The sequence below is a fragment of the Kordia sp. SMS9 genome (assembly GCF_003352465.1).
Taxonomy (GTDB): domain Bacteria; phylum Bacteroidota; class Bacteroidia; order Flavobacteriales; family Flavobacteriaceae; genus Kordia.
Genome location: NZ_CP031153.1, coordinates 5220515 through 5278185 on the forward strand (window position 1 = coordinate 5220515; position 57671 = coordinate 5278185).

The following is a 57671-nucleotide window of genomic DNA, read 5'->3' on the forward strand; positions in this document are numbered from 1 at the left end:
ACAACCTGTGTTTACATTCAAAATTAGTAAATAATACCAATTCTACTATAAAATGCGATGTATAGTATTAAGATTAATTTTCGCGTATTCAAGACATAACATCAAAGTATAGTCTTAGCTATCGTTTTATTTATAACGCAGAAGAAGTAGAAAAACAAATTAATTATTAGTTCCAGATTATAGTAGAATTGGTATAAGCATCTATGAATACATCTACACCTTCTACAATTTAATACTATTCCTAAAGCGAAAGGAACGTTCCCCAACGCTCCTTTCTGTTTGTAGAATAATAAACCTCAATAAAAATACTCATTGAAACTTGATCTAATGTAGTAAAACTTCCCCCAGAAACCATAAGTTAGTTTGTAAGCGTTGAAAAATAAAAATAAGCGTTGATTTTTTGCGTAGAAAAACAAAAAGGAGTGTCCCCCAACACTCCTTTTGCATAAGAAATATATTCTTCTTTAAGCGGACTTACAATTTGAGATTGTAAATTTGTTCCTATGGAAGAATAAATAACCTAAAAAACCTACAGTAAATCTATAGAAAGTCGCTGTATCATAAAAGAAAGTGTACACGTAATTTATAAATTACGTGTACAGAATACACTATATAACATTCTGATTTTTAATTACTAAACAATCGAAAATCATAAAAAAAAGGAGTGATTTTTATATCTTTTGGTAAGCACGTATTTTATAAAAAAATGTTTTTTTTGCTTTTAATTTTTAAAAATCAAGTGATCAAATGTGCACTATTATTGGTAGGGTACCCAAACTTAAACACTATAAAAGTTCACTTTCTTCCAAACTTTTCTTGATTGTTTTTCGAACTATGCGGTATGTTTTTCGTTGTCCTAATACACGAAAAGCAAACGTGTAAAATGTACTTTTTGTGAGCGATTTTACCAAGGCTCTGATTCGTTTTTTAATAGGCTTTTTATACGTTTTGTCAAAAGCTTCCATGTCAAATTTTGGATATGCAGGATATGGCAAATTTGCATCTTCACCATAGTTTTTAGTATCATATTTTTTTTGGATACTATGTAACAAACGTACATCTGGAATAATAGGAAAATATGTAGGCACTTTTTCTAGATCATCTTTGTCACTGTATGAAAAACGTTCTTTAGCAGCTTCCGTCACTTCCGAACCAAAACGCTTTTTAATATTTTTATTTTCTACTGCGAAATAGTAGCGTAAAAACGATTGACAGTTCTTTCTACCTAAGTGAAAATCATGTGCGCGGAACGATTCGTCCAAAAACCCTCCAAAACCACTTAACGGCGTTGAAGCCAAATCTTTTTTGGAACGAACAAAACCTTTCGCAGAAGCCTGTTTTCGTTTTGGAGCGACCAAAAATTTTGTGCGATTGCTTAACGACAAAGCTTCCAAAATTCCGTCTTGGTTAAACATCACTTGATTTCGCAACGCCTTAAACATGCCTTTAGCTATTGAAATAATATCGCGTTTGGAGTCATACGGATCTAAATCATGATCTTGATTTGGAAAAGGATCCACCATAATAATCGCGTAATTGTCGTCCTCTCGGATGGTTGTGTTCTTTTCTATAAGCACTTTCATACAGATTCCAAAAGGTTCGTTGTTAATTAATCCTCCATCTACAGAATTGAATGTATAAATGTCTTCGTTCTTTACATCGACACGAATGCCTTCACTCCTATTAAACAGATATTTTGGATACCGCGCTACATATTCATATGCAATTTTAATTTCACGCGATTTCAACCCGATGGGAAATGCTGAAGTACTCAACGTCGCATTTTTTAAATAATTGACATGTTCTTGATCTTTTAAATCTAACACAAAATAGAGCGATGTATCTTTTTCAGGAATTCCTGGAGGATGCGTTTCGTTTGCTATTTTATACCGAAAAAACCCACCGTGATTGGTGATCACGGTTTCGCTATCTTTAAAATCAATATGAAAGTTCAACCCGCGCAAATTCGTGGTTGTTAATACCAAATCTAAACTTTTAGAAACGTATTTTGGAAACGCTACTTGATAGTTTGTTTTTACTGCATGATCGGCAATTGCTTCAATAGGCGCTACATTTAGTAACGATTCTGGATATTCTTCTGTGTGCAAATCGTTCGTATGTAACAATTGCATCAAAGAGGTTTCTGTAGTAGAATCTGCCATTTTTACCCAAGACTGATACAATAGATTATCTTTCCCTTTCGGATTGTCTTTATTAACAAACTTGTGCTTCTTGTCTAGCAAACTCAATACAGTCAACGTTCCTGTAATTCCTCCCGCAGAAGCGCCACTTAATACTTCCAATTCTACATCGTGCATCGGAATGGAATCGTCATATTCAAGATGATTTTTTCCTAATTGCTTATTTCGTTCTTTGGCTTTTTCCCATAAATCCAACGATTCTAATAAGTAATCAATTACGCCAGCAGTAAAGGCGCCTGCGGAAACGGCACCTGCCATGGTAATGCATATTTTAAACTTTTTCGTAGGCATATTTTCAGTAATTTGTCAGTAAATATAGTATTTTCAAGCTTTTTTCATGTCAATTTTTGGTGCATTTAAGAATGATTTTTTAACAAAAAAATACAATGCACGCATAACTTTTACATTAGGATTCTTTGTTATATTTGTAGTGTAAATTCATTATGATGAAGATTGAACAAATATATACAGGTTGTTTAGCGCAAGGCGCATATTATATAGAGTCTAACGGAGAAGCTGCAATCATTGATCCATTACGCGAAACACAAACATATATAGACAAAGCAAAAACTAATAATGTGAACATCAAATATGTTTTTGAAACGCATTTTCATGCAGATTTTGTATCTGGTCATTTAGATTTGGCAAAAGCTACAGGAGCTACGATCGTTTTTGGGCCGAATGCAACGACTGATTATGAAATATATAATGCAAAAGATAACGAAGTATTTTCCATAGGGAATATTCAAATAAAAGCATTACACACGCCAGGACATACACTAGAATCTACTACCTATGTATTAATCGACGAAAACGGAAAGGAACACGCTATTTTTTCGGGAGATACCTTATTTTTAGGTGATGTAGGACGACCAGATTTGGCAATTAAGTCTGATGTAACAAAAGAAGATTTGGCAGGCATGCTGTACGATTCACTTCGTACAAAAATTATGACGTTACCTGACGATATCATTGTGTATCCAGCACATGGCGCGGGTTCTGCTTGTGGAAAAAACCTCAGCAAAGAAACCGTGGGCGTTTTGGGAGAACAAAAACAAACCAATTACGCGTTACGCGCAGACATGACCAAAGAAGAATTTATAGAAGAAGTATTGGATGGAATTGCGCCTCCTCCACAATATTTTGCCAAAAATGCACTATTGAATAAAACTGGCTACGATTTGTTTGAAACTGTATTGGAAAAAGGAGATGTAGCGTTGACTCCTGACATGTTTGAAGCACTTGCCAATGAAGAAAGTGCATTGGTTTTAGATGTTCGTAATCGAAAAGATTTTGTCACAGAACACATTCCGAATAGTATTTTTATTGGACTTGATGGCGGATTTGCACCTTGGGTTGGTGCGCTAATTAAAGATTTGCAACAACCGATTGTATTGGTTGTGCCAGAAGGAAAATCTGAGGAAGCAATTACACGGTTATCAAGAGTTGGATATGACAATACGCTGGGATATTTAGAAGGCGGAATAGAAGCTTGGAAAGCTAGTGGACGCGAAACAACCAGTATTGAGTCCATTTCCGCAGAAGCATTTGAGATACGCTTACAAGAAAATACATTAAATGTACTAGATGTTCGCAAAGATGGCGAATACAAAGCAAAACATATTGAAAACGTACAGCATTTTGCATTGGATTTTATCAATGAACAGATGAACGAAATTAATCCTGCAAACGAATATCATATTCATTGTGCAGGTGGCTATCGTTCTGTGATTGCAGCTTCTATTTTAAAAGCACGCGGATTTCATAAGGTAATTGATATTGCAGGTGGATTTGCGGCGATTAAAAAAACAACTATTCCGTTGACAGAATTTGTATGTCCGTCTACATTATAAAAGTATTCATACCAATTGTAAAAAGCCTTTTCATTTAGTTGGAAAGGCTTTTTTTTAGCATCTTTTTAAAACAAAATACTACAAAATGTACGATTGTGTCGGTTTAAAAAAGTAGTACATTCAATACTACAAACCTAATACTAAGTACATTATGAAAAAAAGAGAATTAAAAAACTTAAAATTAAGCAAGCAATTTGTTTCTAAACTTACTTCTTTAAAAGGTGGATATATCCCAGCTGCTACTTGTGAATCGCCTTGTCAAGGAGGAACAGATTGTTGTGAGCCAGGTAGTATGCGAGCTTGTACGTATGATCCAGAGTCTAACAGTTGGATTGATAAAATTTGCATGTGTCCAATAACTGTAGATTAGTCGAATTGGCAAACAATCAGTTATTTAAATCAATTTTATAAATAGCAAAAAGGCGCTGGTTAGGCGCCTTTCCTATGTTAAAAATCACTCGTGGTGTTTAATTTTAGTATATTTTTTTCACTTATTACAGTATTGTACTAGCTATTTTTAGTACAAGAAGTTTAATGCGGTGATATCGTTGTTGTTAAATTCTCCATCTTCAGAAGAACTAAAACAAGCTACCATTATAGAAGATGCATCATATCCTGTTGGTGTTCCTGGAATATGAATAGCTCCAACTCCTGCGCTTCCTTCGTTTGTGTTTTGTCCACAACTTTGTCTGCTGAACCAATCTGTATGACGGAATCCAACTGAATGTCCAATTTCATGTGTAGTTACATGCTCAACAACATTAGTATCATAAATACTACTGTTTAATCCTGAGAAAAGTTGTACAAATTTATATGGGTTACCACCTGAAGGGAAACCAGCAGATCCACCTGCAGATCCATTTGTTTGATACACTACCATATCTTTATCTTGCCAGTTTGTTCCGAATGTTAATTGAAAGCTGATGTTTAAATTCAATCTATTATAGTTGTTTACAGCCCATTGTAATGCAGTTTGCATTTTTGATGATAATCCGTTAGAATTGTTTGCTGTATATCCAATAATGGTGATAACTCCAGGACTTACTAAGTTATTTGTGCGGTATTGTTTGCTTGTAATTCCATCTCCAATTTCCATGCTCATTAATTGATCATGTGACATGATGATGTCTCCTTCAAGCAGGTATGCTTCCTCCATTTTGCCTCCTGGCTTTTCGAACATTGTTTTTTGCATGTCGAATGTATTGAAGTGAAGTGATTGTGCTTTTTCAAATGCATCTTGTGGAATTCCTACTGGTGCTAGTGCTTCTTGCTCCTCGTCTACTACGTTAGCGGTGTCTTTACTACATGAGGTAAAAGTGAGCCCCATAGCCAGTGCCATTAGCAGAGCTAAGTTTTTAAATTTTTTCATTTTAGAAGTTTTTTCGGTTAATGTTAATAATTGTTTGGAGCGATTTTTAACACGTGATAAAACTATAATATTTATTAAAGAATTCCTAATAAAATGTTAAAAACACTAAGAATATTCAAATAATTAACAGATTATGTGTGTTTTGTTAAATATTCATCAAAAAAAATAGACGCTCGTAAAAGCGTCTATTTCAGTTTTTTACTATATGTAATACCAAATGTGTCTAAATAATTTCAGCGGAAAGTCCAGCTTCAAGCAATTTGCTACATCTTGGTTTTAAATCTTCATATTCTCCAGTTTTCACGGTACATTTTCCTTTGTAATGTACAATTATAGAACATTGTTCTGCTTGTTCAGCAGTATGATCACAAGCATAGATTAGTGTTTCAATGACGTGATCAAATGTATTTACATCGTCGTTATATAATACAATTTCGTTGTTCTTTTGTACATCTTCTAAGGTTAAATATTCTTCCTTAATTTTTTCTTGTGTACTCATATTCAATATTTTACTACAAATTTACAAATTTTAACGAAACCCAATTATTTTTTTCGAGTTTGTCTGCAAATTTTAACTTGTTTTTTACACATTCCTCTGTAATAATCGGAATATCTTCCGTGTAAAACCCACTTAGAAATAAAATTCCGTTCGCATGTAAACATGCCGCATATTGATGAATATCGCTCAATAAAATGTTTCTGTTGATATTTGCAATGATAATATCATAGGTTTTATCTTTTAGCAAAGACACATCGCCTTCATACACAGAAATATGTTGACAGTTATTGCGTTCTACATTTTCTAGTGAGTTTAGATAACACCAGTTATCAATATCAATTGCGTCTATTGGTTTTGCGCCTTTCATTTCAGCCAAAATTGCCAAAACTCCGGTTCCGCATCCCATATCTAACACTTTTTTATCGGTAACATCGGTATTGAGAATGTGCTGCAACATCATGTGTGTGGTTTCGTGATGACCTGTTCCAAAGCTCATTTTTGGTTCAATGATGATATCGTATTCCACCGCTGGTTTTTCGTGAAAAGGCGCTCTTACTACACATTTTTCGTCTACTTCAATCGGCTCAAAATTCTTTTCCCATTCTTCATTCCAGTTGACTTGCGCTATTTCTTCTTTTTGATAACTGATCTTAAATTCAGCATTGTTCAGAATTTGAATGTTTTCTAAAATAGCTTCATGCCAATCGCCTTTTTGAATGTACGCATTGACACCTTCTTCATTTTCTACAAAGCTTTCAAAACCTGCAAAACCCAACTCTGCAATGAGTATTTCTGTGGCAGGTTGCAATGGTGAAATTTTAAAGGTATATCCTATGTAGGTTGTAGACATGATTAGAATGCGTTTATGATCGCTGTAAAGTCAGCAGCTTTTAAGGCCGCTCCACCAATTAATCCGCCATCTACATCTTCTTTTGCAAAAATTTCAGTCGCATTTGCTGGTTTTACACTTCCTCCATATAAAATAGACAATTCAGTTGCGGTATCGCTTCCAAATTTTTCTGAGATTGTTTTACGAATAAACGCATGCATTTCCTGTGCTTGTTTTGGCGAAGCTGTTTCTCCGGTTCCTATTGCCCACACTGGTTCGTATGCCAAAATGATGTTTTTCCAATCGGCAACAGCTAAGTGAAATAATGCATTTTTTAATTGACTTTCTACCACGTTGAAATGGTTTTCAGACTTGCGGTCTTCCAATTCTTCTCCAAAACAGAATACAATTTGCAAGTCATTTGCGAGTGCAGCGTCTACTTTTTTGGCTAATAATTCGTCCGTTTCTCCAAAATACGCTCTGCGCTCGCTATGTCCAAGAATTACGGTATGTACACCCACACTTTTTAGCATATTTGCAGATATTTCTCCTGTATAGGCACCTTTTGCTTCTTGATGCATGTTTTGAGCAATCACCTCAATGTTGTGTCCTTTTAACATATTGAATGCTTGAAAAAGATTCACAAACGTTGGTGCTACCATAACATTTACGTCTGTTTCCGGCACGTGTGCAATTAAATCATTTAATAAAGCTTCCGTTTCCGAAAGGTCATTGTTCATTTTCCAGTTCCCTGCTACTATTTTACGTCTCATTATATTGTTTTTTTAGTATCTTTTTATGTTTATTGTAATGCTTTTAGCAATACTTTATCATCTGTTTTGATGGCTTCAAAAAGTTTGATGCTTCCGTTAGGATTGACAATCATGTATCTTGGAATCCAATTGAGTCCGATCGCTTTTCCAAAGCTACCTTTCATTCCAGATTTCACATAATAGTGTGTTCCTGTAAGATCATACTTTTTCATGCTCGCTTTCCATTGCGCTTTATTTCGGTCCAAAGATAAAAATAGGTATGTTAACTGCGGATTATTTTTTTGAATTTCTTTTACGTCAGGAATTCCCACCAAACAATCGCGACACCACGAAGCCCATATATCTACAAAGATAGTTTTTCCTTGGTGTTTTTTTAGAATGTTTTCAAAAGTATGCGTTTCTCCGTTTACAGAAAGCATCATTTCTTGCAATGCTTCTGGTGGAAATTCTTTTAGGATTTGTTTTTGACAACTTACTCCCAAAAACGCTATCAAACATACATAAAGAATGTATTTCATGCTATTTTTGAATGATGATTTGTGTTTTTTTGGTAATGTACGGATAGAGTTCATTCACATCTTTATTTTTCATGGAAATGCAGCCTAGTGTCCAGTTTTGCTTTTCATCAATGACATGATCCATTCCGTTTGGAACACCGTGAATTCCGACTTCGCCACCAATGGTTTCGCTTTCTTTGATGATACCAGCGGCTTTTCGAGCGTTGAATTTTTTCCATGAATTTGCATTCGGATAATCTATCCAAATAAATTTTGACCAACTTTTATGCGGATATTTATCACGCATCCCAAATGTACCTTCTGGCGTTCGCTTGTCGCCTTCTTTTTCTTTGTCATCAACAGGATTTCCTCCAAAAACAACCGCGTATTGTTTGACTAGTGTATCTGCTGTAAATACCGAAAGTGTGTAGTCGCTTTTGTCTATGAGAATACGAACAGAAGTTCCTTTAGGCAATAATTGATTCAGTGAAGTTTGCGTCGAGTTCGTATTTTGATCCGTTGTTTTGTTTTTACACGCTGACAACCAAAATGATAACACAAAACAGATACAGTACATGCGAGAAACTTTCATACTACTATTCTATTATAAATTGTCTTATTTCTGAATTTGATATATTTCCAACAAGATCTCTCGATTCTATTTTCCAGTAATATACGCCTGGCGTTAAGGTTTCTGTGTGAGTTTCAGCAGTAATCATCGCAGCAACTTCTTGTACTGGTGGATTTACCGTATCTACGTAGACTGTATATTCTAGCAATGCCGTTTCGCCTTCATCAGGATCATTTCCTTGCCAAGTGAATACGACATCTGCCGTGGTTACTGTTGCGCCATTGTTAGGACTTAGTAAGGTTGCAGGGAAAGGCAAATAGTTTGCGATGGCGTTGAACGGCGTTTGAAATTGCCATATTGCTCCCGTTACGGAATCGCCTTCGCTGTCAGTAGCCGCTACAGTCCAAGCATACGAAGTTCCTTTTTCTAAGGTGACACTGGTATTAGTTTCCATAGGATTTTCTGTGGTAACTACCAAGTTGGTGGCTAAGTTTCTGAGTGTAAACGTATAATTGAGTACATCGTCTTCCACATCTTGAAAAGGATTCCATTGAAAATCAACTACAATTTCGGAATCTGAAATTTCTTCTCCTGTACACACTGCATTATTTGTTGGAGCAATGTAACTGCTCGCTGTAGGAATGTTGTTTTCTGGATCAACTGGAGCAGGATCATCGCCTGAACCACAACTTATAAGTAGTATGATGGTGAAAAGTGTTCCTATTTTTTTCATTTTCTATTTTTTATTTTTTGATTAATTTTTGTGTGAATGTAGTTGCTGCTGTAGCTAATTGCACAAAATACACGCCTGTTTTTAGTTTTTGTATGTCTATTTTTTGATGATTTACAGGAGTTTTGATGGTTTCTTGAAAAAGTAATCGTCCAGAAACATCATGAATTGTCACGATAGCATTTTTGGTGTTTTCTGCATTGAGCAAACTCAAATAGATATAATCGTTACTAGGATTTGGCAACATAACAAAGTCTGCATTTGAAACTGTTTTTACAACTTCCATAAATTTTCCTTGGCATGCTTTTTCTGTTTGCACTTCAATCATGTTTACTGGTTTGGTTAGTTGCTTCGTGAAAGTTACTGTGGTGTTTTCGCTTGGCGCGATAACCGTGTGTTTTTCGCCATTGATGAAAATACTGTAATTCGTTGCTCCAAGTAAGTCAATGGTATATTCGTTGCTTCTTGATAAGGCGGAATTCGCAGCCAATTCCGCAGGATCGCCAATTTCTACTGTGAAACATTGCGTATAGTTTTCTACTGAAATGCTAAAACACAATTCATAAGTTCCTGCGTCTAGATTTTCGATGAGTAAATTTTCAACAAATGAACTTACTGGTAAATTTATTTGTGTTCCATCACGCGTTAAGTCAACTTCATAGGTGTAATTTGCTATGGTTTTGATGTCAATTTTTGCATTGTCCAAACTGGCGCAGGTTTCACTGATGGTTTGTATGATATAGTTATCTACAGGCAATGCAAACGGACAGCCATCTGCCGAACTTCCACTGTAAAATTGACAATCATCGTCCACATCTAAAATGCCATCGTTGTCATCGTCATCATCACAGAGATCGCCAATGCCGTCTTCGTCAAAGTCTTCCTGCGCAGGATTGTAGAAATCTGCACAGTTATCATCTAGGTTTGGAATTTCGTCGCCATCGCTATCATCGTCACACACATCGCCGATTCCGTCACCATCTTGATCCGCTTGATCAGTATTTGGTGTATTAGGACAGTTATCCAAATAGTTATAAATGGTATCGCTATCGGTATCTTCTACAATGCGTGTTTCGGTTTTGTTGGTAATAATTGGCGCGTTGAAATCAAAATAAATGGCGGCTCTGTTGTCAATAATGTCTCCGATTTGTACTGTGCTTTTTGGTTTTACTCTAAACGCTACAAATCCGTGACTGTTAGGTTCATCCGTAGTACTATCTGGCAGATTGATATTGTCAAAGAAAAATTCTAATTCACGATCTGCGCCTGTTGTCAACGCAATATAATACTCATGACTTGCAGCTACAGGTTCAAACGTATCCCAATCAATCAGCTCGCTCATTAAATCTTTGATACGGATATTCACTGCTGGTGAGGTTCCTTCATTTTGAAAACGAATGACGTAATGTAGATATTCGTCTATATCATCAATCAGTAGATGTTCGCCTTCAAGTACTGTTTTATCGTTTGGATCGTATGAAGAAAGTACTGTCTGATTGAGACTGTTTTGATTGTTATTCGGAGTAATATCATTCGTCAACGGTACTAGCGCAGAGAAAAAGAGCACATCATTGATATTGGTTGTTGGTGGTGGTAAAATATCAAAATTGACCGTAATACTTCTCGTTTCCCCTGGAATTAGATTTGTATAATCCCACCGAAGTAAACCTGTTGTTTGTGTAGTTGGCGGAATTGATGCAGCAGTAAAATCGAGTTTTACATCATCAAAATTAAAGTCAATTGTTCCATTGACCAATGTCGTTCCATTGTTTTCAAGTACAATAGTGTAGGCTGCTTCAAAACCTGCTATGGGAGCAATTTCAGGAATAATCACTACTGATATGTCTTCAAATGTTTCACTAAACGAAGTACAAAAATCGACTACATTCGTATTGTCAGTTCCTGTAATTGTGATGGTTGATACTGCTGGAATCGTATTGAGTAAACTTTCTGAGGCAAGGTATACATCAAAAGTACCTTCGGGCACGACTAATGAATAGTTGCCATTTTCATCTGTAAATGTGGTGTAGTAATTGATTCCGTCATACGCAACAACTTCCATGTTTTCAAAAGGAAAATCATTGTTTACATTGCAACCATCCGCATCAAAATCAAGTAAAACAGTTCCTGTAATTATGTTTGCGGTACAAGTTGCGGATGTGGTTTGACAAGGCAGACTCACATTGACCAGCGCATAGTTTGTATTGTTTGCTATGAAATTACAAATAGCAGCGCAATCATCTAAACCTGGACTACTTTGAATTCTTAATTCTCCTCCTACATTTTGTAGTGATTCCAATCCATCTAAGGAAGGAATGATTGCATTGTAAATAATTTTAAGGTCTCCAGCAACCGTATGCAAAGAAGAAAATGCATCTTCCATAGAGGTCAATCCGAATTCAATATCTCTTACGGTACAATTTCCATTGATGGTGTGCAATACCTGAAATGAAGTCGTATATGGCGCAAATTCGTCAAATTCAATATTTCCACCGATGGTTTCCAACGAGTTCATTTCAAAAGAATACGAAGCCTCTGTTTTTGGTAAATAATTTATTTTTATTGAGCCATTCATTTGGGTTAAGGAATTGATTGATACTTGACCAATTTGCGCTCCTTTATTGTAATCAATAAGTTCGTTTGGGTCAGTTGGTAAGCTTGTTGGATATTGAAAACCACTTTCTAAGATAATATCGCCTCCAATAAATGTTAAACTATTAAAGTTTATTTCTTCAATGTCAATTTCTGTAAAATTTGTTCCTGAAACGAGCAAACTTCCTCCTAGTGTTTCTAAGTTTGGATACTCTAAAGATACTTTGGTATCTATATCACCAAAAGGATATACATTTCCATATCCGTCAATTTCTATATTTCCTCCTATCGTTTTAATATTAGGTAAAGGAGGAAATTGTTGGGCTCCTTTCAAATATAAGTTTCCACCAAGGGTTTCCAATCCACTAAGTCCAGAGCGAACTGTTGCTTTATCAACAAAAATATCTCCTTCAATAGTTGTTAGGTTGTTAAGAAAATCTAATCCAATTCTTGGCAAGCCACAGGTATTAAATCCAGCAATCCGTAAATCTCCACCTATAGATGTAAAAGATGTAAATAGATTCGTTGCATTGACGGCATCTTCATATATTCGTACGCAACTGAATTTTAAGTCACGTTCTACTCTTTGAAGTTGTGTAAAACCTATAATACTACTAAAACCTATAGCTCCCATTATAAAGTCTTCTCCAATGTATTGTAAATTGTAAAATCCGTCTATTTCAACGCCACTTTTTGTTTGATTAATGCGTAAATTTCCTCCAATGGTTTCCAGACTATTAAAGCCACTTATTAATTCCAACGCGTTGCCATAACCTGGAGTTACATTTTCATCATAGTATAAGTGAATTAAATTAAAGTCACCTCCAATACTTACCAAATTGTTGAACCCAGAAATTGTATGTATGTATTCGGTCGAACCGAATCTAAACTCTCCTGAAACACTTACTAGATTCTCAAATCCATAAATTTCCGTTGGAGTACCATAATTTTCACCATAAACTACTAAGTTACCTTGTATAGAATTGATAAAATTTAATCCGCTTACATCTCTATCATCTGTATATTCAACGCCTAAACTAAATGGAAGATCTGGACATGTAGTTCCATAAGCAGCTACAAAAGCATCTATTTCTTCTTGAGTCCTTAATGACATACTTTCTGTAGGACATTGTGCGTTTACGAAATGTATACTTAAACAAACTGTAAATAGTAATCGTAATATTTTCTTCATATTTAATTTTTAAACATGGCAAAATAAATAGCCGTCATTGAATAGTTTAGCGTATTTGATTTTTTCTTTAGTGCATACAGTAATCTAGTCCGTAACAATAAGTTAAAGTACGTACGCAGTTTTTTATGAACTATGACCAAGGTCATGTATTCATTCAATTTTTTGAGTATTTCCACGGTAAGTTTTTTTATGCAATAAAGTGTACTTAGGTAGAAATGAACGCTTGTTATTTTAAACGTATTTTAGGATCGAGGTAACCATATACAATATCAACTAAAATATTGATAATTACAAACATAGAAGCAATAATTAATACCGCGCCCATGATGATTGGAAGGTCTTGACTGTTTAAAGCATCTACGATTTCTTTACCGAGTCCGTTCCAACCGAAGATGTATTCTACAAAAACAGCACCTGCCAACATGGACGCAAACCAACCTGAAATTGCCGTAATTACAGGATTGAGTGCATTTTTGACAGCATGATTTTTTATGATTTTAAATTCACTCAAACCCTTTGCTCTTGCCGTACGAATGTAATCTTGATTGAAGACTTCTAGCAATGAATTTCGCATCAACTGAATGACAACCGCCAACGGACGAATTCCCAACACGATGGCGGGCAAGATGAGATTTTTCCAGCGAATGCTGATCGATTCGCCAAAATCATCTACTTCATATAAACTTCCAGTCATGTTCAAATTGGTGAATTCGTGCAATAGAAATCCAAAAATCCACGCAAATAAAATCGCGCTAAAGAAAGAAGGAAGACTCATTCCTAGCGTACTGATGATTTGAATCATTTTGTCCACAAATGTATCTTTATACAACGCAGAAATGATTCCAAATATAATTCCCAACAACATTGCAATACTGATCGCTGCAATTGCTAAAACGACCGTATTTGGTAAGGTTTCTTTAATGACTTGCGCGACACTTTTTCCCGATTTTTGAAATGATTCACGTAAGTATGGAAACTTTAAGACTGTCGTAGTGTTTCCGATGGTGAATAGTGTTGCAGCCGAATATTTATTTTTAGCCAAATAGGTGTAATCTTCTTTTTCAGTAGAATGAAATGAGATCGGCAGTAAATCGTTGAGATAGTACGCATATTGCGTTAACACAGGTTTGTCGAAACCGTATTTCTTCTTCACGATGACAACTTGTTCCTCTGTTTGGTTTTGCCCAAGCATCATTTTTGCAGGATCGCCCGGCAAAATATTAAACAAGAAAAAAATCACGGTCACAACACCGAAAAGCGTTAAAAAGGCATAGCCAATTTTATGTAATATGTATCTTCCCAAAGATTGTTTTTAGAGTTTTATAGTGTCAAAATCGTTGTAATGTTTTTTGTCGGTAATGGTCCCTTTTTCTACTTTTAAAACTCCTGGATTGGAGCGAACAATGGTTTTTAAGGCAGTTTCGTCGGTTAAATAGAAATCAAAATTAAATTTCATCAAGGTTGATAAGTCTTTTAAATCTTCAGGATCCGCAGACGATACACCAATAACTTTGTAACCTGCGTCAATCGCTTTGTCCGTAAACGTTTTTACTTTCGAAAAACCAGCATCTTCTGCTTTATCCAAATTATACATAATCACCATAATGAGTTTTTCTTCTTCCATCATCATTTCCGTAACATCACCATCATCCATACTTTCAATGGCAAAATCGTGAATTGGTGGTTCGTAGCCTTCTTCTACAACTTCACTTCGTATCGTTTTGTAGGTTCCGCCTTCAACTTTTGGCTGTTCGCCAATCTTATCGGTAACAACTTCCACTTCGTCTCCATCCACATCAAAAACCCAAATATATTTAAAAACTGGTCGTGGTGCATCTGGCGGAACGGTCATTCCATCCATAATGTTTGCGCCAATTTTATACGGTCTAAAGTCAAATGTTGGCAAATGATTCAGCACATGTCTTCCAAAGAAAATACATGCCAATAAACTTACTGTCGCAATGGCGATGCTTACTTTGTTGGAAACAATAGGTTTGATATGTTTGATTCCCATGAAAAGAATTAAGATTGCAACTAACAGAATGATATCTTTCCAAAAGCTTTCCCAAGGCGTCAATTTCCAAAAATCGCCAAAACAACCACAATCGGTTACTTTATTGAAATAGGCCGAATAGAAGGTTAAAAACGTGAAGAACACAATTAATCCTAACAAACTCCAAAGTACTGGTTTTTTAAACAAACTTAGTAAAATCATGACACCGAGAATCACTTCTAGGATGACTAAAAAAACAGCCATCCACAACGCATACGGTGACAAAAATTCGAGATTTAGCACGTCTTCCGCAAAATAATCTGTCAATTTGAATGAAAACCCAACAGGATCATTCAGCTTGATAAATCCTGAAAAAATAAACAATCCGCCCACAAAAATTTGACAAGCAATCGTAAGGATTTTTCCATAGATGGTATTGAAAAAAATAACTTTTTGTTGTATGATTTGCTGCCAAATCGACGTTGCTTTTTCGGGTTGTGAAGCTCCTGTTTTTTCCATGTGATCGTTTTGTAATTGTCAACGCATTTTCAATAGACTTCCTTGTGTTTTTATTGTGCGATGCGTTAAATTTTATGTAAATTTCGTCCAAAATTACCAATTTATAAAAAGAAAAGGACATAACTTCATTTTAAAGGTATTTATGTATGCAAAGTATAAACTGTAATGGACATTTAGTATCACTAGAAACCCCAAAAGTGATGGGAATTTTGAATGTGACACCTGATTCTTTTTATGATGGTGGCAAGTTTAAAAATCCGAAAAGCATATTGGCGCAGGTTGAAAAAATGTTGACTGATGGCGCAACTTTTGTAGATGTTGGCGCATACAGTTCGCGACCAAATGCACCGCATGTTTCGTTGGAAGAAGAAAAGAAACGCTTGTTGCCGATTTTGGAATTGATTTTACAGGAATTTCCAAACACGATACTGTCAATTGATACTTTTCGTAGTGAAGTGGCGAAAGCTGCCATTGATTTGGGTGCTGCGATGATTAATGATATTTCTGCGGGAAATTTGGATGAACACATGATGCAAACTGTTGGAAAACTTGGTGTTCCATATATTATGATGCACATGCAAGGCACACCGAAAACCATGCAAGAAAATCCTAGGTATGAAAATGTGGTGAAAGATATTTTGCAAGAACTTTCAGAAAAAATTGCGGTAGCACGATCGCATAATATTAACGATCTCATTGTTGATCCTGGTTTTGGTTTTGGAAAAACCATTGCACATAATTATGCTATTTTAAGCGATTTGAAGCTTTTTTCCTTCTTGGATTGTGCCGTATTAGCGGGCGTTTCCAGAAAATCTATGATTTATAAAGTGTTAGCAACAACTCCGCAAGAAGCACTAAACGGAACTTCTGTGTTACATACAATTGCCTTACAAAATGGTGCTTCCATTATACGCGTGCATGATGTGAAAGAAGCTGTGGAATGTGTAAAGTTGGTAGGAATGGTTGGTTAGCTGTTAGCTGTTAGCTGTTAGCTGTTAGCTGTTAGCTGTTAGCTGTTAGCTGTTAGCTGTTAGCTGTTAGCAAAAATACTTTTTCATTTTAGGTTTAGCGTTTTACATTTTAAATTCATTATTCATTATTCGTCTTTTTGAAGTTTCTCAATTCTCAATACGAACCTCTCAATGCTTATAAACAGTTCAACTTCTTAGCCTTTGTCACGAATTCACGAATGACTTTATAATTACTCTTTCCATAATGTATTCGAATTTTATGTTTTTCTTAAAAAAAAATTAAACATTTAGCATTCAACATTTTAAAACTGTTAATTACCCTGTAAAAAAAACTGTCTGAGATAAATTCTCAAACAGTTTTCATTTTTTCAAACTACATCCTAAAAGTCAAAACAGAAGCAACATTGTACTTCTGCGCAGTGATGTCCACAATCGAAACAGGCTCCATTGCTATAGCATTTTGCGCGTCCTCCGTTGATTTTGTGTTGTTGTGCTTTTTCAATTTCTGAAACTCCATTTATTTTTAAGATCTTGTGTAACATGTTATAAAGTTTTTTGTTAATAATTTTTAAGGTAAGAATTCTCTTTATTAAATAGTTACGGTTTCACCATAGAAGTTTTTAAGTTTCTACTTGAAAACATACACTTATAAACTTCAATTTTTGTTTTTTGTCAATTTGTTTTTTTGAAGTTTCTCAATACTCAATTCGAATCACACCATTGAGTAAAGTCTCTCGACTTTGTAACTTTTACAACTTTACAACTACCATCACACGCGATAAAACTTCACATTTAGTATTTTACATTCTAAATTTTGTTATTTTTACTCAATTCTATAGGAAACACGCACATTGGACTTTTTTGGATTCTTAAATTTTGGACTGTTAGACTTCATCGAAATTATTCTCGTTGCCATACTTTTATACTATGTATATAAATTGGTAAAAGGAACGGTAGCTATTAATATTTTTGTGGGAATTGTGATCATTTTTGTGGCTTGGAAGATTACTGAAGCACTAGAAATGAACGTGTTAAGCAATATTTTTGGCGAATTTATTGGTGTTGGAATTATTGCATTATTCATTGTATTTCAACAAGAAATTCGAAAGTTTTTATTAATGATTGGCACCACCAACTTTGCTGCAAAACGCAGTTTTGTGAAGCACTTTCGATTCTTAAAACAAGATGCAAATATTGACACAGACGTAGCAGCTATTTTAAAAGCATGCACAAAAATGTCCGCCACAAAAACGGGAGCTATTATTTTAATTGAACGTAACAATTCTTTAGAATTTGTCAAAGATTCTGGCGATACTATGGGAATGGACGTCAATGTACCAACGCTGGAAAGTATCTTCTTCAAAAACAGTCCACTGCATGATGGCGCCATTATTATTGAAGGAAATCGCGTTACAGCAACACGCGTTATTTTACCAGTTTCTAAATCGACCATGATTCCACAACGTTTTGGCTTGCGACACAGAGCCGCTTTTGGAATTACTGAAAAAACAGATGCATTGGCATTAGTGGTTTCTGAAGAAACGGGACAAGTTTCGTATATCCGCGATGGCGAATTTGTATTGTATGAAGATATGGAAACACTGGAAGAAATGCTACAAAAGGATTTGAGTTAATTACTTTCTACCTTAATTATTACACCGCTTCCTGCTGAATAAATTGTACTTCGTATAAGTTTTTATAATATCCGTTTTCAATTTGTAACAATTCGTCGTGCGAACCTTTTTCAACAATTTTACCCGCATCCATCACAATAATGGTATCTGCTTTTTTAATTGTTGCCAATCGGTGAGCAATCACAATGGACGTTCTTCCTTTGGTGATGGTATCTGTAGCATTTTGAATGAGTTGTTCTGAATATGAATCGACAGACGAAGTGGCTTCATCCAAAATTAAAATTCTAGGATTGGTCACAAATGCACGTAAGAATGAAATTAATTGTCGCTGCCCTGAAGAAAGCATGCCGCCACGTTCTTTTACATTGTAATCGTAATTGTTTGGCAAACTCATAATGAACTCATGTACGCCAATTTGTTTTGCCGCTTTTTCAACCGTTTCACGACTGATCTCAGGGTTTTGTAAGGTGATATTGTTGAGAATGGTATCTGCAAATAAAAATACATCTTGTAAAACCACCGCTATTTTTTCACGCAAAGCCGCCAATTTTACATCTTTAATATCAATACCGTCAATAGCAATTGTTCCGGAATCTATTTCGTAAAAACGATTCAATAAGTTGATAATGGTAGATTTTCCTGCTCCTGTTGCGCCCACAATGGCAACAGTTTGCCCTTGTTGTACGTCAAACGAAATTCCATGCAATACTTCTTCGCCTTCTACATACGAAAAACGCACACCCTTAAATGTTAAATTTCCTTTGATGTTTAACGAAGCCGTTTCTCCTGCATCTTCAATTTGACTATCGGTGTCTAAAATATCAAAAATACGTCCTGCCGCAACCATTCCCATTTGTAAGGTGTTGAATTTGTCTGCGATTTGTCGTAATGGTCTAAACAACATGCCAATCATCATGATAAATGCGACCACATTCCCCAATTCTGCAGAACCTTCCGTGCCTAATTCCGTCGTTACGATTGTTGCTGACATCAATCCGCCATACCACACAATCAAACCTACGGCAATGGAGTTTGCCAAATCGGGAATTGGAAAGAAAATGGAGTTATACCAAATCGTTTTTAACCAACCTTTTTTATGTTTCTCGTTAATTTCTTTAAAGTTTTTGTATTCTGTTTCTTCTCTTGAGAATAATTGTACGATTTTCATTCCCGTGACACGTTCTTGCACAAAGGAATTGAGATTGGAAATTTGCGCACGTACTTCTTCAAACGCTGATTTCATGGCTTTTTGAAATACGCGTGTCGCATAAATAATTAAAGGTAAAATCGCAAAGACAATGATGGATAATTTCCAACTGAGCCACAGCATTACGCCCATGACTACGAGCATTTTCAACAAGTCTGCAATAATGACAAATAATCCTTGACTAAAAATACTAGCAATCGTTTCAATATCACTTACTGCTCTAGTGACCAAACGTCCTACAGAAGATTTGTCGTAATACGCCATCTTGAACCGCAGCATGTGATTGAATAATTTTCTTCGAATGTCTTTTATGATACTTTGTCCGAGCCAGTTTGCATAAAACACGAATAAAAACTGAAAAATTACTTCCAGCATTAAAACGCCCAACATGAATAAAATGTACATGAGCAAGCCTTCTTTGTCTTTCGTGACGATGTAATCATCTACTGTAATTTTCAGTAAAACAGGACGCGCCACCGCGAATACAGACAGTAATACTGCTGCAATTGCTACAAAATACAAGGTGATTTTATAGGGATTTGTATAGGTCAATAAGCGTTTAAAAAGACCAAAATCAAATACTGTTCCTGTTACTTTAGCCATTGATTGTAAAGGTTTCTGCTGGATATGTTACCGCGGTTAAATATAAGGCTTTTCCAGGTACCGAAGTGCCTGCGTTATTTCGATCTCTCGATGCTATGATTTGTTTAAATTCTGATATGCTTAATTTCCCCAATCCGACATCCAAAAGCGTTCCTACAATGGCGCGTACCATGTTTCTCAAGAAACGATCGGCACGAATGGTGAATACCAATAGTTCATTTTTTTGTTCCCAAACGGCTTTTTCAATCTTACAGATATAGGTTTTTACGTCTGTATGTGTTTTGGAAAAACATTTAAAATCGTTGTACTTGAACAATTCTTTTGCCGCTTCATTCATCAAAGGTACATTTAGTGGTTTGAAAACGAAGTGTGCCGATTGATTGTGAAATGGATTTTTTTGTGTGACGATCCAATATTCGTACGTTCTGCCTGTAGCATCAAATCGCGCATGAGCGTCTTTGTGAACTTGATGAATTTCCTGAATAGCAACATCTTTTGGTAAAAACGAATTCAATTTGAACGTTAATTCAGTGGCATGAAACGCAATTTCTGTGTCAAAATGTGCATACATTTGTTTGGCATGCACGCCTGCATCTGTTCGTCCTGCGCCTACAATTGAAATTTCTGATCGCAATAAGACAGACAAGGCTTTTTCAATCACTTCTTGTACCGAAATGGCATTCGGTTGATTTTGCCAACCGTGATAATTTTCGCCATTATAAGAAAGTTCAATGAAGTATCTCAAGGTAATATTTGCTACTTTTGTTTCAGACTGACAAAGATAAGTTTTAATTCATTAGTTTACACGAATTCGTAATTATTTAGCAAAGTTTTAAGGAGAAATTTCATGAAGAAAATTTTACTGTTATCCGATACACATAGTCATATTGATGATCACATTTTAAAGCATGTCAACTATGCGGATGAAGTATGGCACGCGGGCGATATTGGCGATTTGTCTGTAACAGATACAATTCAGAAATTAAAACCATTGCGCGGTGTGTATGGCAATATTGATAATGATAAAGCGCGCATGGAATTTCCGGAACACAATCGTTTTATGTGTGAAGGTGTCGATGTTTGGATGACACATATTGGCGGTTATCCAAATAAATACAATGTGCGTGTGCGTGATGAAATTCGAAAAAATCCGCCACAGTTGTTTATTTGCGGACATTCGCATATTTTGAAAGTGATGTTTGATAAGAAGTTAAATTTATTGCACATGAATCCTGGCGCGTGCGGAAAACATGGTTTTCATAAAGTACGTACCATGTTGCGTTTTGTGATTGATCAAGATAAAATTAAGGATTTAGAGATTATTGAATTAGCAAATCGGTATTCATAAATAAACCCCAACAAAAATGCTGAGGTTTGTATTGTTTAGTAGGTAGAATGCAGTTAACTTAATCCGCTTAGAATCGCATTTGAATACGCTTCTGGATCGTTTCCACATTTTTCAAAATCGTCGTATAGCCAAATAAATCCACCTGTGATTTTATCTTTTTTCCACTTTGTGAATTGACTTTGTATTTGTTTTGGATCCATTCCTTGTGTACAACCATCGCCGTGCTTGCACCATAATCCTGGATCAATAAAACCTGCGGCATCAAAACTTTTGCCCATTGCTGCTTGTAAAGGATCAATCCAATCTTTTTTCACTCTTCCAATATTGTACGCGCCACCAGCATAACATTGTAAATTAAATCCTGTTACCAATCCTGGATTACTTTCTTCCAAACATTGTAAACAGTTGATCCAAAATGGACTGTTGGTATATGGACAAAATGTAATTTCTTCAAATCCAATTGTTGCCAACATGCGACTAAATCTTGTAATTGTGTTGATATTGTAGTTTCCTTCATCATCATAATCAATTCCATCAATTGCAGGAATCACATGGCGTAAAGTTTCAAAGTTTCTATACAAAATACTTGAAGGTCCATCGCCTTGTGTATTAAGCAAATTCATGATATGATAGAAATCATTAGTTTCCCAACCACCAATTGAAAACAAGATTCTGTTGATACTTCCACCTTCTTTTACTTTTTCTAATGCTTCTCCCCAAGATGGATCGCCCACATACTGACCGTTAGAGATAATAAGTGTATCGTTGTAAGCTAAATCGCCATTTGGTCGAACGTGAATCGCCCAGCAGACTAATGTTGTAAACCCAGATCGACTAATTGTTGGCAATGCAGAGTCTGGTCCTGGATAAAAAGGTCCGCCTCCATAAATTGATGCTGTAAGTCCCATAATTTAAGTGTTTTATATTAGGTTAATAAGTTTCGTAAACCTACAATCGTTTCGAAGAATATTTTAACGTGTTTTTGTTGATTTTTAGATTCGCGTATTTTTACTTGGTAAATGATGTCATTAAAAAAATTGACATAAAAAAAACTCCAAAGTTTTGACACTTTGGAGTTTTACGCACTAAGATTACTAAGATGTTAGGTTTATCGCAGTCGATCTACAGATTTTACAAGGTCTTCATCCTTTTTAATAGCTCGGTTAGCGAGCACTAATAAAACGATAGAAACAAAAGGAAGAATTACCCCAATACCTTTCTCAGAAATGTTTTCCATCTCTCCAGATAAATTTAGCATTCGATATACAAATATCCCTAATAAAATAAGGTGAAATAAGATGTTGAAACGATTCAACACAAATTGTAATTTTCTATTTTTAAATAAAAAGATCGCGATCAAAGCCAACACAGCAGAACCCATAAACAATCCTACATATAAAAGATCGTCTTTTGCAAAAACATCTCCTCCTTTTTCTAATGTGTATATATTGAATACAAATGACAAACCGCCCGCAACGATGACGACTAATATCATATATAAAGTTTGTATTCTTTGAATCATGTCTTAAAATTGGATGACAAAAATAATAGTTCTTTTCATAAAATACTATTTTGTTTATTAAAATAAATTTGTATTATTGCATAGATAATACTTAATCTATTGTTACTAATAGATTTACACACTTCTTACGAGTACTATCGCTCATTTTTTCAAAAAACAATTCATTACAAGCCAATACATGTTAGAAATTTCAGAATTAAAAAGTAAAAAACTACCTGAATTACAGGAAATTGCTAAGGCATTAGCCGTTCCAAAATATAGGACTTTAAAGAAATTAGACTTAATTTATAAGATATTAGACCTTCAAGCTAGCAATCCTGAGTCTGTTGCACCAATCACAAAAGCTGAACCGAAAACGGAAGATACTGTACCAAAGCGAAAACGTATTAAGAGAGATGCTAATCAAAGATCTGATAAACCAGCAACTCCAACGCAAGCAACTCCTCCTCAAACAAAGCCAGCCCAAACTACTCCAGAAAAACCTAACACACAGGCTCCTAAACAAAATAAACCAGCGCGCAAGACTACAGATAAGAATCAAAAAAATACGCCTACACAAGCAAAAAAAGAGGAAGTTAAGAAGCCTGGAAATGATGCTCCCGATACAAATAAAAGCAATAATTCCAATTCAAATAACAACAATAAAAATACCAACAAGCCACAACAGCAGAATAAAAATAAGAAAGATCATTCGCAACAAAGTAATAAACACAAGAAAGATCATTCACATAAAAATAACGGGAATAAAGATCAGCGTAATCGCTACCGCGAGCCAGATTTTGAGTTCGACGGCATTATTGAAAGTGAAGGTGTCTTAGACATCATGCAAGATGGATATGGCTTTTTAAGATCGTCCGATTATAATTATTTATCTTCTCCAGATGATATTTATGTATCGCAATCGCAAATTCGCTTGTTCGGATTGAAAACTGGAGATACGGTATTAGGGATTGTACGTCCGCCAAAAGAAGGCGAAAAATATTTCCCTTTAATTAAGGTAAGTAAAATTAACGGTATGGATCCACAAGTAGTCAGAGACCGTGTTGCTTTTGAGCATTTAACACCTTTATTTCCAGATGAGAAATTTAATTTAGCAGAACGCCAAAGTACAATTTCTACACGTATTATGGATTTATTCTCTCCTATCGGGAAAGGACAAAGAGGAATGATAGTGTCGCAACCAAAAACAGGTAAAACTATGTTGCTGAAAGATGTTGCCAACGCTATTGCAGCAAATCATCCTGAAGTATATCAAATTGTTTTACTAATTGACGAACGTCCAGAGGAAGTTACAGACATGCAACGTAATGTAAAAGGCGAAGTAATTGCTTCTACGTTTGACAAAGAAGCAACAGATCACGTAAAAGTGGCAAACATCGTTTTGGAAAAAGCGAAACGTTTGGTAGAATGTGGACATGACGTTGTTATTTTATTAGATTCAATTACACGATTGGCAAGAGCGTACAATACAGTACAACCAGCTTCTGGAAAAATATTAAGTGGTGGTGTAGATGCAAATGCACTTCACAAACCAAAACGTTTCTTTGGAGCGGCTCGAAATATTGAAGGTGGCGGTTCTTTATCGATCATTGCGACTGCATTGACCGAAACTGGATCTAAAATGGATGAGGTAATTTTTGAAGAATTTAAAGGAACTGGTAACATGGAACTTCAACTGGATCGTAAGATTTCCAATAGAAGAATTTTCCCTGCAATCGACCTTACTTCTTCAAGCACACGTAGAGACGATTTATTGCTGGATGAAAGTACCATTCAGCGTATGTGGGTAATGCGCAAATATTTGGCAGATATGAATCCTGTAGAAGCAATGGAATTCATTAACCAACGTATCAAACAAACTAGAAACAATGAAGAATTTCTAATCTCTATGAATGGATAGTTAATTAGGAAAAGATTTACATACAAAAAAGCTGCTCGAATAAAATATTGAGCAGCTTTTTTATTTTTGAAATTTCATTAAAATATGAAACACAAAAAAACCCCAATACTATTGGAGTTTTCGATATTTGATAAGTAAATATTCTTTCTTAAAGCGTATTTACGTGCTTTGCCAATTTTGACTTTAAATTAGCCGCTTTATTATCATGAATGATATTACGCTTTGCTAATTTGTCAATCATAGAAGTTACACTTGTTAATAAAGTTTCAGCTTCTTTCTTATCTGTAACTGATTTTAACTTCTTAATAGCGTTACGAGTCGTTTTGTGCTGATATCTATTTCTTAGACGCTTTGTCTCGTTACTTCTGATTCTTTTTAATGCTGACTTATGATTTGCCATCTCTTTTCTTAATTATCTTTTTAAAACTTAGTGTTTCGTAGCCCGTAGGGGATTCGAACCCCTGTTACCAGGATGAAAACCTGGCGTCCTAACCCCTAGACGAACGGGCCATCATTTTTCAATGAGGATGCAAATTTAAATTATAATTTCAAACTTGCAAAAAAAACTTTCAGAAAATTTGTAGCCCGTAGGGGATTCGAACCCCTGTTACCAGGATGAAAACCTGGCGTCCTAACCCCTAGACGAACGGGCCATTATTTCTGTTAGCGGATGCAAAAATACAACTATTTTTATATGCTCCAACTATTTTTAAAAGTTTTTTTACTTTTTTCAATATGCTTTCGCGAATAAAACTCGTTTAGCAGATTTCTGACCCGAATATACACATTTTCCTTCTTCTTCCAAAGCATCTAATGGAATACATCGAATAGTAGCTTTGGTAAGTTCTTTTATTTTATTTTCAGTCGCAGCCGTACCATCCCAATGTGCTGAAACGAAACCACCTTTATTTTCAATCACCTCTTTAAATTCTTCAAAAGTATTGACCACTGTAGTGTTTTCATCTCTGTAATTCTTCGCATTATTGAATAAATCTTCTTGAATGGTCTCCAAAAGACTCAACACAGTCTCCACGGCATCTTCTTGCGCTATGGATTGCTTTTGAAAAGTATCTCTACGTGCAATTTCAAGCGTTCCGTTTTCTAAATCACGTGCGCCTATCGCAACACGCAGTGGAACTCCTTTTAATTCCCACTCTGCAAATTTTGCGCCTGGACGCAAGGTATCTCTTTTATCAAATTTTATAGAAACTCCTTTCTCTTTTAGCTGTGCTGAAATTTCTCCTACTTTTGCCGCAATAGCTTCAAACTGCTCTTCATTCTTATAAATAGGCACAAATACGACTTGAATTGGTGCTAGTTTTGGAGGCAGTACCAATCCAGCATCATCACTGTGTGTCATGATCAATCCACCCATCAATCTTGTGGAAACTCCCCAAGAAGTCGCCCATACCAATTCTTGCTTCCCCTCTTTCGTTACATACTTTACATCAAAAGCTTCTGCAAAATTTTGTCCTAAAAAGTGAGAAGTTCCTGCTTGCAATGCTTTTCCATCCTGCATCAATGCCTCAATCGTATAGGTGTCTAATGCACCTGCAAAACGTTCGCTTTCAGTCTTTGCTCCTTTTACAACAGGCATTGCCATAAACTCTTCTGCAAATTCAGCATATACTTTTTGCATTAGTAATGATTCTGCTACAGCTTCTTCTTTAGTGGCATGTGCCGTATGACCTTCTTGCCATAAAAACTCAGCAGTTCTTAAAAATAAACGCGTACGCATTTCCCAGCGTACTACATTTGCCCATTGATTAATTAAAATAGGCAAATCTCTATAAGATTGAATCCAATTTTTGTATGTATTCCAAATAATGGCCTCACTCGTTGGACGCACAATTAGTTCTTCTTCTAACTTAGCATTCGGATCCACCATCAGCTTCCCTGGCTTATCTGGATTATTTTTCAATCTATAATGTGTAACAACAGCACACTCTTTTGCAAAGCCTTCCGCATTCTTCTCTTCTGCCTCAAAGAGACTTTTAGGAACAAATAATGGAAAGTACGCATTTTCATGTCCCGTTTCTTTGAACATTTTATCTAATTGCGCTTGCATTTTTTCCCAAATGGCATACCCGTATGGCTTAATGACCATGCAACCTCTAACCGCTGAGTTTTCAGCTAAATCAGCCTTTACAACAAGTTCATTATACCATTTTGAATAATCCTCAGATCTCTTTGTTAATTTCTTGCTCATTCTTAGTAGTTTGGCACAAATGTTGTGATTATGTTAAATAAAAAATAGTTTCGACAAAACTAACTATTTTTGTATTGTTCAACAATTAATTTTAGGAGATATGCGTATAACATACTATTTAAAAGACAACATAAAGGCTATACATATTTTAGCTATAACTTTTTTGACACTAACATCATGTGGTACATACCAGCAAGCTACATACGATGATGGAATTTATGGTTCTGGTGAACAAAGAGCAGAAACGCCTGCAGTTGTTGAAGATAGTAATGAATCAAACAGTGCATATCAAAACTATTTTGAACAAAAATCCTTTGAAGCTGAAGATCGCTACGGTGACATTTTTACAGATGTTGACTCCTATTCAAGTCAAGGCGATGTTGAACCGCAAACAGAGACAGATGTTGACGCAATCGGATATAATGAAAGCTATTCTCCTTGGGGTGAAACCGCTGACGATATCACCATAAATGTGTATGGTGGTAATCAATTTGGTTGGAGCAACTGGGGCTGGGGCTGGAACAACTGGGGCTGGGGCTTTGGTGGAGGCTGGGGCTGGAATAACTGGGGCTGGAACCGTTGGGGTTGGGGTCTTGGTTGGAATGGCGGCTGGGGTCCTGGATTTGGCTGGGGCTGGAACAACTGGGGTTGGGGCTTTGGCGGAGGCTGGGGCTGGAATAATTGGGGATGGAACGGATGGCGTTCTCCTTATTATGCTTTCAACAGAGGAAGAAGAGGCTATGCAAATAGAGTGTTAGCAAATAGAAGAGCTAATTATTACTCTAGAACCACCAATAGAAATGGCAATCGTTATTCTACAAATCGTTCTTCAAGAAGAGGGAATACAAATGCAAGAAATTCGAGAAACTCAAGAAATACAAGAGCCACACGCAATACTCGAAATACCAGAAATACGAGAGCCACACGAAACACTCGTAATACTCGAAACACAAGAGCGACTAGATCTACAAGAACACGAAACAATGGCGTTAGATCTAACTTCAACAGTAGAGCAAGAAGTTCTAGCAGTCCTTCAAGATCATCAGGAGGTTCTATGAGGTCATCTGGTGGTAGCATGCGATCTAGCGGAGGTTCTCGCGGCGGCGGCGGAAGACGAGGCGGAAGAAGATAATACCTTATAAAAAAATATATTTATCCCTAAAAATAACACTATACTAAATTATGAAAAAAGTATTCATACTATTCATGGTCATGCTTTCTATGTCCATAAGTTATGCCCAAGATATAAATGATGTTGTTCGGTATTCTACTGAAAATTTGAATGGAACAGCACGTTTTAGAGCCATGAGTGGAGCCTTTGGAGCTCTTGGAGGTGATTTCTCAGCATTTTCAATAAACCCAGCGGGTTCGGCAGTTTTCAGTACTAGTGAAGTCACGATTTCACTAAGTAATTACAACAATGATAATGACGCATCCTATTTTGGAACACGTTCAAATGCCAACGATTCAGAATTTGATTTGAACCAAGCTGGAATTGTGTTTGTATTTAATGATATTGCAAATAGTGATTGGCGAAAAATATCTTTAGGATTGAATGTGCAAAATAATAATAATTTTTACAATAACTATTTTGCCACAGGAACAAATCCAACAAGAGGTATTGCAGACTATTTTGTTTCGTTTGCAAACGGACAAGCTTTAGGCGATATAGCACAATTTCCAGGAGAAACCGATACCGATACGTATTTGTTTTTAGGTGAAAACTTTGGTTTTGGGGCTCAGCAGGCATTTTTAGGATACGAAGGATTTGTGATTAATCCTGCCACTGATGATGATAGCAATACCATTTATACCTCAAATGCAGATTACTCAAACGGTGCTATTCAAGATTATATAGTACAAACTTCAGGATTTAACAGAAAATACACTTTTAACATAGCCACTCAATACAAAGATAATTTGTATTTAGGGTTAAATGTCAACTCACATGACGTTGATTATCGCGAACGCAGAGTACTAGTTGAAACTCCTGTAAACTCTGATTCTGGATTGCAATATGCAGAATTTTCTAACGAATTATATACGTATGGAGTTGGGATTTCTTTTCAAGCTGGTGCTATCTTAAAATTACAAAATATTCGCTTAGGTGGTTCGTATCAGTCGCCGACATGGTATCGCTTAAATGATGAGCTTATTCAAGGATTAAGTACAGACTTCAGAAATCCAGGAAATCCAACTGAAATCTTGCGAAGAGATATTTTTCCAAATGTAGTCAATGTTTATAGAGAACATAGAATTGTCACTCCGGGAAGTTTAACAGGTAGTTTTGCATATATTTTTGGTAAAAAAGGATTGATCAGTTTTGATTACTCTTTAAAAGATTATGCAAACGCAAAATTACGTCCAACTAATGATTTTATTGATGCAAACAATGATATTGACAATCAATTACAAGCTGCATCTACTTATAGAATTGGTGGGGAATATAGAATCAATCAATTTAGCTTACGCGGTGGGTATCGCTTTGAACAAAGTCCATTCCAAGACAATTCAACTGTTGGAGACTTAGAAGGGTATTCTTTAGGAATAGGATATAATTTTGGAAGTTTAAGTTTTGATTTAGCGTATGATAGAAGCGAACAAGCTCTTAATCCACAACTATTACAAGCAGGCTTAGTTGACCGAGCAAATATTAATAATATAAATTCAAACGTCACCTTCTCAGTAACGTTTAAACTATAAAAGTAACATTATCATAACCGATTAATGTACCTCTAAAACCTCATTATTGCAATGAGGTTTTTTCTTTTTCTCTTTTTTGATTGATTTTGATGAGATTTTTTAGAAGCTTAAAATAATTTCAATTTGTTTGAAACTACATAGATTCAATGAGAACTCTTCTTCTACTCTGCTCCATTTTCTGGATAGTTAAGTTATACCAATTCTACTATAAAATGCGATGTATAGAATTAAAATTAGTTTTCGCTTATTCGAGACATAAAATCAAAGTATAGCCTTAGCTATAGTTTTATTTTATAACGCAGAAGAAGTAGAAAAATAAATTAATTATTAGCTGCAGATTATAGTAGAATTGGTATAACTCTGTATTTGAAATGATAAAAGATGTAGTATGAAAAATCGAAATTTCAACTTTTCAAACTACATCTTTTTGAGATATTTTTATATGTTGTATGATAAATTATCTCTTCAAAGTAAAATGATTGATAAATTCTTTTGGTGTTCCATCGAATGGATCTACATATTCTACTCTAAACCAGTAGTCCTGTGATGGCATTGGAGATCCGTTAAAGGTTCCATCCCATCCCTGTCCTGCGGGACTGATTTGTTTTAAGAGTTTTCCATACCTGTCAAAGATATAAATCTTTGCTCCTGGCTGATTTCTCAGTCCTATGATGTTCCACGTTGGGTTGTACTCATCTCCGTTTGGAGTGAAGAATTCCATGTAATCAATCAGTTCAAAGGTGCGAATCAGCTCCCCACAACCATTGGTGTCTCTCACCGTTACCGTGTGTTCGCCTGGCGTGAGATCAAAGAACTCTCCTAAGCCTTGCCACCCTCCGTCATCTAATTGGTATTCATAGATGCCCGAACCGCCTGTTGCTGTGGCAATCACATTGTGCGTATCGGCAAAGGCTGGTGTGGTAATCTGAATATCTAGCGTTGCTGGCGCTGAAGATGCCTCATAGGTCACACTGTCGCTATAGCTACAGTTGGTCTCTGGAAAGTTTCCATCGGTAATTACCAAACTATAGGTTCCTGCCGTAGTTACTGCCACCGTTGGTGTGTTTTCTATTCCATTAGGAGTATTCCAAAGATAGATGTATCCTGCACCTAAATCTACCCCAATCATCGGTCCCTCATCGGTCGTGCCTGTGGTTGCATCCACACATAAGATATCATCTGCTGGCAGGGTGAATACAGGTAATGGATTCACCTGCAAGCTCACCATTACTGGATCAGACAGACAGCCTGTAATGGTCTGTCTTACCCTTGCAAAGAGCATCAAGCTATCTACATCTTCACTGTTGATATACATTGTAGGATCTACAATGGCATTGATATCATCTGCTGCATCTGCTGCCGTGGTGTAGTAAGACACCTCCATGTTTAACTGTCCACCAATGATCGTGGCATCTAAACTAGTCAGATCAAAGGTGGCAATGAGTTGATTGCTCTCATCAGTAGCACACTCCTGATAGGTCGTTGGTGCCGTTGCCGTTGGAATCGGTTCTACCGTAAGGTCGACACTGGCGATGTTGTTGCTATTGAAACAGCCTGTGGCAGTATTCTCCACTCGGATAAAGACTGTATCTGGTTCGCCCATATTCTCATATCCATCCACAAGTGCCGCTGTGCCTGCTAAAGCATCTGCCGCTGTTGGGTGATAGGTTACTGTAAAGTCTGCTAACATCTGTGGCGCGGTCAGTAGGTCTAACGAAGCCGTTACATCGTCCCATATAAATTGTCCCACATTGTCAGTGTCATACTCACAAAAGATATAACTGAATGTCATACTGGTCAGTGCTGGGAGTGGATGTACAATTACTGGTAATTCTACCACCTTGTAACACGGTTCCATATTGCTATCTATTTGTATATCACTCTGTACTCTTACGTAGATGATCACCTGTCCGTTTTCATTGGCTGTTGCCATGTCTACCGCAAACATGGTTGGATCTACTATCGGATTGGTATTCGCCACTGCATCTACCTCAGTGGTATGGTAGCTGACAGTGACATTGCCTTCATTGTTGACAATCTCTGCCTGTGCCTGTGTTAGATCAAAGATTAAAATACCGTTGGTCGCATCACCATCCGTGTCATCATCACATGCCTCTAAAGGTGTTGGCGTGGTGTTTGGCGTTGGAATTGGAAGCACACGAAGAAGCATTCTGGTATCCGTGGTACATCCTGCGGCATTGGTAGCCACAATGATGATCTCCTGTAAGTTCATTGTGTTTTGATACGCCGTTGGATCCGCAATTGGAATATCTGCGGCAAAGTCTGCATCACTAGCATAGTATGTCAGTGTCAAAGAGGTATCTCCATTGGTAATCTCATCATATTTATCTGTTAGATCAAAGGTGCTGATCTCATCACTCTCATCACCACTCTCTAAATCATCACAGAGGGAGAAAGGTTGTGGCGTGACAATCACCGGTGGTGGCACCACAAGCAGGTCAAAGCTTCCGATGGCATAACAAGCGGTCGTGTTATCTTCTAAACGTACCCAAATGGTTTGTTGATTTGGAGTGATATTGATGTAATCGGTAAGATTTACAATTGGTGACAGATCATCAATCGCATCTTGTTCACTCTCGTGATAGGTCAGTGTAAGGTTACTCGTGTCTTGAGCTGCAAAGATTTCTGCCTGTGTCTGGGTTAAATCAAACATCGCAATCCCATCCAAGCTATCCGCAGCATCACATACCTCTAAGTCTTCTATTTCAATAGGTACTATTGGAATGGGAATGATGTTGATTTGTAATGGTGTCACTGTAAAACAGCCAGTAACAGTATTGGTTGCCAATACATAGATAGTTTGACTGTCCATGATGATATTTGTATACGGACTGCTAAGTGCATTTATGTTGTTATTGGCATCCGTTTCTGTCTCATGGAAGGTGTAGATCACATCTGGTTCATTGTTGATAATCGCAGCGACTAGCGCAGCTAAATCTGTCGCTACAAAACCGTCATTGTCATCATCACAGGTCTCTGCTAGGAGCATCCCGTTTGGATCAAGGGTAGGACTTGGAAGTGGATTTACCGAGATGTTAAAGCTAATGGTACTTTGACAACCTGTATTATCATCGGTGGCACGTACCCAAATGGTTTGTACATTGATGATGGTATTGGCATAGGCTTCTGGATTTGTAATCGGTGTGTCACTGGTAAGATCGGCTAAAGTAGCGTAGTAGTCCAAACTGATGCCTGTAGCATTGTTTAAAAGATCTTCTGCCAGTGCCGTTAGATCAAAGACTTCGATACCATCGCCTAAGGTAATGGCATCACAGAGTTCTATGTTTGGCAATTGTGTCAGCGCAGGTGGCACATCTACAATTAGTGTTAGATTGGTGATGCTAAAACAGCCTGTGACTTGATCTTCCACACGTACCCAAATGAGCTGTGGACTCGGCGGAATGTTGCTATAGGCATTTACATTGTTGATTTCTCCTGTAGGAGTACCTGCAATCGCATTTGCCTGTGTGTTGTAATACCGAACAATATGCGTGGTTGGGTCTTCTCCGTTTAGGATGTCAACTTCAGCTTCTGTAAGATCGAATTGTGCGATTTGGTCATTGGTATCATCATCACATTCTGAGAGACTTACCGCGTCTAAGGTAGCAATCTCAGGAGAATCGTGCACGATTAAATCTAAGGATACCACATTGTAACATCCCGTAAGGACATTTTCTACACGCACATACAAGGTTTGATTGTACGGAGTGATGTTGCTATACACATCCGCCAAAGCGTTGACATTGCTATCTGCATCGTCTGGGGTTTCGTGGTAGGTCACTGTTACTTGACCTGGCAATACCCCGCCTGTGATTTCACTCTCAGAATCGCGTACATTGAAAATACCGATTCCGTCGTTGTCGGTGTCACAGTATTCTAGTGGCGTTGCGGGGAATACCGCTGGTGTATCGTTGATATTCACCGTGAGTTGTGTCACCACATGACATCCTGTATTGATATCTTCCACTCGAACAAAAACGCTGTACATCGTTGGTGTGCCTACATTTTCATAAGGCATCATAAGTGCATTCATATCTGTATCTGCATCTGCTGAGGTAAGGTGATATGATACGTTTAAGTCTGGATTGCCTATGGTAATCTCATCATTTTTTACCGTTAAATCCGTCGGTGCTACACCATCTGCAGTTTCATCGTCACAGGCTTCTAATACCGTAGGAACTGAAAAAACTGGTAATGGATCTAATTGTAATACAAAGCTTCCTGTTTGAACACAGCCTAATGGATTCACCGCGCGAACATAGATAATATCTCCATCCATCCCACTGATAGGCACTGTGTATTCATTAGTATTATTCTCTGCATCTAAAGGTGTTTGATGATAAGTAATCGTGAGTCCTACTTGTCCATTCGCCACCACAGTGGTATGCTGCGTCAAATCAAAGATTTCAGTATTATCATTGTTAAAATCACACGCAATCATTGGTGGAATGTTGTCTAGATTTGGTAGTGGATCGGTAATTAAATTTGCCTGCACCACATCAAAACAGCCTGTAATGTTATCGGTAACACGCACAAAGATAATTTGCACTAAAGGATCTATAGTTGTGTATATTATTGGTAATACCGTCGTTGGATCGCCTGCAATCGCCAATGCTTCTGTTTCATAATATGTTGCCGTAGCAGTTCCTGCCAAAGCTCCTAATACTTGCGCATCTAAAGTTGACAGGTCAAAGGTTCCTAAATCATCGGTATCATTACCATTGGTATCATCACAAACACTGTAATTTGCTGGTGGTGTTGCCGTGATTGCTAGATTGACTTGCAAACCTAATGTGGAAGTGTTTATACAACCTGTAACATCATTGACAATACGAATAAAAACCGTATCCATATTGGCAGTGGCATTCACATAAGACGAGCTTAGTGGATTGGCGCCTGACATTGCATCTGCCATATCCACGTGATAGGTAATCGTCATCGGATCTGTAGAGGTTTGTCCCCCTAGTATTTCTGCATCAGCTTCTGTTAAAGTAAAACCTACAAGACCGTCCGTATCATCGTCACATTCTTCTAATGTTGTCGGTATAACTGCTACTGGTAAATCATTGACTGCTAGGGCAAAACTTGTAATTGCATAACAATCGTTTCCTAGTTCTGTACTTTCAATTCTAACATGAATGACTTCAGTGTCATTTCCAGTGTACGTTGCTGGATTCAATATTGGATTTATATCTGTATCTGCATCCCCTGAACTATTATGAAAAGTAATATTGAAATCTGCAGGGTTTTGTGTATCTAAAATAGCTGCTTCTTGTGTTGTTAAATCAAAGTCTTCAACAGTATTTGCATCATCATCACAAGACGCCATATCTGGAGGTTGATTGGCAATAGGCTGAGTATTTATTTGAATATTAAATTGAGTAACTTCATGACAGTCCGGATTCATATTATTTTCAATCCTTACATAGATTGGCTGCGGATTTGGTGTATTTGTAAATGCAGGATCAAGGGGATTCACATTGTTTTCCGCATCATCCATGAGTGCGTGATATGTGATTGTAAAATTAGCAGGATCTTGCGTACCTAAGACTATAATATCATTATCTGTTAATAAAAAGTTTGCTACATCGTCATTCGTATCATCATCACATATTATAATATCTGGAACTGTATTTGCCACAGGTTGCTCATAAACTTCTAAGTCGAAGCTGGTAGTGTCAAAACATCCACCTGATAAATCTTCTATTCTTACAAATATAGTGTCTGGATTTGGACCATTTGTATACAAGGTTGGAAGCGGATTCATATCCATCTCCGCATCATTAAACGTGCTGTGATATGAAATATTGAATAAGGCTGGATCTTGCATTAGCAAAACATCATTATTCACTAGGGACAGGTCAAATTCCACATTCGGAATTGCTACTGGCGAGCAAGCTACCAAATTATTAGGTTGATTCGCCACAGGCACGGGAGCAAATTCAATAACGATGCTATCAGTAGAACTACAATTTGTAGAAACTGCTACTGTAACTGAGTATGTTCCTGGGATGGTTACATCTAATGTAGGATTTGTTTCTCCAACAAGTTCTACTCCATCTCTAAACCAAGTATATGTAGCGGTATTTACGGCTGATTGTGCATCAAGCGTTATAGAGTCGTCTCCACAGACTGGGTTTCCTGTCGTTATCAACCTGTCTAAACCTAAATCTAAAGATCCAATATCAAAACTTCCACCTTCTAGAAATACGGCAGAATCAAATGAAGAATCAATATAGTCTGATATTACAAGTTTGATGGTATATGTTTGTCCCGGAATTACGTCTGATTCGGCTGTTAAAGATCGTGTTTGTCCGTCAAATTCTGTAGAGCCGTTATTACTTCCTGCTGGATCATAATATTCAGGAAAGGCAAATTCACCTAATCCTGGCCCACAGCTAAATGTATGAATGTTTGTGATACTTGCTGGAATATTGGAATTTGGTAATAATGCAATGTTTCTTCCTCCCAAATCTATATTCAATTCTGCTGTAGCTGGGTTCGCATCATGATCATATGCATTTACATTTGGAATTCCTGGACCACTTAATATAAACGCAAAAGTATCGGCAAAACTACAAGGATACGTTGCAGTCGTAGTATATTCTTCAGAAGCTAATATGTAGCGAAAACTAATTCTATCTGATAATGGAACAAACTGAAATTCAATAGTAGTTGCATTGAATGTACTTCCTCCACCGGCAAGCGCTACTAAGTCAGGATCTCCTGCCCAGCCTCCGCCACCAAAACTTAAAGTTCCTCCATTATTTGGTATCGCGGATACATTTGAACTACTCAAGATAATACCCTCTGCAAAAGGAAAATCAGCAGTTCCAGTGTTAAAATAACCATAGCTTTCATAACCAAAATTAGAACCATTTTCCTCACCTGGCAAGTTGTCTACACCACTATGGTTGGTTACTCTTATATTAGTAGGTTCATTTCCACAAACGTCTTGAAAAAGAACATTTACAATTAAGTCTTCTGGTGTACGTGTGTCATCTACCGAGATTACTTGCGAATATGCTTGATGCCCTATGAAAAACAATAGAACGAATAGTATTTTTGCCCTCATAAAAAAATATTTCTGGTTAGTTTTGCTATAGTTAATCTCAAATATATTAATAAGCAGATTAATCTGTTACTTATTTAACAAAAAACACGAGAAAAACCCTATCATTTTTTGTAGTTTTTATAACAAGACCGAAGTATTTTTAAAACTTCGGCCTTGTCATGTTTTTTATGTATTTATGTTGAATTTCTATTTAAAAAATTCTAATTATCTCTTCAAAGTAAAATGATTGATAAATTCTTTTGGTGTTCCATCGAATGGATCTACATATTCTACTCTAAACCAGTAGTCCTGTGATGGCATTGGAGATCCGTTAAAGGTTCCATCCCATCCCTGTCCTGCGGGACTGATCTGTTTTAAGAGTTTTCCATACCTGTCAAAGATATAAATCTTTGCTCCTGGCTGATTTCTCAGTCCTATGATGTTCCACGTTGGGTTGTACTCATCTCCGTTTGGAGTGAAGAATTCCATGTAATCAATCAGTTCAAAGGTGCGAATTAGCTCCCCACAACCATTGGTGTCTCTCACCGTTACCGTGTGTTCGCCTGGCGTGAGATCAAAGAACTCGCCTAAGCCTTGCCACCCTCCGTCATCTAATTGGTATTCATAGATGCCTGAACCGCCTGTTGCTGTGGCAATCACATTGTGCGTATCGGCAAAGGCTGGTGTGGTAATCTGAATATCTAGCGTTGCTGGCGCTGAAGATGCCTCATAGGTCACACTGTCGCTATAGCTACAGTTGGTCTCTGGAAAGTTTGCATCGGTAATTACCAAACTATAGGTTCCTGCCGTGGTTACTGCCACCGTTGGTGTGTTTTCTATTCCATTGGGAGTATTCCAAAGATAAGTGTATCCTGCGCCTAAATCTACCCCAATCATCGGTCCCTCATCGGTCGTGCCTGTGGTTGCATCCACACATAAGATATCATCTGCTGGCAGGGTGAATACAGGTAATGGATTCACCTGCAAGCTCACCATTACTGGATCAGACAGACAGCCTGTAATGGTCTGTCTTACCCTTGCAAAGAGCATCAAGCTATCTACATCTTCACTGTTGATATACATTGTAGGATCTACAATGGCATTGATATCATCTGCTGCATCTGCTGCCGTGGTGTAGTAAGACACCTCCATGTTTAACTGTCCACCAATGATCGTGGCATCCAAACTAGTCAGATCAAAGGTGGCAATGAGTTGATTGCTCTCATCAGTAGCACACTCCTGATAGGTCGTTGGTGCCGTTGCCGTTGGAATCGGTTCTACCGTAAGGTCGACACTGGCGATGTTGTTGCTATTGAAACAGCCTGTGGCAGTATTCTCCACTCGGATAAAGACTGTATCTGGTTCGCCCATATTCTCATATCCATCCACAAGTGCCGCTGTGCCTGCTAAAGCATCTGCCGCTGTTGGGTGATAGGTGATTGTAAAGTCTGCTAACATCTGTGGCGCAGTCAGTAGGTCTAACGAAGTCGTTACATCATCCCATATAAATTGTCCCACATTGTCAGTGTCATACTCACAGAAGATATAACTGAATGTCATGCTGGTCAGTGCTGGGAGTGGATGTACAATTACTGGTAATTCTACCACCTTGTAACACGGTTCCATATTGCTATCTATTTGTATGTCACTCTGTACTCTTACGTAGATGATCACCTGTCCGTTTTCATTGGCCGTTGCCATGTCTACCGCAAACATGGTTGGATCTACTATCGGATTGGTATTCGCCGCTGCATCTACCTCTGTGGTATGGTAGCTGACAGTGACATTGCCTTCATTGTTGACAATCTCTGCCTGTGCCTGTGTCAGATCAAAGAGTAAAATACCGTTAGTCGCATCACCATCCGTGTCATCATCACATGCCTCTAAAGGTGTTGGCATGGTGTTTGGCGTTGGAATTGGAAGCACACGAAGAAGCATTCTGGTATCCGTGGTACATCCTGCGGCATTGGTAGCCACAATGATGATTTCTTGTAAGTTTATTGTGTTTTGATACGCCGTTGGATCGCCAATTGGAATGGCTGCGGCAAAGTCTGCATCACTAGCATAGTATGTCAGTGTCAAAGAGGTATCTCCATTGGTAATCTCATCATATTTATCTGTTAGATCAAAGGTGCTGATCTCATCACTCTCATCACCACTCTCTAAATCATCACAGAGGGAGAAAGGTTGTGGCGTGACAATCACCGGTGGTGGCACCACAAGCAGGTCAAAGCTTCCGATGGCATAACAAGCGGTCGTGTTATCTTCCAAACGTACCCAAATGGTTTGTTGATTTGGAGTGATATTGATGTAATCGGTAAGATTTACAATTGGTGACAGATCATCAATTGCATCTTGTTCACTCTCGTGATAGGTCAGTGTAAGGTTACTCGTGTCTTGAGCTGCAAAGATTTCTGCCTGTGTCTGGGTTAAATCAAACATCGCAATCCCATCCAAGCTATCCGCAGCATCACATACCTCTAAGTCTTCTATTTCAATAGGTACTATTGGAATGGGAATGATGTTGATTTGTAATGGCGTCACTGTAAAACAGCCAGTAACAGTATTGGTTGCCAATACATAGATAGTTTGACTGTCCATGATGATATTTGTATACGGACTGCTAAGTGCATTTATGTTGTTATTGGCATCCGTTTCTGTCTCATGGAAGGTGTAGATCACATCCGGTTCATTGTTGATAATCGCAGCGACTAGCGCAGCTAAATCTGTCGCTACAAAACCGTCATTGTCATCATCACAGGTCTCTGCTAGGAGCATCCCGTTTGGATCAAGGGTAGGACTTGGAAGTGGATTTACCGAGATGTTAAAGCTAATGGTACTTTGACAACCTGTATTATCATCGGTGGCACGTACCCAAATGGTTTGTACATTGATGATGGTATTGGCATAGGCTTCTGGATTTGTAATCGGTGTGTCACTGGTAAGATCGGCTAAAGTAGCGTAGTAGTCCAAACTGATGCCTGTAGCATTGTTTAAAAGATCTTCTGCCAGTGCCGTTAGATCAAAGACTTCGATACCATCGCCTAAGGTAATAGCATCACAGAGTTCTATGTTTGGCAATTGTGTCAGCGCAGGTGGCACATCTACAATTAGTGTTAGATTGGTGATGCTAAAACAGCCTGTGACTTGATCTTCCACACGTACCCAAATGAGTTGTGGACTCGGCGGAATGTTGCTATAGGCATTTACATTGTTGATTTCTCCTGTAGGAGTACCTGCAATCGCATTTGCCTGTGTGTTGTAATACCGAACAATATGCGTGGTTGGGTCTTCTCCGTTTAGGATGTCAACTTCAGCTTCTGTAAGATCGAATTGTGCGATTTGGTCATTGGTATCATCATCACATTCCGAGAGACTTATCGCATCCAAGGCAGCAATCTCAGGAGAATCGTGAACGATTAAATCTAAGGAAACCACATTGTAACATCCCGTAAGGACATTTTCTACACGCACATACAAGGTTTGATTGTACGGGGTAATGTTGCTATACACATCCGCCAAAGCGTTGACATTGCTATCTGCATCGTCTGGGGTTTCGTGGTAGGTCACTGTTACTTGACCTGGCAATACCCCGCCTGTGATTTCACTCTCAGAATCGCGTACATTGAAAATACCGATTCCGTCGTTGTCGGTGTCACAGTATTCTAGTGGCGTTGCGGGGAATACCGCTGGTGTATCGTTGATATTCACCGTGAGTTGTGTCACCACATGACATCCTGTATTGATATCTTCCACTCGAACAAAAACGCTGTACATCGTTGGTGTGCCTACATTTTCATAAGGCATCATAAGTGCATTCATATCTGTATCTGCATCTGCTGAGGTAAGGTGATATGATACGTTTAAGTCTGGATTGCCAATGGTAATCTCATCATTTTTTACCGTTAAATCAGTCGGTGCTACGCCATCTGCAGTTTCATCGTCACAGGCTTCTAATACCGTAGGAACTGCAAAAACTGGTAATGGATCTACTCGTAATACAAAGCTTCCTGTTTGAACACAACCTAATGGATTCACCGCGCGAACATAGATAATATCATCAGTAGCTCCTGCTGCTACGTTGGTTATAGGATTCAAATCTTGTTCAGCATCGGTTGGAGTCTCATGATAACTAATCGTGAGTCCTACTTGTCCATTCGCCACCACAGTGGTATGCTGTGTCAGATCAAATGCTTCTTCGCCATCTCCTGGGTTGTTGAAATCACACGCAATCATTGGTGGAATGTTGTCTAGATTTGGTAGTGGATCGGTAATTAAAGTTGCTTGCACCACATCAAAACAACCTGTAATGTTATCGGTAACACGCACAAAGATAAATTGTATTAGAGGTGTTGTGGTTGTATAGGTTGTTGGTAATGCTGTTGCTGGATCTCCTGCAATCGCTAATGCTTCTGTTTCATAATATGTTGCCGTAGCAGTTCCTGCCAAAGCTCCTAATACTTGCGCATCTAAAGTTGACAGGTCAAAGGTTCCTAAATCATCGGTATCATTACCATTGGTATCATCACAAACACTGTAATTTGCTGGTGATGTTGCCGTGATTGCTGGATTGACTTGCAAACCTAATGTGGAAGTGTTTATACAACCTGTAACATTATTGACAATACGAATAAAAACCGTATCCATATTGGCAGTGGCATTCACATAAGACGAGCTTAGTGAATTGGCACCTGACATTGCATCTGCCATATCCACGTGATAGGTAATCGTCATCGGATCTGTAGAGGTTTGTCCCCCTAGTATTTCTGCATCAGCTTCTGTTAAAGTAAAACCTACAAAACCATCCGTATCATCATCACATTCTTCTAATGTTGTCGGTATAATTGCTACTGGTAAATCATTGACAGTAACTTCAAAGCTTGTTGTGGTAGCACATATATTTGTAACATCTGTACTCGTTACGCTTACATATATTATGTCTGTTGAGTGCGCAGTTGAATTTGTATATGCATTAGGGTTTGGTATTGGATTTATGTTTGCACTAGCATCTGCTTGACTTGTATGAAAATTGATATTGACAAGTGTTGGATCTTGAGTATCTAAAATTATTGGAATTTGTGTAGTTAAGTCAAAAGTTTCAAAACCATCATTTGTAAGATCGTCACAAACCACTATGTTTCCAGGCTCTACTGCCGTTGGTTGATAATCTACACAGATTTCAAAACTTGTTGTATCATCACATAATGGATTGGCATTGTTTACAATACGCACAAATATCATTTCACATGCTGCCATATTGTTATATGGACTAGGCAATGGATTAGCACCTGAATCAGCATCTGGTTGGGATAAGTGATATGTGACTGAAAATAGTCCTGGATTTTGAGTTCCTAACACTTGTGCGTCTAATGCTACTAAATTGAAAGGTGCTGTTTCATCATTGGAATCATCATCACATACCGTAATGTTTGCAACAGTGTTTGCAATTGGTGAAGCATTTACTACGACATTGAATTGAACCGTAGACACACAGTTTGTTGTATTGTCTTCAATTCTTACTACAATTGGATCTGTTTGATTGTTATTTGAATATGTAGCAGGTGTAGGTAATGGATTTACATTTGCATTTGCATCAACTGCATTCGCGTGAAAGCTTATGGTAAAGTCTGTTGGGTTTTGCGTTCCTAGAATGATAGGAATTTGTGTGTTTAGATTAAAAACTTCCACACCATCATTGGAAAGGTCATCACATACTACCATATCTAGCGGCGTGATCAAAGTCGGTTCTGGATTTAATATTAAATCGAAAGAAGTTACCGCAAAACACGTGGCACTGGCATTATCTTGTACTCTAATATAGATATCGTCTATTGGTGCTGTTGTATTTGTGTACAAACATGGTATCGGATTTACATTGTTGTCTGCATCAGCTTGAGTATCGTGAAATGTTACCGTATATTCTGCTGAATTTTGTGTCCCTAAGGCTAAAGCTGCTTGGGCACACATATCAAATTCTTCTACTCCATCATTTCCAATGTCACAAAGCACTATATCTGGTACTGTATTTGCGGTTGTGTTTCCAATATTGATTGTGAATGATTCTGTCTGAAAACAATCAACAGCAGTAGTTCCTGTATATGATATTCTTACATAAATGACCTCACCATCAGTCGCCGTGTATGATTGTGCTTGTGCAAGCGTAAGTGCATTGACACCTGCATCAGCGTCAGCTTGCGATAAGTGATAGGTAACTTCTATATTGGTAGTATCTGCAATTGGCGCCAATACTTGTGCTGTATTTACTGTCAAGTCAAACACACTCGTTGTATTGTTAGAACAATCTGCCAAGTTTGAAGCTGGTCCGTTGTTTATTTCAGGAGCCACATCAATACATACCGTTTCAGAATAGGTACATCCTAAATCATCTAAAACTTCATAGGTATAGCAGTGTTGCCCTGGTGTTGTTGGTTGTACCGTAATTACGTTTCCGGTAGTATTTGTTATGGAAGCATCTGGCAACCAAGCTTCTGCATCAATTACAGGTGTAAATGACTCGTCTGCTGGCAGAATTGCGGGATCGAAATCTAAATTCCAACTAAAAATGTACCCATTATCAATTCCGATATTATCGGTCACTCGAATTGTCCAGTTACCATTTAACGGACTTCCAATTAAATCATCAAAACCGTTTGAATCTATTGGTAAGTATGTTCCAGGCCGCCACGAATCCCCTGGCGGATTGGAACCAGCAATAATTGTTGGTGCATCTTGCAAAAAGACTGTTCCTGATAAAGAAAAACAGTAATCAGCTCCTACTCCAGGTGCATTACTGTTGTCATCATTAGCACCTCCAAAATAAGTTCCAAATCCTGCTTGTGTGAACAATTCAGCTTCTTGCCCATTAGGACTGATGATAGAGATATCTAAATCTCCCGAATAGGAATGTTCAATATTTAAACAGATTTGTAATATTTCTGATCCTGCTGTTAATACTTGATCTGAATCAAAACAATCTACTGGAATAGAGGTTTCATACGATACTCCATTTCCATCTGGTAAAAACGTTTGCCCACTTACAGGCGGCGTACATTCTACTATGTATGGTGTTGGCGCTACAACGCCTGGAATGGTTGTGCTTTCTCCAAAACATATAAAAGGTTCTGTTGGTGTAGTGCCAGTAAAGTCTGGTGTCGTGGACACACGTACTACTTGATTGATTAAGTTATCGTTGGTACAACTATTTGTATCCGTCACGGTTAAATTTACAATATATGCTCCTGGATTAGGATATGTATGTGTTACAGATTCGCCAAAGGCAGAATTTCCATCTCCAAAATCCCATTGATATTGTGCGCCTGTTCCATCTGAACTAAAGGTAGCACTTCCGTTGAATGTTACAGAATCACCTTGACAAATTTCTATATTGTTACTAGCATCTGCCGCTGGCACGGAAGAATCTAACTGAGAATTGATTGTTTGACATGGCGTTACACAAGAAATGGCAGCTTCCCAGCCAGTGTTTACGCCTCCTGCATCTGAGACAAACTCTATCGTAACACATCCTGATACGTTATCGTTGGTTGCAATTACGATGCCTGGTGATGTGGTGCCTGTAAATGCGCCAAATAGTGGTGCAGCTGTACTATCACCATTGTAAAGTGTCAAAAAATCACTCATATCTTGCAATGAGAATGCTGTAAAATCCAATTGCACTTTATCACCTGCATTGATTGGACATATCGTCATTACAATATTTTCATTGTTTGAATATTGCCCTGGTACAGCATTACCTCCTGTATCTAAAAACGTACCTTGACATATAGTGAAGGTTCCATTTTCAATAAGGACATCTTGTCCAAAACAAAAGAGTGGTGCACTAATAAGAAGTAAGAGAACTAATTTTTTCATCTCTATGGTTTGGTTTTAGAGTTTAGGTTGTGGTCTAATGATTAGGATATAATCTGTATTGTCTATTTCGTACATTCTGAAGGAATTCGCATCAAAGAATACAAGTTTATATTTTAAAGGATTGAAATTGTTAATATGAAACGAAAAGTCATGCTTCAAATCGCTATTGTATGTATCTAACATTCCCTGCGCGGTGATTTTCGGTAGTTTTTTTCCTTGAACTTTAGACTTTCTAGCGATCTCCATCCGTTCTAAAATGAGCTTCTTAAAGGCTGTATATAGATTCTTATTAGAAAAGATTACTTTTTGAGCTTGGTCTCCATAAACCTCATTGATGAAATTGTCTACTTGATGCTCTTTAAACTTGTACGAATCCTTATAAGTTTGGGCATTGATACAAAGCCCTAAAAATAAGAACAGCATACATACATAGATTTTACGCATAATAGTCATGTTTGTATTCTAACATTTATTAATTTGAAAAAGAAGCATTTAAGTTTTCATTCACATAACGCCTCATTCCCTTTATATTATATATAACAACAACGTCTATATAAATCCGACATTGTGTTAAAAAAATTATTTTGAATTGGGGAAAATTAAGAAAATTTTGTGATATTCATCATTCTTTAACACATTTATTTACGGTAGGTTCAATCAAATCATATACAATATTTAGCTATCTTTGCAGTCTTGTTAAATTTTGAAAAACAAAGTTTCAAATTATTAGTATACCAAAGTTTTATATTTTAAATTATTGTTACTTGTTTGAACCTAGTTTTTTCTAAAGAAATACACAATCGATGAAAATAGATAAAGCGCTTGAAGAAGAAATACAAGCCTTAGGAGACGACCACATGATGACCTCTTATGATACGCCATTGCGTAAAGACGCTTTTGACTTGAGTGACGAAGAAAAAATGAATAGCATCCGTAAAGATGTTGCTAATATTATGCAAACTTTGGGACTGGATATGACTGACGACAGTCTCAGCGGAACACCGAATAGAGTTGCCAAAATGTTTGTAAAAGAAATTTTTGGCGGATTGCATCCTGATAGAAAACCAAAAGCTTCTACATTTGATAATAAGTATAAGTATAATGAAATGTTGGTAGAAAAGAACATTACGGTCTACTCTACCTGCGAACATCATTTACTTCCTATTGTTGGAAGAGCGCATATTGCGTATATTTCCAATGGAAATGTCGTTGGACTTTCCAAAATGAATCGTATTGTTGATTATTATGCAAAACGTCCGCAAGTACAGGAGCGTTTAACCATCCAAGTAGTGAGAGAATTGCAAAAAGTTCTCGGTACTGAAGATGTTGCCTGTGTTATTGATGCCAAACACTTATGTGTCAATTCGCGTGGAATCAGAGATATTGAAAGCAGTACGGTGACGGCAGAATTTGGCGGAAAATTTAAAAATGAAAAAACACGCTTAGAATTCCTAGATTATATTAAATTAGATACGAAATTTTAAACCACAATTTTTTATCAAATCCCATGAAATTATATCAAGAACAAGAACTTAAAATATACAACTCCCTTACCAATCAAAAAGAAGTATTTAAACCTATAAATGAAGGTCATGTGGGAATGTATGTGTGCGGCCCTACAGTGTACAGCAATGTGCATTTAGGAAACGTACGTACGTTTATGTCGTTTGATATGATTTTTAGATATCTAAAACATCTCGGATATAAAGTTCGCTATGTGCGTAACATTACCGATGTTGGGCATTTGGAAAATGATGCTGATGTTGGAGAAGATCGCATTGCCAAAAAAGCACGTTTGGAAGAGCTAGAACCTATGGAAATTGTACAACGTTACACCGTAGATTTCCACACGATTCTACAAAAATTCAATTTTCATCCGCCAAGCATTGAACCGACAGCAACCGGACATATTATTCAACAAATTGAAATTGTAAAGGATATTATGGACAAAGGTTTTGCGTATGAAGTGAATGGTTCTGTGTATTTTGATGTGCTAAAGTTCAATGAAACCCACGAATACGGAAAATTGAGCAAACGCAAAGTAGAAGATTTAATTCACAATACACGTGTTTTAGATGGGCAGAGTGACAAAAAGAACCCACAAGATTTTGCCCTTTGGAAAAAAGCGGAAGAAAATCACATCATGCATTGGCCATCGCCTTGGAGCGAAGGTTTTCCTGGCTGGCATTTGGAATGTACAGCGATGAGTACAAAGTATTTAGGCGATCATTTTGATATACACGGTGGCGGAATGGACTTAAAGTTTCCGCATCACGAATGTGAAATTGCACAAAATGAAGCGTCTAAAGGAACGTCGCCAGTAAATTACTGGATGCATGCCAATATGTTGACGCTGAACAAAAAGAAAATGGCGAAATCGACAGGTAATAATATTTTACCTGGCGAAATTTTCTCTGGAGACAGCAAACACTTATCTAAAGGATTTGCACCAAGTGTTGCCCGTTTCTTTATGATGCAAGCGCATTACAGAAGTATTCTCGATTTTAGCAATGATGCATTGTTAGCTTCTGAAAAAGGATTTTACAAACTCATGGAAGCTATGAAAACCTTGGATAGTTTGGAGCCTATGGGCGATAAAACTACGTTTAATCTTTCGGTGTGGAAACGCAATTGCTACAATGCATTGAATGACGATTTTAATACACCCGTTTTAATTGCAGATTTGTTTGAAGCGGTCAAATTCATCAATCAGTTGAAAGATGGAAAAGCGACTGTTTTGCCAGAAATTTTGGCGGAATTGAAAAATTGCATGCATGCATTTGTCTTTGAAATTTTAGGACTAGAAGCACAAAACGGAACTGATGATGATGGCGATGCGCTTTCTGGTGTTGTTGAATTGTTGATCAATTTGAGAAACGAGGCTCGTGCCAACAAAGACTTTGCGACTTCCGATAAAATTAGAGATGAATTATTAGCCTTAGGCATTCAGCTCAAAGACGGAAAAGAAGGTACTTCGTTTTCGCTTTCGTAGCTAACTTATAAAACGATCGTTATTAAAAAGATACTCATATATCCTTTTTTACTCATCATCCGTTTTTACCAAGCGGCAATTTCTCCGTACACACCAGCAGCGTGTCGCTATACACCAACCTGTTCGCATTATACTGCGGAAGCATTGAAAAAACACGGTTTGTTTCGCGGTGGATGGTTAGCCATTAAACGCATATTTAGTTGTCATCCATATGGAGGAAGTGGCTATGATCCTGTACCAGACGAATTCCCGAAGAAAAAATAATTTTTTTTATACCGTAAATACAGAATTTATATGTCCAAGTAGAGAATCAAAACAAGTTTCTCCAAAATAACATTCCTTTCACATTTCCATTCTTTGATTTCCGTTTGGTTTGTCTATATTTACATTTTATAAATTATACCACTCATGCACCTACTCAGCATCAACTGGAATCCTAGCGAAATTTTATTTACTTTAGGTCCCATTCAAATTAGATATTACAGCTTAATGTTTATCATCGCATTTAGTTTGGGATACTACATTACGAAACGGATTTATGACAATGAAGGCATTGAAATCAAATATTTGGATTCTTTGTTTATGTACGCGGTAGTAGCAACACTTTTAGGAGCGCGTTTGGGAGAAGTTTTCTTTTACAATTGGCCGTATTACCAAGATCATTTGATAGAGATTTTATTACCGATTAAGGAAGATGCAAATTCTACTTTATTTGGCTTCATTGATGGCTATAAATTTACAGGATTTGCAGGTTTGGCAAGTCACGGAGCAGCCATTGGAATTATTGTTGCCATGTATTTGTATCGACGAAAATATCAATACAAATCGTTGCTGTGGATTTTAGATAGAATTGTCATTGCCGTAGCTATTGGTGGTGTTTTTGTGCGAATTGGAAACTTCTTCAATTCTGAAATTGTTGGAAAATATACAGGTTCGGATTTTGGTGTGGTTTTTTTAGGAAGAGGAGAAACACTACCACGACACCCTGCACAATTGTATGAGGCTTTTTGTTATGTGATTGTATTTGCCATTTTATATTATACTTATTGGAAAACAGACAAGAAAAACAAAGAAGGATATATTTTTGGCTTGTTTTTAGTACTGCTTTGGACAGTTCGTTTCTTTGTAGAATTTGTAAAAAAAGCACAAATACAAGAACGTGAAGAATGGCTATTACTGACAGGACAATGGTTGAGCATTCCGTTTATTATTGCTGGATTGTATTTTATGTTTAGAAAGACCAACGATGCTGACACAAATGCGAAATCACCTAAAACCGTAGCTTCCTAATGAAAAAGTTTTTTGTATTTCTTTTGGTAGCAACAACACTTGTTTCTTGCAAAGAATCTGCAAGCAACAAAACCGTTAAAACCGCTGACATCAAGTTTACCAAAGAAGGTGAATTGACACTTAGCAAAGCTGACGGAACTACAATTGCAACCCTTAATATTGAGTTTGCTGAAACCAATTACGAACGCGAAACTGGATTGATGTATCGAAAGTCTATGGACAATAATCAAGCCATGCTTTTTATCTTTGACTCTTCCTTACCACGAAGTTTCTATATGAGAAATACGTACATTCCTTTAGATATTATTTATTTGGACGAACACAAAAAAATAGTCAGCATTCAGGAGAATGCACAACCTTTAAACGAAGAAGGATTGCCTTCTGAAAAACCTGCGATGTATGTATTGGAAGTCAACGCTGGTTTAACGGCGAAATGGTCGCTAGAAGCTGGTGATCGTATGACGTTTCAAAAGTTGTAACAATTGATCTTTTCTTAGTTTCATCAAAAATATATAGATGAAAAAAGACCTTTCTTATAAGATTTCTTCGCTCATTTTTGGACTCGCCATTACGTTTGGCATTTTTCTTTTTGGAATGCTTGTAACTTTTATTTCCTACAATGAAACCACAGGTTTTATTGCTGCATTCCTTCTATGTATCATGACTATATTGTTTATAATTCCCTATGCAAGATTCAAGTATGTAACGATCGGAATTTGTATTGGCTGGATGATTTTACTAGGCTTTTTAGGGTTTTCTTTGTATTCGCTTTCGCAACTTCATTAAAATAAGCATAAAAATTACAGTTAGTTAATAGTTTGATTTTCTCGTAGTGCTATTTTATTTTTAAAAGTTACTTGGCGTCAGTGTTTGTAAAGATGCTACTATTCCTGCTAGTAATAATCACAAAGTAAACATCATAAAAAAAGAGGCTATCTTAAAAGTTACAATTTCGTCAAACCGAACTTGTAACTTTTAAGACAACCTCTTTTGTATATCCAACAAAAGTGAATCTATCTAGATTATGCTTTTGTTTCTTCTTCTAATCCTTTGTTGATATCACCTTTTTTGATGGTATCATACATAATTGGTGTTGCAATGAACATCGAAGAATATGTACCCACAATGACACCGATAATTAAGGCGAACATAAATCCTCGGATAGATTCTCCACCGAAAATAAAGATTGCCAATAATACTACCAACGTAGTTAACGATGTATTCAAGGTTCTACTCAACGTACTGTTTAAAGCGGCATTTACCACTTTGCTTAGTTTCCAGCTTCCTTGTTCATTCATAAACTCACGAATTCTATCAAATACAACCACGGTATCATTCAGCGAGTATCCAATTACGGTTAATATTGCCGCAATGAATGCTTGGTTGATTTCCATGGTAAATGGTAAATATTTCCATGCCAATGAGAAGATTCCTAATACGATTAATACATCGTGGAATACTGCCGCAACCGCACCTAAAGAGAATTGCCATCTTCTGAATCGTAATAAGATGTATAAGAATACCACTACTAATGAACCTAAGACTGCCCAGAAAGATGCTTTCTTAATATCATCTGCAATGGTTGGCCCTACTTTGATCGACTGCATGATTCCTACTGCCTTATCCTCTGCTCCATCTACAAATCTGTCATACGTCATGTCTTTAGGCAAGTACTTCCCTAAACCGCTGTGTAATTTCTTTTTAATGTCGTCATCTACTTCGGTTCCTGTTTCGTCTACTTTGTAGTTGGTGGTAATTTTTAACTGATTGTCATCTCCAAACGTTTTTACTTCTAAAGAAACTGCGTTTTCACCGTCTACAAATACATTTTGTAACGAAGTTTTTACATCTTGTGGACTTATAGTATTTTCAAAACGTACTTGATACGAACGTCCTCCCACAAAGTCAACTCCTTGGTTTAATCCGCTTCCAAGCGTAATAGAATACAATCCAATCGCAATAATAATTCCTGAAATGATGTATGCAATTTTGCGCTTATTCAAGAAGTTGATCTTCATGTTTCGGAATAAGTTTTTCGTTGCTCCTGTAGAGAACGCTAAGTCTTTTCCTTTGGCAACATACCAATCAATTAATAATCTTGTAATGAAGATCGCTGTAAATAGTGAAGTCGCAATACCGATTAATAAGGTTGTTGCGAAACCTTTAATTGGACCTGTTCCGAATAAGAATAAGATCAAGGCTGTTAAACCAGTGGTAATGTTCGCATCAAAAATAGAAGACATCGCTCCTTTCCAGCTAAATGCATGGTTGATGGATTCTTGCAATGATTTTCCTTTGGCAAGTTCCTCTCGAACTCTTTCAAATAAAAGTACATTCGCATCCACCGACATACCAATGGTTAATACGATACCGGCAATTCCAGGCAATGTTAATACTGCTCCTAAGTTTGCCAATACACCAAAGATTAACAAGATGTTAAACGCCAAGGCAACATCGGCAAATAAACCAGCTCTACCGTAGTAGAATACCATCCAAACCAATACCAATCCTAAAGCGATTAAGAACGACATTAATCCACTGTCAATAGCCTCTTGTCCTAAGGATGGACCTACTATTTCTGACTGTAAGATTTCTGCTTGTGCAGGTAATTTACCAGCTCTTAATACGTTTGCTAAATCCTGCGCTTCTTCAATGGAGAAGTTACCAGAAATTTCAGTGTTTCCTCCTGAGATTGCACCACTAGTTACCGATGGTGCTGAGTATACAATATTATCTAAAACAACAGCAATAAATCCTCTTTCTTCAAATACTTCACCGGTTAGTTTTTCCCATTGTTTTGCACCAATACCATTCATCTGCATGGTTACGTTTGGCTTTCCATTGCTCCCATAGCTTTGTTGTGCACCATCAACTACATCACCTTTCATCTGTGGCGTAGCCTCTTTTCCTTTGCGCTTTCCGTTTAATGCATATAATTCAATAGTCCCTTGAGGGCTTACTGTTTTTCCAAAAGCAAAACTTACCGTACGCAAGTCTGCTGGTAAAATTTGCTTTAATATTGGATTTGATAATAATTTTAAAACTTCCGCTCTGTTTTCTTCTTTAGCAATCGCAATAACACCACCGCCAAGGTTTTGTGCTAGTGAAATTTTATCAAATAATGGATTTACAACTTTTAATGAATCTTCTTCTGTAGAGGTTAATAAATCGGTTTGATCATCATTTTCTTCTGTTGTTTCTTTTTCTACAGCAAACTCAGGAAGTTCTTTCAATTTCTCATTCGCACTTACTAAATACGTTGTCAAAGCAGCTGTATTGTTGTTTGTTTTCCAAAATTCTAATTCCGCAGTCGTTTGTAATAATTTTTCAATACGAATTACATCTTTTGCGCCTGGCAATTCAATTAAGATACGTCCAGAAGTTCCCAAACGCTGAATGTTTGGTTGTGTTACTCCAAATTGGTCAATACGTTTGTTCAGTACTTCTTTCGCCGAAACGATTGATTGATCTACTTTTCTACGCAATACATTTTGCACAACAGCATCTTCCGTGTTGAATGTATTTTCTTTTAGCTCTTCCTGTAAAGAAGCTGTGTAAAATAAACTAGGATCTGCCAATTTTAATCCAGCAGGTTTTAATTCGTCAAACGCTCTAAAGAAAGATTCTAAGTAATCTTCTTGTGCATCTTTTTGAAGCTCATCAGCTCTGTCTAATGCTTTTTTGAATGTTTCGTTGTCTGTATCATTGGTCAATCCTTTTAAGATATCACGAACAGATATTTGAAGAATTACGTTGATTCCTCCTTTAAGGTCAAGACCTTTGTTCAATTCTTTTTCTTTGGCTTCACTATACGTAAATTTTGTAAATCCGAAGCTGATAGGCTCTTTTCTATCAATAGAGTCTAGGTATGTTTTTTCTATTAAAGCCCTAGCATCTGTATTTTCTTTGGTTTCTACACCATCTGTTGGCTTTGGCATTTGCGTGATTGCATATGCTTTGGCGTCATTTTCAATTTTATTCGTAATAAATGTAAACGATAATTGATAAATACTTACCAATCCGAATAAAATAGCAAATAATTTTACTAATCCTTTGTTTTGCATTTTTAGTGTTTTGTGTCAAATTTTTGAGCAAGTACTATTAGTTTGTCGCTACTTTTGACCATTGTTTTTGTTTGTAATTTTACTATGATTTGAAGTGTTTTCTGAGATCATCTAAAAAACACTGTGCACATATCATTGACTGAATTTTCAGATTTTTGACATGTATACGATATGATACTTTCCTAAAAAGTATCGTGTATTGTATGATTTGAAACTTATATTAGTGAAGTTGCAGAAGGTCCTGCGCGTACATCAGGAATTTCGTAAGCTATGTGTTCCTTGTGAATTACCGTATCACCAGAGATTGTATACGTGAATTCAATAGCAAGTATATGATAATCTCCTTCTATAAACGAGCTTGCTTTGGCAAACGAGTTTGGGGTAGGAGATTTGTCAAATTCTTTATGTAAGTCTAGAATGTACTTTCCGTGCGCTCCTCCGAAATAGGAATCGGAAGTAGATTGCAATTCGTAAATGTCAATTTTATACTGATCAACATTTGCATAAGCTTTCAGATATACCTGTTGCTCTTCTGCAGGTATTGTTGGCAATTCATCGTTTGCTAACAAGCCTTTTTCAACCAAAAATTCTTTGATGGTGGCAACAGCATCTTCACTAAAATATGCTATTTTGAGTGTTTGCGCAGTACGTTCGCGTACTTGAATGTTTTCTACACCAACATTTTCTAGTTGTTGTTTGATTGCTTGAATTATGAGTGTAGCATCTTGCGTAACTGCAACATTGTCAGAAAATTGAAGTTCAATTTCTTGATTGGGCGCAGGCGTTTGCTCTTTGTAAAAGCCAAAGAGAATCGTTAAGATTAATAAAGCACTAAAACACTTTTTTGCAATCATCCGCCAAATATAAAAATAAAGAGGAGACAAACGTAATCTTTTAGCATTTAATTTTACTTTAAGTAGTTGAATGTTATCCTACTACTTTGATACACTTTTAGTACGATAAAAGGCTTTCTACTTTGATAATTTCCATTTTCGGAATGCTTCCTAAACGAATTGCATTTGCTAAAATAGTAGCTTCTTCTCTAGTAAAGTTTCCTGCCATTTCCGTAAGACCTCCTGTAATTCCTCCTGTGGAAACTGAGGGAGCTACATAGACTTCATCATCCATAACAACCGCTATATTTCCGCGTGTTTCATAGGCATGTTGCGTTATTTGTTCCCAAATCTTGGCACCTTCGTCATCCATTTGAAGCGTAATAACGTATCCATCATGATACGATGCCTTTTTTGCAGTAGCATCTACAACATAGCTTCCATCTAGTGCAGGACTGCCATCTTTATTGACATAAACTACATATATATCATAATTTATTTTGTGATCTTTTTTTCCAAGCAGAAATTTGATATACTTTTTTTTACCTTCTAAATAAAAAGGCTCTTTTTTCAATAACGGCTGTATTTTTTCTACGTTTTCCACTGTAATGACTCCAAAAACAGGTCCTGAAGAGTGTAAAAAAGAAATTCCAAAAAGTGCATCCGTATTCGCATGTTTTCCATTTTCTTTATCATTAAGATGATTGTTACTTGCCATACGATCTTCCGTTTTGAGTAAGTATTTGTGTAGTATTTCTTTTTCCAAACACACCTCAAAAAACTCTAATTTTCCTCTCACAGAAAACCCTTTATCCAAAGTTTTAGGCTTTACGTTTCCAGCATAATTAAACGTGATTTTTTGATCTTCCTGCTCTGTAATGACTACATTTTCTGCTCCATGTGACTCCAAACGCCTTTGAATATTTTTAATCGCACGCTGTTTTTCTTCTTTCGATATTACTTCTTGTATTTCAATTTGAATACTATGTGTTGGTGCTTTTGACGCAGTTTCACACGCTGTAAAAAGACATGCCAGCAAAAGAAACGCTAAGTATTTACTATATTTTCTGTACATAAGGAATGTAATTTTTGAATTAACTAACAAAGGCTACAATGTATTGCAGCCTTTGTTATTCTGTTTTAAAAATACAATTTATTGTTCTTTCATATTTTTGTAACCTTCTGGTGGCGTAACATTGAATAAATCAGAAGAAACTGATTGCTTTTCAATTTTAGTCACTTCCGTGGTAATTTTCATATCAATCCCCATTTGGTTCATTTTCATTACCATAAATAAAGGAAATCCTTTTAATTTCCCTCCTAAAGTGGCTGTTTGCTGGCTTGGTGCTTCAATAGCTTCGGTAGTATACATCACCATATCAATCGTGACTCCGTCTTTTGTAATAGAAGTTATATACTGGTGACATTCGTATCCTAGTACTGTTTTCGTTTCACTTCCTTTGGTCACTTTGATATTTTTTAAGTCTTCCTCTGTTAATGAAATATCTTCTAGTGTGTACATTTTCCCTAATGCGGGATTGTCCATCAACATCAACATTTTTTTCTCCTCTGAATTGATAACTGTAATGATATTACCAGACATTGGGTTGTCTAATTCTGATCTAGAACTTGCACCTTTAAATAAGGTTGTTGTCTCCATTTTCCCCATCATTTCAAGTTGTGCTTGTACTTGCTCGTTATCAGTAGACATTGTTTGTTTAGAAATAATTTTTCCTTCTGATATTTTTTCTTGTGCAGAAATCATTACACTAAATGCCAATGCTGCCAATACTAATATTTTCTTCATCTTTTTACGTTTTTGTTTAATTTCAAACTATATAGTTTGTATCCAAGCTCACAAATATGTTACATTTTAGCGGATATAAAAAAACCTCAACGCAATTCGCGATGAGGTTTTTCTCTGATTTTATGAAATAAGACTTATAGTTCTAAAAGTCCGTTTGTTTTTTTAACACCTTCTGCACTTGTGGCTAAATGCGCTTTTTCTGCGTCGCTTAATTCAATTTCCACGATGCTTTCGATTCCGTTTTTACCTAAAATTACAGGAACTCCGATACATAAATCGTTTAGTCCGTATTCACCTTCTAATAAAGATGAGCAAGGGAACATTTTCTTTTGATCGCAAGCAATTGCCTGAACCAATCCTGAAACTGCTGCTCCTGGCGCGTACCATGCAGACGTTCCTAATAATTTTGTTAAGGTTGCTCCACCAACTTTCGTATCTTCTTTTACTTGATTTAAACGCTCTTCCGATAAAAATTCTGAGACTTTGATACTGTTTCTTGTCGCATGTGCTGTTAATGGCACCATTCCTTTATCACTATGTCCACCAATCACCATTCCGTCTACGTCAGAAATTGGCGCTTCTAATGCTTCTGCCAATCTGTATTTGAAACGAGCACTGTCTAATGCGCCGCCCATTCCGATGATTCTGTTTTTAGGCAAACCTGTAGTTTTGTGCACTAAATACGTCATGGTATCCATTGGGTTACTTACTACGATAATGATGGTATTTGGAGAATGCTCAATTAAACTAGCAGAAACTGATTTTACAATTCCGGCATTGATTCCGATGAGTTCTTCACGCGTCATTCCTGGTTTACGTGGAATTCCAGAAGTAATCACACAAATATCACTACCAGCTGTTTTAGAGTAGTCGCTTGTACTTCCTGTGATTTTTGTATCAAAACCATTCAAAGAAGCGGTTTGCATTAAATCCATAGCTTTCCCTTCAGCATATCCTTCTTTAATGTCTAATAAAACGACTTCTGAAGCGAAGTTTTTGATAGCAATATATTCTGCGCAACTAGCACCAACGGCTCCTGCTCCTACAACTGTAACTTTCATATTTTTTATATTTTATTTGATGTATTGTTTAAAGCTGCAAAGTTCTTATTTTTTACATTGAAAAGCAATGTTATTAAGAAATATTTATCTCTAATATCTTATCGAATACTTATAGCCAAACCAGCACTTAATGTATTGAATTTCTGAAAAGTGTAGTCGCCAAATATTTTTATAGGTCCTAAATTTAAGCGCGCTCCAAGTGTGGTACGAATTCCGCTCGCTTCAAAATCAAGATCTACAGGATCTGTGATGGTTTCTGTAATGGTAGAAACTGTATTTCCATTCTCATCTTCCACATCATAACTGAGGTTGTAATCACCGTTGATATTAATTTCCGATTTTCCTTGATTGTACCCAAATCCACCGTAAAGTGTCACAATTTTAAAGTCTAACGAACCCAATGCTTGAATGGTCCATGCGTTCATGGTAAATTCTGCGTCGCCATTGCGAATGGTTACATTATCTGAAAAACTATCGTCGTTGATATTATAGGTAGCATTCAATCGTGTAAATGCAGCTAAAATGGAAACGTTGAGTGGTAATTTATCTATCGGGCCTAAATATTGGGTAATATCATGTTGCAATCCTATCCCGATAAGACCTGCTTTTACATCATCATCAAAGTTCAACTGTGGCACATATCGTATTTTCACATCTGTTTTTGTCGGCAATCCAATTCCAACTTGAAGCATGGGTGCTGGAACCGCATTTATAGGAAAGTCTTCTGCAATTCCGCCAGGCATTTCAAAACTCCCAACTTTGAAGGTATTGGTGCCATCAATTGGAATGCGTACATCAATAGTGGTTTCTGTACTATTTTCACTCATCACTGTTGGAATAGACGTTTCGCCATTCGCTGTCACTAAAAATTGGTAATCAGAAGGATTGAATGCAAAGTTTTGACGCGCATCAGGCACAAAACTAGCGCTTGCCGAAATAGTAATATCAAAACCAAACTTTTTATG

General features: G+C 37.0%; 41 protein-coding genes and 2 tRNA genes (1 of these 43 cut by a window edge). 14 read left to right on the plus strand and 29 right to left on the minus strand.

The window, feature by feature from the left end:
- Positions 1-785: 785 nt before the first annotated feature.
- Positions 786-2492 carry a hypothetical protein gene (locus KORDIASMS9_RS22010; RefSeq protein ID WP_114904920.1) on the minus strand — a complete coding sequence of 569 codons (1707 nt, stop codon included), beginning with the start codon at positions 2490-2492 and terminating at the stop codon, positions 786-788.
- A 155-nt stretch (positions 2493-2647) separates the two neighbouring features.
- On the opposite strand from KORDIASMS9_RS22010, the gene KORDIASMS9_RS22015 reads away from it, so the two are divergent.
- Both KORDIASMS9_RS22015 and KORDIASMS9_RS22020 read left to right on the plus strand, forming a co-directional pair.
- Positions 2648-4054 (plus strand): rhodanese-like domain-containing protein, encoded by a 1407-nt coding sequence (locus KORDIASMS9_RS22015; protein ID WP_114904921.1) that lies wholly within the window; start codon positions 2648-2650, stop codon positions 4052-4054.
- A 151-nt stretch (positions 4055-4205) separates the two neighbouring features.
- Entirely contained in the window at positions 4206-4424 is a 219-nt protein-coding gene (locus KORDIASMS9_RS22020) for a hypothetical protein (protein WP_114904922.1), read from the plus strand.
- A gap of 147 nt (positions 4425-4571) precedes the next feature.
- Here KORDIASMS9_RS22020 and KORDIASMS9_RS22025 read toward each other — a convergent pair whose 3' ends face one another.
- The 10 genes from KORDIASMS9_RS22025 to KORDIASMS9_RS22070 form a co-directional block, all read right to left on the minus strand.
- Positions 4572-5423 (minus strand): M57 family metalloprotease, encoded by an 852-nt coding sequence (locus KORDIASMS9_RS22025; RefSeq protein ID WP_114904923.1) that lies wholly within the window; start codon positions 5421-5423, stop codon positions 4572-4574.
- 223 nt (positions 5424-5646) lie between these two features.
- Positions 5647-5922, minus strand: coding sequence for an ATP-dependent Clp protease adaptor ClpS (locus KORDIASMS9_RS22030; RefSeq protein ID WP_114904924.1), 276 nt, complete (start codon positions 5920-5922; stop codon positions 5647-5649).
- A gap of 13 nt (positions 5923-5935) precedes the next feature.
- Positions 5936-6772 carry a 50S ribosomal protein L11 methyltransferase gene (gene prmA / locus KORDIASMS9_RS22035; RefSeq protein WP_114904925.1) on the minus strand — a complete coding sequence of 279 codons (837 nt, stop codon included), beginning with the start codon at positions 6770-6772 and terminating at the stop codon, positions 5936-5938.
- Positions 6773-6774: 2 nt separating this feature from the next.
- Positions 6775-7524 carry a triose-phosphate isomerase gene (gene tpiA, locus KORDIASMS9_RS22040; RefSeq protein ID WP_114904926.1) on the minus strand — a complete coding sequence of 250 codons (750 nt, stop codon included), beginning with the start codon at positions 7522-7524 and terminating at the stop codon, positions 6775-6777.
- A 29-nt stretch (positions 7525-7553) separates the two neighbouring features.
- Positions 7554-8042, minus strand: a complete 489-nt coding sequence (locus KORDIASMS9_RS22045) for a TlpA disulfide reductase family protein (protein ID WP_240321100.1) — start codon at positions 8040-8042, stop codon at positions 7554-7556.
- A gap of 1 nt (position 8043) precedes the next feature.
- Positions 8044-8613 (minus strand): murein L,D-transpeptidase family protein, encoded by a 570-nt coding sequence (locus KORDIASMS9_RS22050; protein WP_114904928.1) that lies wholly within the window; start codon positions 8611-8613, stop codon positions 8044-8046.
- A gap of 4 nt (positions 8614-8617) precedes the next feature.
- The gene (locus KORDIASMS9_RS22055) at positions 8618-9325 is read right to left on the minus strand and encodes a hypothetical protein (protein WP_114904929.1); all 708 of its coding nucleotides are present in this window, start codon (positions 9323-9325) and stop codon (positions 8618-8620) included.
- 10 nt (positions 9326-9335) lie between these two features.
- Entirely contained in the window at positions 9336-13106 is a 3771-nt protein-coding gene (locus KORDIASMS9_RS22060; RefSeq protein ID WP_162820113.1) for a thrombospondin type 3 repeat-containing protein, read from the minus strand.
- A gap of 226 nt (positions 13107-13332) precedes the next feature.
- Positions 13333-14409: an ABC transporter permease gene (locus KORDIASMS9_RS22065; protein ID WP_114904931.1), complete on the minus strand. Its 1077-nt coding sequence runs from the start codon at positions 14407-14409 to the stop codon at positions 13333-13335.
- Positions 14410-14418: 9 nt separating this feature from the next.
- Positions 14419-15618: a BT_3928 family protein gene (locus KORDIASMS9_RS22070; protein ID WP_114904932.1), complete on the minus strand. Its 1200-nt coding sequence runs from the start codon at positions 15616-15618 to the stop codon at positions 14419-14421.
- Between the two features lie 146 nt (positions 15619-15764).
- Here KORDIASMS9_RS22070 and folP point away from each other — a divergent pair, with 146 nt between their 5' ends.
- Entirely contained in the window at positions 15765-16589 is an 825-nt protein-coding gene (folP, locus tag KORDIASMS9_RS22075; protein ID WP_240321101.1) for a dihydropteroate synthase, read from the plus strand.
- 380 nt (positions 16590-16969) lie between these two features.
- Here folP and KORDIASMS9_RS23560 read toward each other — a convergent pair whose 3' ends face one another.
- Positions 16970-17131, minus strand: a complete 162-nt coding sequence (locus tag KORDIASMS9_RS23560) for a hypothetical protein (protein WP_162820114.1) — start codon at positions 17129-17131, stop codon at positions 16970-16972.
- A gap of 309 nt (positions 17132-17440) precedes the next feature.
- Between KORDIASMS9_RS23560 and cdaA the strand changes: the two genes are divergently transcribed.
- Positions 17441-18223 carry a diadenylate cyclase CdaA gene (gene cdaA / locus KORDIASMS9_RS22080; protein WP_114904933.1) on the plus strand — a complete coding sequence of 261 codons (783 nt, stop codon included), beginning with the start codon at positions 17441-17443 and terminating at the stop codon, positions 18221-18223.
- 19 nt (positions 18224-18242) lie between these two features.
- Here cdaA and KORDIASMS9_RS22085 read toward each other — a convergent pair whose 3' ends face one another.
- On the minus strand, positions 18243-20033 hold the full coding sequence (locus KORDIASMS9_RS22085) for an ABC transporter ATP-binding protein (protein ID WP_114904934.1): 1791 nt from the start codon (positions 20031-20033) through the stop codon (positions 18243-18245).
- A complete protein-coding gene (gene truA, locus KORDIASMS9_RS22090; RefSeq protein ID WP_114904935.1) occupies positions 20026-20778 on the minus strand; it encodes a tRNA pseudouridine(38-40) synthase TruA in 753 nt (250 codons plus the stop codon). The genes KORDIASMS9_RS22085 and truA overlap by 8 nt, the downstream gene beginning before the upstream one ends.
- Positions 20779-20880: 102 nt before the next feature.
- Here truA and KORDIASMS9_RS22095 point away from each other — a divergent pair, with 102 nt between their 5' ends.
- Entirely contained in the window at positions 20881-21381 is a 501-nt protein-coding gene (locus KORDIASMS9_RS22095) for a metallophosphoesterase (RefSeq protein WP_114904936.1), read from the plus strand.
- A gap of 53 nt (positions 21382-21434) precedes the next feature.
- Here the strand turns inward: KORDIASMS9_RS22095 and KORDIASMS9_RS22100 are convergent, their stop codons facing one another.
- Positions 21435-22289, minus strand: coding sequence for a lysyl endopeptidase (locus KORDIASMS9_RS22100; RefSeq protein ID WP_114904937.1), 855 nt, complete (start codon positions 22287-22289; stop codon positions 21435-21437).
- Between the two features lie 200 nt (positions 22290-22489).
- Entirely contained in the window at positions 22490-22903 is a 414-nt protein-coding gene (locus tag KORDIASMS9_RS22105) for a DUF4293 domain-containing protein (protein WP_114904938.1), read from the minus strand.
- A gap of 178 nt (positions 22904-23081) precedes the next feature.
- Between KORDIASMS9_RS22105 and rho the strand changes: the two genes are divergently transcribed.
- Positions 23082-24803 carry a transcription termination factor Rho gene (rho, locus tag KORDIASMS9_RS22110; RefSeq protein ID WP_114904939.1) on the plus strand — a complete coding sequence of 574 codons (1722 nt, stop codon included), beginning with the start codon at positions 23082-23084 and terminating at the stop codon, positions 24801-24803.
- Between the two features lie 148 nt (positions 24804-24951).
- On the opposite strand, the gene rpsT is transcribed toward rho, so the two are convergent.
- The 4 genes from rpsT to proS form a co-directional block, all read right to left on the minus strand.
- Entirely contained in the window at positions 24952-25203 is a 252-nt protein-coding gene (gene rpsT, locus KORDIASMS9_RS22115; protein ID WP_114904940.1) for a 30S ribosomal protein S20, read from the minus strand.
- Positions 25204-25241: 38 nt separating this feature from the next.
- Positions 25242-25313 (minus strand) — tRNA-Glu (locus KORDIASMS9_RS22120).
- A 71-nt stretch (positions 25314-25384) separates the two neighbouring features.
- Positions 25385-25456, minus strand: a tRNA-Glu gene (locus KORDIASMS9_RS22125).
- A gap of 77 nt (positions 25457-25533) precedes the next feature.
- The gene (proS, locus tag KORDIASMS9_RS22130) at positions 25534-27012 is read right to left on the minus strand and encodes a proline--tRNA ligase (protein WP_114904941.1); all 1479 of its coding nucleotides are present in this window, start codon (positions 27010-27012) and stop codon (positions 25534-25536) included.
- Positions 27013-27112: 100 nt separating this feature from the next.
- On the opposite strand from proS, the gene KORDIASMS9_RS23975 reads away from it, so the two are divergent.
- A complete protein-coding gene (locus tag KORDIASMS9_RS23975) occupies positions 27113-28144 on the plus strand; it encodes a hypothetical protein (RefSeq protein WP_162820115.1) in 1032 nt (343 codons plus the stop codon).
- Between the two features lie 50 nt (positions 28145-28194).
- Positions 28195-29715 carry an OmpP1/FadL family transporter gene (locus KORDIASMS9_RS22145; RefSeq protein ID WP_114904944.1) on the plus strand — a complete coding sequence of 507 codons (1521 nt, stop codon included), beginning with the start codon at positions 28195-28197 and terminating at the stop codon, positions 29713-29715.
- A 457-nt stretch (positions 29716-30172) separates the two neighbouring features.
- Here the strand turns inward: KORDIASMS9_RS22145 and KORDIASMS9_RS22150 are convergent, their stop codons facing one another.
- From KORDIASMS9_RS22150 to KORDIASMS9_RS22160, 3 genes are all read right to left on the minus strand, one after another.
- Positions 30173-36811 carry a T9SS type B sorting domain-containing protein gene (locus KORDIASMS9_RS22150; RefSeq protein WP_114904945.1) on the minus strand — a complete coding sequence of 2213 codons (6639 nt, stop codon included), beginning with the start codon at positions 36809-36811 and terminating at the stop codon, positions 30173-30175.
- A gap of 204 nt (positions 36812-37015) precedes the next feature.
- Entirely contained in the window at positions 37016-44659 is a 7644-nt protein-coding gene (locus KORDIASMS9_RS22155; protein WP_114904946.1) for a T9SS type B sorting domain-containing protein, read from the minus strand.
- Positions 44660-44674: 15 nt separating this feature from the next.
- Positions 44675-45103, minus strand: a complete 429-nt coding sequence (locus KORDIASMS9_RS22160) for a hypothetical protein (protein WP_162820116.1) — start codon at positions 45101-45103, stop codon at positions 44675-44677.
- A gap of 359 nt (positions 45104-45462) precedes the next feature.
- Here KORDIASMS9_RS22160 and folE point away from each other — a divergent pair, with 359 nt between their 5' ends.
- From folE to KORDIASMS9_RS22190, 6 genes are all read left to right on the plus strand, one after another.
- On the plus strand, positions 45463-46143 hold the full coding sequence (gene folE / locus KORDIASMS9_RS22165) for a GTP cyclohydrolase I FolE (RefSeq protein ID WP_114904948.1): 681 nt from the start codon (positions 45463-45465) through the stop codon (positions 46141-46143).
- Between the two features lie 23 nt (positions 46144-46166).
- Positions 46167-47651 carry a cysteine--tRNA ligase gene (gene cysS, locus KORDIASMS9_RS22170; RefSeq protein WP_114904949.1) on the plus strand — a complete coding sequence of 495 codons (1485 nt, stop codon included), beginning with the start codon at positions 46167-46169 and terminating at the stop codon, positions 47649-47651.
- A gap of 21 nt (positions 47652-47672) precedes the next feature.
- Positions 47673-47915 (plus strand): membrane protein insertion efficiency factor YidD, encoded by a 243-nt coding sequence (gene yidD / locus KORDIASMS9_RS22175; RefSeq protein WP_114904950.1) that lies wholly within the window; start codon positions 47673-47675, stop codon positions 47913-47915.
- Between the two features lie 144 nt (positions 47916-48059).
- A complete protein-coding gene (gene lgt / locus KORDIASMS9_RS22180; RefSeq protein ID WP_114904951.1) occupies positions 48060-48941 on the plus strand; it encodes a prolipoprotein diacylglyceryl transferase in 882 nt (293 codons plus the stop codon).
- Complete coding sequence (locus KORDIASMS9_RS22185; protein WP_114904952.1) at positions 48941-49420, plus strand: DUF192 domain-containing protein; 480 nt, start codon at positions 48941-48943, stop codon at positions 49418-49420. Before lgt ends, KORDIASMS9_RS22185 begins: the two co-directional genes overlap by 1 nt.
- 37 nt (positions 49421-49457) lie before the next feature.
- Positions 49458-49727 (plus strand): hypothetical protein, encoded by a 270-nt coding sequence (locus tag KORDIASMS9_RS22190; protein ID WP_114904953.1) that lies wholly within the window; start codon positions 49458-49460, stop codon positions 49725-49727.
- Positions 49728-49963: 236 nt separating this feature from the next.
- Here the strand turns inward: KORDIASMS9_RS22190 and secDF are convergent, their stop codons facing one another.
- From secDF to KORDIASMS9_RS22220, 6 genes are all read right to left on the minus strand, one after another.
- A complete protein-coding gene (gene secDF, locus KORDIASMS9_RS22195) occupies positions 49964-53005 on the minus strand; it encodes a protein translocase subunit SecDF (protein WP_114904954.1) in 3042 nt (1013 codons plus the stop codon).
- Between the two features lie 215 nt (positions 53006-53220).
- On the minus strand, positions 53221-53859 hold the full coding sequence (locus KORDIASMS9_RS22200) for a hypothetical protein (RefSeq protein WP_114904955.1): 639 nt from the start codon (positions 53857-53859) through the stop codon (positions 53221-53223).
- A 97-nt stretch (positions 53860-53956) separates the two neighbouring features.
- Positions 53957-54913, minus strand: coding sequence for a hypothetical protein (locus KORDIASMS9_RS22205; RefSeq protein ID WP_114904956.1), 957 nt, complete (start codon positions 54911-54913; stop codon positions 53957-53959).
- A gap of 78 nt (positions 54914-54991) precedes the next feature.
- Entirely contained in the window at positions 54992-55645 is a 654-nt protein-coding gene (locus KORDIASMS9_RS22210; RefSeq protein ID WP_114904957.1) for a DUF4412 domain-containing protein, read from the minus strand.
- A gap of 134 nt (positions 55646-55779) precedes the next feature.
- On the minus strand, positions 55780-56706 hold the full coding sequence (gene mdh, locus KORDIASMS9_RS22215; protein WP_114904958.1) for a malate dehydrogenase: 927 nt from the start codon (positions 56704-56706) through the stop codon (positions 55780-55782).
- A gap of 98 nt (positions 56707-56804) precedes the next feature.
- Positions 56805-57671 carry the 3' portion of a DUF6588 family protein gene (locus KORDIASMS9_RS22220; protein WP_114904959.1) on the minus strand. The gene runs 180 nt beyond the window's last position, so 867 of the gene's 1047 nt are visible here — the last part of the coding sequence; the start codon falls outside the window, past its right edge; its stop codon occupies positions 56805-56807.

Coding starts and splice junctions, on each gene's coding strand:
- KORDIASMS9_RS22010 (WP_114904920.1), bottom strand. CDS start 2,492: ATGCCTACGAAAAAGTTTAAAATATGCATTACCATGGCAGGTGCCGTT.
- KORDIASMS9_RS22015 (WP_114904921.1), top strand. CDS start 2,648: ATGAAGATTGAACAAATATATACAGGTTGTTTAGCGCAAGGCGCATAT.
- KORDIASMS9_RS22020 (WP_114904922.1), top strand. CDS start 4,206: ATGAAAAAAAGAGAATTAAAAAACTTAAAATTAAGCAAGCAATTTGTT.
- KORDIASMS9_RS22025 (WP_114904923.1), bottom strand. CDS start 5,423: ATGAAAAAATTTAAAAACTTAGCTCTGCTAATGGCACTGGCTATGGGG.
- KORDIASMS9_RS22030 (WP_114904924.1), bottom strand. CDS start 5,922: ATGAGTACACAAGAAAAAATTAAGGAAGAATATTTAACCTTAGAAGAT.
- prmA (WP_114904925.1), bottom strand. CDS start 6,772: ATGTCTACAACCTACATAGGATATACCTTTAAAATTTCACCATTGCAA.
- tpiA (WP_114904926.1), bottom strand. CDS start 7,524: ATGAGACGTAAAATAGTAGCAGGGAACTGGAAAATGAACAATGACCTT.
- KORDIASMS9_RS22045 (WP_240321100.1), bottom strand. CDS start 8,042: ATGAAATACATTCTTTATGTATGTTTGATAGCGTTTTTGGGAGTAAGT.
- KORDIASMS9_RS22050 (WP_114904928.1), bottom strand. CDS start 8,613: ATGAAAGTTTCTCGCATGTACTGTATCTGTTTTGTGTTATCATTTTGG.
- KORDIASMS9_RS22055 (WP_114904929.1), bottom strand. CDS start 9,325: ATGAAAAAAATAGGAACACTTTTCACCATCATACTACTTATAAGTTGT.
- KORDIASMS9_RS22060 (WP_162820113.1), bottom strand. CDS start 13,106: ATGAAGAAAATATTACGATTACTATTTACAGTTTGTTTAAGTATACAT.
- KORDIASMS9_RS22070 (WP_114904932.1), bottom strand. CDS start 15,618: ATGGAAAAAACAGGAGCTTCACAACCCGAAAAAGCAACGTCGATTTGG.
- folP (WP_240321101.1), top strand. CDS start 15,765: ATGCAAAGTATAAACTGTAATGGACATTTAGTATCACTAGAAACCCCA.
- KORDIASMS9_RS23560 (WP_162820114.1), bottom strand. CDS start 17,131: ATGTTACACAAGATCTTAAAAATAAATGGAGTTTCAGAAATTGAAAAA.
- KORDIASMS9_RS22085 (WP_114904934.1), bottom strand. CDS start 20,033: ATGGCTAAAGTAACAGGAACAGTATTTGATTTTGGTCTTTTTAAACGC.
- KORDIASMS9_RS22095 (WP_114904936.1), top strand. CDS start 20,881: ATGAAGAAAATTTTACTGTTATCCGATACACATAGTCATATTGATGAT.
- KORDIASMS9_RS22100 (WP_114904937.1), bottom strand. CDS start 22,289: ATGGGACTTACAGCATCAATTTATGGAGGCGGACCTTTTTATCCAGGA.
- KORDIASMS9_RS22105 (WP_114904938.1), bottom strand. CDS start 22,903: ATGATTCAAAGAATACAAACTTTATATATGATATTAGTCGTCATCGTT.
- rho (WP_114904939.1), top strand. CDS start 23,082: ATGTTAGAAATTTCAGAATTAAAAAGTAAAAAACTACCTGAATTACAG.
- rpsT (WP_114904940.1), bottom strand. CDS start 25,203: ATGGCAAATCATAAGTCAGCATTAAAAAGAATCAGAAGTAACGAGACA.
- proS (WP_114904941.1), bottom strand. CDS start 27,012: ATGAGCAAGAAATTAACAAAGAGATCTGAGGATTATTCAAAATGGTAT.
- KORDIASMS9_RS23975 (WP_162820115.1), top strand. CDS start 27,113: ATGCGTATAACATACTATTTAAAAGACAACATAAAGGCTATACATATT.
- KORDIASMS9_RS22145 (WP_114904944.1), top strand. CDS start 28,195: ATGAAAAAAGTATTCATACTATTCATGGTCATGCTTTCTATGTCCATA.
- KORDIASMS9_RS22150 (WP_114904945.1), bottom strand. CDS start 36,811: ATGAGGGCAAAAATACTATTCGTTCTATTGTTTTTCATAGGGCATCAA.
- KORDIASMS9_RS22155 (WP_114904946.1), bottom strand. CDS start 44,659: ATGAAAAAATTAGTTCTCTTACTTCTTATTAGTGCACCACTCTTTTGT.
- KORDIASMS9_RS22160 (WP_162820116.1), bottom strand. CDS start 45,103: ATGCGTAAAATCTATGTATGTATGCTGTTCTTATTTTTAGGGCTTTGT.
- folE (WP_114904948.1), top strand. CDS start 45,463: ATGAAAATAGATAAAGCGCTTGAAGAAGAAATACAAGCCTTAGGAGAC.
- cysS (WP_114904949.1), top strand. CDS start 46,167: ATGAAATTATATCAAGAACAAGAACTTAAAATATACAACTCCCTTACC.
- lgt (WP_114904951.1), top strand. CDS start 48,060: ATGCACCTACTCAGCATCAACTGGAATCCTAGCGAAATTTTATTTACT.
- KORDIASMS9_RS22185 (WP_114904952.1), top strand. CDS start 48,941: ATGAAAAAGTTTTTTGTATTTCTTTTGGTAGCAACAACACTTGTTTCT.
- KORDIASMS9_RS22190 (WP_114904953.1), top strand. CDS start 49,458: ATGAAAAAAGACCTTTCTTATAAGATTTCTTCGCTCATTTTTGGACTC.
- secDF (WP_114904954.1), bottom strand. CDS start 53,005: ATGCAAAACAAAGGATTAGTAAAATTATTTGCTATTTTATTCGGATTG.
- KORDIASMS9_RS22200 (WP_114904955.1), bottom strand. CDS start 53,859: ATGATTGCAAAAAAGTGTTTTAGTGCTTTATTAATCTTAACGATTCTC.
- KORDIASMS9_RS22205 (WP_114904956.1), bottom strand. CDS start 54,913: ATGTACAGAAAATATAGTAAATACTTAGCGTTTCTTTTGCTGGCATGT.
- KORDIASMS9_RS22210 (WP_114904957.1), bottom strand. CDS start 55,645: ATGAAGAAAATATTAGTATTGGCAGCATTGGCATTTAGTGTAATGATT.
- mdh (WP_114904958.1), bottom strand. CDS start 56,706: ATGAAAGTTACAGTTGTAGGAGCAGGAGCCGTTGGTGCTAGTTGCGCA.